We start from the raw sequence: 51,225 nt of genomic DNA, 5'->3' as shown, positions 1-51,225 counted from the left end.
GATCCTGGCATTGCCGGCCGTGCTGCTGTCGCCGAACTGGAGACTCCAGTTATTGGTGATGGCGGCATTGCCGGCTGTGCTCGTGTTGGAGAACCGTGTTGCGGTCTGGGTAAGGTTGTCGTTGACGATGGTAGCGCTTCCAGCCGAGCTGCTGTCGGAGAACAAGAGAATGCCGCTATTGTAGATCGTGGCGCTGCCGGCCGTGCTCGCGTTGAGGAATTGTGTTGTGGATACGGCCGCGAAGCCGCCCTCGTTAAAGATGGTTGCGCTGCCACCGTTGCTCACAATGCCGGCGCCATTGAACGTAAGTAATTGACTCCCGAAGTATGTGCCAACGTTGAACGTATAAGCGGAGGCCCCGGCATTGAAAGTCCAGCCACCGACGCTGGTGTTCTGCTCCAAGAACCCCACGTTTGAGCTGTTCGTCACTCCGAATGTGGCGGTGCCGGTCGGAACCGTTGCCGGTGTCCAGTTGGCGGCGCTATTGAAGTCGAACATCCCCAAGTAGGGCCCGCCTGCCGTGGGGTTCAGACTCCAGGTCGCGTCCTGAGCCGCGGCCGGCAAGCCGGTCACCAACAGCGCCACCGACGCAAACAGCCCGGCACGCAACGAAGCCAGCGTTCGTCGCCCGCACAATCCCGACGCACTGCGTTGGCCGGGCACCACAAGAGTTCGCACTGCATTCCCCTGGAGACACCGCGAAGCGCCCCGCGCGCAGAGGGCAGGCGTATCGGTCGTCGCGCAACGAGGAAGCGCATCTTCCCGTTACGCATTCTGTTGCGAGAAACGCGCAGCCTGGAGTTCAACAAAGCAATGTTATGATAACATTATGTTATGTTATGAGTCCATCTCGTTCCGCTGCCTGCCGAGTTTTCGCTTCGGTTGCTGACCTGGGTTCCAATCAGCACCGCGGTTTTCTTCATTCATGCAATCCGGCGAAGACGGCGTCCTTCACAAACAGGGACAGCGGCGGCTTACCACTGATACCGCACCACGCCGTTGCCGGCGTAGCTCGAGGTGACGTCGGAAAACTCGCCTTCGAATGTCGCCGACGCCGACCAGCCGCTTCGCCATTTCATCTCGAGCGACGCCGTGGTCAGCGCGGAGTCGCTGGCCTGCGCCGCGCCGTTGACGACAAAGCTGGTACCAGGCAGCGCCTGGAAGGTCGCTGCGATCGCGCGGTCGGGATTATAGTCGTGCGCCCAGGCCAGGCGCGTGCGCAGCGTCAGGATGCCGTCCTGAACCAGGAATGATTTGTCGGTGCGCAAGCCGAGCTCGCTGCGCGTGTCGGTCACGCTCTTGCTGGCATAGCCGAGCGCAAAGGTCGGCAGACCCGAGATCACCTGCTCGGCATAGGCGGGTAGATCGAAGGTCGTGAACTGGCCCGCGGCGTAAGGCGTGATGCCGATACCGCCGGTCCACGGCGCAACAAAGCGATAGCCGCCTTCGAGCCGGCCGGAATAGGTGTTGGCATTGAACTCGGCGCGGAGTTGATCGAGGCCGGCGACCGTGACGATGCGGTTGGTGGTGATGTCCTGCCAGCCATAAGCCAATGCCGCGGAGATGTAGGCCGCACCTTCGGTATGGCGGAGATAGGCGCCGGCCTGGAACAGATCGGATCGGCCGCTGCCGCTGCCCGCGACCGAGAAGTTGGTGCCGCCGCCGGCGAGCGCAAAGCCCGCGATGGTGTTCGGCGAGAACAGATAGTCGGCTCCAACAGCGGTGCCGTACACGCTGCTGGTGGTGTCGTTCGATCCGACGACGGCGTTGCCGCTGGTCGATCGCGAGCCGCCGTAGCCCGCCGCCCAGACGCTCCAGCGCGGCAGGAACGGCACCGGCGGCGCCTTGGTGAACATCGCATACGCGCCCGTCTTCCTTGTGGCTGCGCAGCCGCTGGCATCGCGCTCCTCCGCATAGCCCGGAGCGTCCCGCGCTGAGCCTGCGTCACAGTTACGGCTCATGAAGGGATCGGTGAGCAGCCCCATGAACAGGTTCATGGCATCGAACGTCGTCTGCTGCGAGCCGGTCGCCAGTTCGCCCGAGGCTTGCGTCAGGCCCGCCGGGGTCAGCGTGCCGTAGACCATCGGAATGCCGCCGGTCGTGTTGAAGTAGTTGACCAGCGTGTTGGCGACGTTCTGCTGATTGAGATTCAGGCCGCTGCCGAAGTTGGGGCCGGACGGTGGCGGCGTGAAGTTCAGCGTGAGGTTGAGATAGACGTGGGCGGCGTCGTAGCTCAGCGAGTCCGTGAAGTTTGCCGGCAGGTTGGTGTTGGTGAGCGCGCCGAAGGTGCCGCTGACGCTGCCCGCGCTCAGGATGGTATATTGCCTGGAGATGTAGCTGCCATTGGCGAATGCCGCCTTGACCGTAGCGCCGCCCGGCGTCGCGGTCCCGAGGACATTGGTCGATGCCGCGGCCGACGGCGTCACCTGCACCAGATAGAACGCGCCGGACTGGAAAGCGAGATCTCCGGTAACGTTCAACGTGCCGGTCGGGCTTGCGGCATTGCCGGGCGCCAGCGTGCCGCCCGGGGCGATGGTGGTGGACGCGGGATCGACGACGCCGGTGCCGCTCAAGGTGCCGCCTGAATTGACCGTCACGCTCGACGAGCGGGCGATCGAGCCGTCCACCTCGAGCGTGCCGCCGTTAACGGCGGTCGCGCCGGTGTAGCTGTTGGTGATGTTTAACAGGGCCAAGGTGCCGTCGCCGACCTTGGTCAGCCCGCCGGTCCCGCTGATGACGCCGGAAAATGTCGTCGAGAGATCATTGCCGCCAACCGTCAGGGTGTTCGCGCCGAGACGGATGTTGCCGCCACCCTCGATCGACCCGGCCGCGGTACCGCCGGTCGTGAGGCCTGAAATGTTGAGTATGCCGGTCCCGTTCAGGATGAAGCGCGCGGTTCCGCCGCTGGCCGAGTCCTGAATGAAAGTCGTGCCGCCGCTGTTGGTCGTGATGGTGGCGGCGCCGGCCGTGCTCGAATTCGCAAACGCCAAGCCGAAATTGTTGATGATGGTGGCATTGCCGGCTGTGCTGGCATCCTGGAAACTTACTCCGGTGCCGCCATTATTGGTAATGCTCGCGTTGCCGGCTGTGCTGGTGTCATGGAAGGCCAAGAAGCCGTTCTCGGTGATGACGGCATTGCCGGCCGTGCTCGCGTTGAAGAAGTCCGCCACAGCAGTGTTGACGATTTTCGCATTGCCGCCAGTGCTGTTGTCGTGGAAAGCGAGATTACGGTCGTTGTTGATGGTGGCGTTGCCGCCTGAGCTGGTGTTGAAGAACGCTACCGTGTTGGTGGTTAGGGCGGCGCCCGGCGAGTTGTTATTGATGATGGTGGCGTTGCCGGCCGAACTCGCGTTGAGGAATTGTAGTGTGCTTGTGATGACCCCGTTGGCGTTGATGTTGAAGGTGGCGCTACCACCATCGATAGCGATGCCGGCACCGTTGAACGTAAGTGTTTGACCGACGAGCCCGAACGTGTAGGCGGAAGCCCCGGCATTAAAAGTCCAGCCACCGACGCTGGTGTTGGTCGCCGAGAACGACAGCCTGGGGCTGTTCGTCGATCCGAATGTGGCGGTGCCGGTCGGTACCGTTGCCGGTGTCCAATTGGCGGCGCCATTGTAATCGGGCGTTCCGGGGACGGGTCCGCCTACCGTGGGGTTGAAAACCCAGGTCGCGTCCTGGGCCGCAGCCGGCAAGACAGTCACGAGCAGCGTCACCGACGCGAGCAGCCCGGCACACAGCGAAGCCAGTGTTCGTCGCGCAACCACTCCCGATACGCCTTGCTGATCGGGCACCACAAAAGTTCGCACTGCATTCCCCTGGAGTCACTGCGACCGCGAAGCGCCGCGCCCGCAGCGTGCAGGAGTCATGCTCGTCTAGCAATGAAACTGCGTGGCCCAGCGATGGAACTGCGCCTCTTCTTGCCGTTTGCTTTTCGCGCGTTGCGAATAAACCACAGCTTGAGGTTTAGTCAGTTGCATTGCGTGTCGAACACACTTCACGTGTTCCAGTTGCGCCGAGCTGTATGACCGGCACCGGGTTTAACGAGGTCATTACGATGGCAGGGGGAGGGAACCTGACAAGCGTGCTCACTTGCCACGGCGGCGGCCTTCGACTTCAACCACGTCGGCATGAACTCGAACGCCCTCTCGAACCGCATCGCATACACCGGCCACACCTCGGGACCGACGATGCGCGGCCGAGCGCCTGAACGATTTCGGAATATTGGAAATGTACCCTTGAGTTGCCCGACGTGTCAAGTTGCTGGTCGAACGCCGCAGCCGCCGGCTCCTTTGCATGGGGTTGTTTTTCGGTATTTTGTTTTGGCCGCGCGCGGCCGCGACACGCCTCGCTGGTGAGGGACGCACCAACGGCAGGGTTCCCTCTCCTTGCGGGAGAGGGTTAGGGAGAGGGTGGCCGCACGGCACACTCTCTCATTTTGCAGTCCGACAATGCGGGATCCGAATTGAGACGGTCGTGCCCTCGTCGGCCGTCGCGCCCGGGGCCACCCCTCTCCCCACCCTCTCCCGCAAGGGAGAGGGAGCCTGACTGGTGTGCTCACCTGACTCCGCCGCTGGCAGCTACCGCCGCCACCTACCCCGGCAAGAACCCGAACGCCTTCTCGAACCTCTTCGCGTAGACCGGCCAGACCTCGGGATTGATGATGCGCGGCGGGCGCTTGCGTCGAGCGCGTCGAGGATCTGCTCGGCGGCGATCCGGCCCATGTTGATGCGCGCCTCGCGGGTGACGCCGGCGGTGTGCGGGCTCGCCAGCACGTTGTCGAACTGCAGCAGCGGATGGTCCGGCGGCGGCGGCTCCTTGGACCAGACGTCGAGACCGGCGCCGGCGATGCGCTTGTCACGCAGTGCCTCTTCCAGCGCCTTCTCATCATGGATGAAGCCGCGCGCGGTGGTGACGAAATAGGCGTGCGGCTGCATCAGCGCGAATTCGCGGGCGCCGATCATGCCCCGGCTCTTGCTGTCCAGCGGACAGGAGATCGAGACGAAATCGGCGCGGCGCAGCAGATCGTCGAGCTCGACCTTCTCGCCGCCCCGCTTCGCCATCTCGTCTGCCGTCAGATACGGATCGTAGGCGATCACCTTCATGTGCAGCAGGCCCTTGCACAGCTCGGCGATGCGGCGGCCGACATTGCCGAGGCCGACGATGCCGACGGTCTTCTCCCTTAGCTCGTTGCCGATCAAATCGTTGCGGTTGACATTGGCCTCGCGTCGCAGCCGGCGATCGGACTGGATGATCCGCTTTGACAGCGTCAGCATCATGCCAAGCGCGTGCTCGGCGACCGAGTTGGCGTTGCCGCCGGACTGGTTGACGACCAGCACGCCCGCGGCCGTGCAGGCATCGACATCGACCGGATCGAAGCCGGCACCGTTCGAGGACACGATCAGCAGGTTCGGCGCCCGCTTCAGCAGCTCGGCATGGGCATGGAAATGCGGCGCCAGCTCGTCGCGTGCCGCGCCGATCTGGTAGGCATGCGCATCCGCCAGCACGGGAGCGAACTGCGCCTCCGGTGTCTCGTTCTCAAGACGATCGAGCCGGACGTCCGGCCGCTTCTTCAGGATGTCGACATAGATCTCGTGGGCGAGGTATTTGACGTAGAACACGCGCTTGTTGTTGACGGTCATGTCTTCGAGCAGCTCTCAGTTTGGGAAGCCATAGAGTTTTGCGGGATTGTCGACGAGGATGCGGTGACGTGTCGCGGCATCCGGCGTCCATTCGTAGAACAAGTCGAGCAGATGGCCGGCATCGGGCATTTCGCCCTCGACCCGCGGATGCGGCCAGTCGCCGCCCCACACCAGCCGCTCAGGATTGGCCGCTAGCAGCGCTTCGTGGAACGGCCGCGCATCCGGATAATCGGGCGCTCGCTGGCTCAAGCGATGCGCGCCTGACAGCTTCGCCCAACACCAGCCCTCGCCGACCGCGCGCAGCAGGCTTTGAAAGCCCGCTGTGTTGATGCCGGCACTAGCAGCGGTACGCCCCATGTGGTCGACCACCACGGGCAAGCCCAGCGCCTTCAGCGCCGGGATCGTGCCGGGCAGATCCTTGACGTCGATCCAGAGCTGCAGGTGCCAGCCGAGCTCGGCCATGACGGGCGCATGCGTCTCCGCGACGCCGAGCGGAATGCCACCGCGATAATGCAACTGGCCGCCACGGAAGAAATGGTTGAAGCGCAACGCGCGGACGCCGAGCACGTGCCATTGCCGCAGCGTGCCCGCAGCGACATCGGCATCGGCCACCGCGACGCCGCGCAGCCGCGCCGGCTCGCGCTGCAACGCATCCAGCATCGACGAATTGTCGCGGCCATGCGCACTGCCCTGCACCAGCACGCCGCGCGCGAAGCCGAGCGCATCGAGCATGCCGAGATAGCTCGCGAGCGGCGCGTCGGGCGGCGTATAGCTGCGATCATTGGCGTAGGGAAAGCGGTCGGTCGGGCCGAATACGTGCGCGTGCGTGTCGCATGCCTTCGCCGGCAACTTCTCCCGCGGCGGTGTCACGGGCCGCGGCGGCAGGCAGGCGGGAATCTCGGATGTAACCATCTGCTATTCCGCCTTCATGCCGGCGGCCTTGATGATCGGCCCCCATTTGTCGTAGTCGGCCTTGATCTTGGCCGTGAACTGGTCCGGCGTGGAGCCGATCGAGATCGCGCCGAGCTTGCCGAGCCGCTCCTTCACCGTAGCGGTGTTCACTGCCGCCACGAAATCATGCGAGATCTTCGCGACGAGATCGGCCGGCATGTTGCCCGGCCCGAGCAGGCCCCACCACACCTCGGTGTCATAGCCGGGCACGGTCTCCGACATGCTGGGCACGTCAGGCAGGAACGGCGCGCGCGAGGCCGTCGTCACTGCCAGCGCGCGAACCGTGCCCGCCTGCAACTGGCCGACCGATTCCGGCCCGTTGTTGAACGACATCGGAATCTGTCCGCCAAGCAGATCGTTGATCGCGGGCGCGCCGCCCTTGTAGGGGATCGCGCTGAGATCGATTTTTGCGAGATTGTTGAGCAGCTCGCCGGCCAGATGGGTCGAGGTGCCGTTGCCGGCATGAGCGAACGACAGACTGCCCGGCTTCGCCTTCGCCGCCGCGATGACGTCGCTGACCGACTTGAACGGCGAGTCCGCGCGCACCAGCAGCACGTTCGGCGACGATGCCAGCAGCGAGATCGGCGAGAAATCCTTGAACGTGTCGTACGGCAGCTTCGGATAGAGGAACGGATTGGTGGCATGTCCGCTCGCCACCATGATCAAATTGTAACCGTCAGGCGCCGAGCTTGCGATCGCCTGCGAGGCGATCACTCCGCCGGCGCCCGGCCGGTTCTCGATCACGATCGCTTGTGTCCAGGTTTTCGACACGGCTTCGGCCAGCGTGCGCGTCAGCACGTCGACGCCGCCGCCGGGCGGATATGGCACGAGGATGTGAACGGCCTTGGCCGGGTATGGCTGCGCGGTCGCAAAGCCGGCCGCAAGCACGGCCGCTGCCGCAATGGCGGTCCGCCAGACCCATCCGGCCATCGACGCCTCCCGTCCCTTGATCGTTCCGTCCCTTTGTCGTTACCGCCTGTATCGCACGCCGGTTCGGCACAGCGATGGCCGAATTCTGCAGATCGCGTTGCGGCCGCGGCATGTTGACAATCACAGGCGCCGCGTCAAGTTTCGAGCCGAAAGCGAACATCAGTGTCGCACGATGAGGGAGAACAGGATGGCGGCCGCGGAACAAGCCTCGCCCCAGACGTCGGGGACGACCTGGCACGGCATCGTGCTGCAGACCCTGAAACGGAACGAGATCAAGCTGGTGCCCTATGTGCCCGACCGGGTGCTGACCACGCTGATAAAGAATCTGCACGCCGATCCGTATTTCACGACATTTCCGACCGCGCGCGAGGAAGAGGCCGTCGGCATCGTCTCCGGCGCCTGGATGGCCGGAATGCGCGGTGCGGTGCTGATGCAGACCTCGGGCTTTGCCACGCTCGCCAATGTGCTGGCCTCGCTGGCGGTGCCCTACCAGATCCCGCTGATCATGTTCGTCTCCGAGCGCGGTACGCTCGGCGAGTTCAATTACGGCCAGGCGCTGGTCTGCCGCACCATGCGCCCGGTGCTGGATTCGCTGGCGATGGAGCACCACACCATCACCCGGCTCGACGAACTCGAATTCATCGCCGACCGCTCGATCAAGCAGGCCGTCACCACCCAGGCGCCGGTGGCGCTGATCCTCTCGCCGCTGCTGACCGGCGGCAAGACCTTCGACAAGTGAGATCAGCCATGACCAGCACACAGCGCAACACCAAGGTGATGAACCGGTTCGAGCTGACGCAGCGCCTCGTCAGCACGTTGAAGGACGAGGCCGTGATCGGCGGCATCGGCAACACCAACTTTGATCTTTGGGCCGCCGGCCATCGCCCGGAGAACTTCTACATGCTGGGCAGCATGGGCCTCGCCTTCCCGATCGCACTCGGCGTCGCCCTTGCGCAACCGAAGCGCCGCGTGTTCGCGCTCGAGGGCGACGGCTCGCTGCTGATGCAGCTCGGCTGCCTCTCGACCATCGCGACATTGGCGCCCAAAAATCTCACCATGGTGGTGATGGACAACGGCATCTACCAGATCACCGGCAGCCAGCCGACCCCGGCCGCAGGCCACACCGACATCGTCGCGGTGGCACTCGCCAGCGGCCTTGCGAACAGCTCCTGGGCCGCCGACGAGGACGATTTCGAGCGCCTGATCGAGCAGTCGAAATCGGCCTCAAGCCCGACGCTGATCGGCGTCCGCATCGACGACAAGCCCGGCACCGGCACGACAAGGCGCGACCCCGTGCAAATCCGCGAGCGGTTTATGCATGGGATGGGAGTACGGCAGCTGCTGTAGCGACAAGGCGCAGGTCGCCCTGCTATCGCGCGCACCCGCGAAACCTCCAGCGCGAGTCTGGAAGGCTTCGTCCGCGCCCTAACGGTCGCCAAGACTCTCGCGCCCCGACAACTCGAGGGGTGTACGTCGCCGTAATTCTTGCTAACGTTGTTCTCGGTTAGTTGAGAACATTACGTATGATTCTGTTTGGAAGTTCTGACCCGATCCGCACATCCGCTGGCAAGATTTCGTTTCATTCGAACTGCAGACGCTGTTGGCCGATTAGCCCACGCTCGTGGTTAGCGTTCGCGTTGTTAGCTCTTCTAGTTGCCCTCGGAGGAACTGATCCGGCGCGGGCACAGCAGGCGCAAACACAAAGGATCGTATCCGCATGCCGAGCCGACGCGCCACCCGCGGCCGAAGGTAAGATTCCCGACGCATCTGCGCTGTCTAGGAACAGGGAGGCACGCGCCCGGGCCGCCACGGCTCCATTGTCGTCCACTGGCGCCTACGCAAGAGCTATCGAGCAACTTAGCCGCGTCATTGACTACGATCCGGACAACGCCCGGCTGTATGTCAACCGAGGTGGACTTTATCTGGGAAACCGCCAAATCAACGAAGCATTGGCAGACTACAACCGCTCTATCTCCCTCGATCCTGCCTCATCGCTTGCATTTGCCGGCCGCGGCCAGACCTATCTCCAGATGGCGGATTATGAGCATGCCATCGAGGACTTCAACGAGGCCGTCAAGCTGTACCCGGGTAACGCGCGCGCCTTTCTGGCCCGCGGCACCGCTTACTCAAACACGCGCGAATACGATCGAGCGATCGAAGACGTAGATCGCTCGATCACGCTTGATCCACCATGCACGGCAGGATACCGCGCAAGAGCCTACATCTACGGAATGAAGGGGGATCGCGATCGCGCGAATGCCGACTACGACCAGGCGATCAAGCTCGATCCAAATCCCGGAACCGCAACCGCCTTCTCCCGGCGGGCGAGCGCCTACCAAGGAAAGCGGGACTATGATCACGCCATGGCGGATTTCGCCCAGGCACTAAAGCTGGAGCCCAACAACGCATCCGTCCTGAACAACCGTTGCTTACTTCGCGCAGTGCTCGGCCAGTACGAGAGTGCGCTGACTGATTGTAACGAAGCACTGCGGATAAAACCTGGCGAGGCCAGCATTCTTGATTCGCGTGGCGTTGCCCATCTCAAGAAAGGTGCGTTGGAACAAGCCATTGAAGACTATGACGCTGCGCTTCAGATCGATGCGAAGATGGCGGTGGCGCTCTACGGACGGGCAATTGCCAAGCGGCGGAAGGGAGATGCAGTAGGCGGCGAGGCCGACATCGCCATGGCCTTGGCCATCAAACCGAACGTAGCGGACGAGATGGCAGCAAGATACGGCATCAAATAGCTGCGCGCTCTTCGAGGGCGCACGATCTACATGGAATTCTCGTCAGCGCCGGCCGCTCAATTCATCCGCAGCTCCGTGATGTGCCGTGGATCCGGCTTCAGCTCGCCGCGTTCGACGCGCTTGACGATGTCGGTCAGCGCGGCGTTGGCATTGCAGGCAAGGCCGAGCTTCTCGCCTTCGCGCACCACAAAACCGTTGAGGAATTCGATCTCGGTGCGGCGGCCCTTCTGCATGTCCTGGCCCATCGATGGGCGCTGCGCGGACGAGGTGCGCTTGCTGTCCTTGAAGCGCTGTTCGTCGCAGGCGCGGGTCGCGGCCTCGTCGCCCTCGCCGGCGCGGGCGATGGTCTCGGGCGGCAGGTGCAGGATCTCCTCAAGCTGATAGCCCTGCGCCTGGCCGACGCGGATCGCTTCGCTGCCGAGCCGGGTCGAGAAGCGGCGCAGCGGTTCGCTTTGCAGCACCTCGCCGCCGGGGAGACCGGTGCAGGCCGACAGCCCGTTGCCCATCACGTTGGCGACCAGCTTGGACCAGCGTTCGCCCCAGAGATTGGAGGTGACCTTGGCGCTGTCGGAATAAGCGACCAGCCGGCAAATTTCCTCCGCCCGCGCCGTGATGCGGCCATGCACCTCGCCGGCACGAAACACGGTATGCGCCGCCCCGCCCTTGCCGGCGCCACGATGGATATGGCCGGGCTCGGGCAGATTGACGGTGATGCTGCTCGCGATGCAGCCGAGCGTCTTGCCCCAGCCGACGATGCCGGCGATGGTCTCCTCGTTCATGCAGTTCTGCAGCGACACGACGTAGCCGTCCGCCGCCAGATACTGCCGGATCAGCATGGTGGCCCAGCCGGTGTCGTAGGACTTCATGCAGACGAAGGCGATGTCGACCGGCTTTTCCTTGGCGAGTTGCTGCGCGTCGGTGACGTGCAGCGCACGCACCGGCACCGAGAACTCGGCAACATCCATCGCATGCGTGACGCGCAGTCCGTGCTTGCGCATGTGTTCGACATGCTCGGGCCAGGGATCGATGAAGGTGACGTCCTCACCAGCCTGCACCATATGCGCACCGGCATAGCCGCCAACCGCACCCGCGCCGACGATCGCGATCTTCCGACCCATGTTTCCGTCCCCTGCTTGTCCGAGGCAGACGCTTGCTGCGTCCGTTGCCGGACAGTCTAAGGGATCAGGCGGTCAGGCCAACCGGTGGCTGCATGAAAAAACCGGGCCTGTGCCATGCCGGTATTCATGGCATCCAAGAAAATCCCCGCGGGCGATATGCCCGCGAGGATATTTGCAATCAGATGAAGCTTGGCGCGATCAGTCGATGATCTTGACGATCCGGTGGCTGCGCGCGTCGACGATCACGCGGCGATCATTGACGACCGCATAGCGATACTCGGTGTAGCGCGGCACCGGGCGCAGCACGACGGTGTCGGGCAGCGGCTCGCCGACCACGACGCGCTCGCGCACCACGACCGACGGCTCGCCGCGCGGGATCGAGGTGATCACCGCATTTGGAATCTCGAGGCCGGCGCCGACCGCAGCACCCACCGTGCCGCCGACGATCTCGCCAACCGGGCCCGCGATCTCGCCGCCGGTTCGCGCACCGTTGACGGCGCCCGCAGCGGTCGTGGACTGCGCGAAGGCCGAACCGGACGCGAGCAGCGACGCAGCAGCGACAAGGGAAACGGCAAAAGGCTTGTTCATCATTCTCCTCCTCCGAATTGATCGACGCATTTTAACATCGGAGCGAATGAGACGTTCCAGTTCCAGCGCGGCAACTTGCGCGCAAATTCCAGTTCCCTCGCAACTCGCTTTGGTTCCAGCACAAATGAAAAAGCCGCTTCGAATAGCGTGCGAGACGGCATTCATCATTGGTTCAGATTCAGAAGACGTTCAGGGCGGGCCCGCGCCACGCGCTTTTTTCATTCCGGCGGCTTTTGGTCCGCTCGCCGTCTTGGCGCTCTCCGTCTCGGCGGCGGCGCGGCCGCCGGCTTGATGCGGATCCGCATCGCCCCGCCCTTGGGATTATCGATCTCGAAGGCGTTGGTCCTGCGCACCAGTTCGCCGAGCGTGCGGAAGCCGTAAGTCCGCTGATCGAAATCGGATGCGACATTGGCGAGCTGGCGTCCGACCTCGCCAAGCGTCACCCAGCCATCTTCACTGGCGATCTGGCCGAGTACCTTCTTGATGATCGGCGTCGCGGCTTCGGGCGGCTGCAACGGCTGGGCACGCGCGGCCGAGTCCTGGTTGCTCACCGCGCCGCCGCGCAAATTCTCAGTGTAGACGAACCTGCGGCAGGCCTGACGGAAACTTTCCGGCGTCTTCTGCTCGCCGAACCCGAACACGTCGATGCCGTGCTCGCGGATACGGGCGGCAAGACGGGTGAAATCGCTGTCCGACGACACCAGGCAGAAACCATCGAACCGGCCGCTGTGCAGCAGGTCCATCGCGTCGATCACCAGGGTGATGTCGGATGCATTCTTGCCGGTCGTATAGGCGAATTGCTGCTGCGGGATGATGGCGTGCTTCGACAGGATGTCGGCCCAGCCCTTGGACCTCGGATTGGAGAAGTCGCCATAAATGCGGCGCACGCTGGCCTCGCCGATCTTGGCGATCTCCTCGAACAATCCATCTGCGATCTTTGCGGATGCATTGTCGGCATCGATCAGGACGGCAAGACGGGGCGAGCGGAGTTCTGACGGCATGGCATGTCTCAGCTGGGACGCGATGGATCAAGACTCGCACATCGCGCGTCCCAGGCATAGAGCAGCGACTGCCGGACCGACATCCGAGCAGCCTAGAGGCCGTGCGGGTCAGATCACCTCGCCGAGGTCGATCGCGCGCCTGGCGAACTCGATGGCCTTCTCGGCGGTGATCGCGTCCGCCGTCGTCGTCGCCTCGTCGCGCACCGACGGCGGCGAGGCGATCCGGATCTTCTTGCCGTTCGAACGGCGGATGGTCGCGCGCCACCGATCGACGTCGCGCCGGTAGGCATCGATGACAAAGTCCCGGTAGGCGACGCCGCTCATCAGCGGCTGAAGCGATGGCGCATCGGCACCGGCCGGCCGGCTCGCGATCTCGCGCACCATCTCGACAATCGTCTCGACGGCATGCTCACGCGCGACGCCGGTTGCATCCCTGAGCAGATAGCTCACCGCCGCGCCGATCTGCGCCCTGGCGCGATCGTCGCTCGCAAAATCCGAATCGATCTGAATTGACATGATGGGGAAAACGCCTCCTTCGGACGCAATAACGGATGCTTCCTGGCATCCGGCACGCTGCAACCAGAGACGTTTAGTCGGCCCCCCATTAAAGCCGGATTATCCGTTAGCCCCCGATTTCTCGGATGCCGTTAACCGGGTCTTGATGCCGCTTCGGAACCTGTCCGAAGCGGCACCGATCGTCGATCAGATCACGGAAGGCCGGCGCGAGGCGCCGATGGGTTCCGCCCTGTCAGGCGCCTCGCGCACGTGATCATCAATTGACATATTACTGCTATTCGTGTGACATTTTATGAAAGTGGGCCGAAAAGAGCCCGGCAACGTCCACCTGGGGAGGACAGCAATGACCGTTTCCGACGTCACCGCATCGGCCGGACGCCTGGCTCCGGCCGCCGTCGCGCGGACCGCGCAGGCACAGCAGGTCGCCGACATCGCGGCACGGCTCGAACGCCTGCCGCTGACCTCCTATCAGCGCTGGATCTTCGGAATCATCGCAACCGCATGGTTCTTCGACAGCATGGACCTGGCCGCGCTCACTTTCGTGCTCGGCTCGATCCGTCAGACCTTCGGCCTGTCGACGGCGGAAGCCGGGTTGCTGTCCAGCATGAGCTTCCTCGGCATGTTCATAGGCGCCGCCTCCGCCGGCCTATTGGCCGACCGTTTCGGCCGCGCCCGCGTCTTCCAGGTCAGCATGATCTTCTGGGGCTTGGGCAGCCTGTGCTGCGGTCTCTCGACAACGGCGACCGCGCTCGGTGCATCCCGTCTGCTGCTCGGCTTCGGCATGGGCATGGAATTTCCAGTCGCGCAATCGATGGTCCCGGAGATCATGCCCGCCAGCAACCGCGGCCGCTACATCGCTTTCCTCGAGGGATTTTGGCCGCTCGGCTTCATCGCGTCGGGCCTGTTGACCTACTTCGTGCTGCAGGCCGCCGACTGGCGCTGGGTCTTCATCCTGCAGGCGATCCCGGCCGTGTTCGTGCTCGTGGTCCGGCGCTATGTTCCGGAATCGCCGCGCTGGCTCGCTTCGCATGGCTATTCCGAGCGGGCCGAAGCGACCGTGCGCGAGATCGAAGGCAGGGTCCGCGATCGCATCGGCGGCAAGGAGCTGCCGCCGGTCGTGCGCCAGGCGCCTGCCCCCGCATCCGCAACAACGGGCCTGAGGACGCTGTTTTCAGGCATCTACGCCAGGCGGACCACGATGTTGTGGACCTTGTGGTTCTTCGCGCTGCTCGGCTTCTACGGCCTGACCACGTGGCTCGGCGCCCTGCTGCAGGCCAAGGGATTCCCGATCACCAAATCGGTGTTCTACACCATCCTGATTTCGCTCGCGGGCATCCCCGGCTTCCTGGTCTCGGCATGGCTCGTCGAATCCTGGGGCCGGAAGGCGACACTGGCAATGAACCTGCTCTGCGGCGCGATCGCGTGCCACTTCTACGGCTCGGCGGCGGACCAGACCCAGCTCATCATCGCCGGCCTCTGCATGCAGTTCTTCCTGTTCGGCATGTGGTCGACGCTCTACGCCTATACGCCCGAACTGTATCCGACCCATGTCCGGGCAACCGGGACCGGATTCGCCTCCGCGGTCGGCCGAATCGGATCGCTGATCGGCCCTTATGTGATCGGCGTGATCCTGCCCGCGGCGGGACAGAGCGGCGTGTTCGCGCTCGGCGCCGGCGCGTTCGTGGTGGCGGCGCTGGCGGTGCTGCTGCTCGGCGAGGAAACCCGCGGCCGGTCGCTGGAGAGCATTTCGCACTGATGATGCGCGGCCGTTCGCTGCACTCCGCCGGATTCGGTGTAGTGCTGATCGGGCGCTTGTCAGTGCGATCGGGGCGTGTGAGATATCTGCTGGACAGCAGCACGCAAGATCCCGATGGCAGATTCGAGCAAACGATCCAGCACGGTGCGCGCCCGCGCAGCAGGAAGCCGCCGGCCGGCGCGGCAATCGTCCGCCGCCGGCAAGCCGCGCGCTACCGCGCAGGCTCTTCTCCCGCAGGGCGACGTCACCCTCACCGATCGCGCCTATGCCGAGCTGGAAGAGCTGATCGTGACGCTGCAATTGCCTCCGGGCACCGCCCTCTCCGAGCTCGTGCTCGCCAAGCGGCTCGACATCGGCCGTACCCCGATCCGCGAGGCGCTGCAGCGGCTGTCGCGCGACGGCCTCGTCAACATCCTGGCCCGTCGCGGCGTGCTGGTGTCCGAGATCGACCTTCGCGCCCAGCTCCGCCTGCTCGAGGTGCGGCGCGAGCTGGAACGGCTGATGGCGCGCGGCGCTGCCGAGCGCGCCACCGGCGAGCAGCGTGCGCAGTTCTCAGAGATCGCCGCCGGCATGCGGCGCGCAGCGGAAAAGTCCGACGATCTGCTGTTCATGCGGCTGGATCACCAGTTCAACACATTGATCTCCGCGGCGTCGCGCAACGAGTTCGCCTCCCGCGCCATGGGCTTGATGCACGGCCTGTCGCGCCGATTCTGGTACCAGCATTACAAGGAAGCGGCCGATCTGCCGCTCGCCGCGCGGCTGCATGCCGATGTCGCCGAAGCCATCGCCGAGCGCCGCGTCGACGCCGCGGGCGCTGCCTCCGACAGCCTGATCGACTACATCGAGAGTTTCGCGCGTTCGACGCTGTAGAAACCTTTGTTCGAACGTGAACTTTTCGGAAAACCGGGTCCACTTTTCCGGATCATGCTTCAGAATTCGACGACCGTGCGGATCGACCGGCCGCGCCGCAACGCTTCGAAGCCATCATTGATGCCGTCGAGGGTGCAGCGGCCGGTGATCAGTTCGTCAAGTTTGAGCCGGCCGTCGAGATAGGCCTGCGCCAGCAAGGGGAAGTCGCGCCGCGGCCGCGCGCCGCCATAGCTCGAACGGCGGAAACGCTTCTCGCCCATCAACGCGCCCCAGCGGAAGCTCACGTCCTGCGTGACGTCGATCTTGCCGAGCCAGATCACCTCGCCGCCCGGCCGCACCGCCTCCGCGGTTTGCCGAAACGCCAGTGGATGGCCCGCCGCCTCGAGGATGACGTCGGCGCCCCGCCCGCGCGTCGCCGCCTTCGCAACCTGGACCGGGTCCTCGCGCGCCGCGTTGACGGCGTGCGTCGCGCCGAGTTGCCGCGCCAGCGCAAGCTTCGCGTCGTCGAGATCGACCGCGATGATCGCACCGGCACCGGCGAGCCTGGCGCCCTGCACCGCTGCCAGCCCGACCGCGCCGCAGCCGGTGACCATCACGGTATCGCCATAGCCGATCTCGGCGACATTCAGCGCGGCGCCGACGCCGGTCATGACACCGCAACCGATCAGGCACGCACGGTCGAACGGGATGTCCTTTGGCACGACGATCGCCTGCTGCGCCGGCAGCACGACATATTCCGAGAACGCGCCAAGGAACATCAGATGCGCCAGGCCGCCGCCGGCCGCGAGCTGCGCCTTCGACGTGCCGTCGAAATGCACGCCTTCCGCACCCCTGGCGAGATAGGTCTCGCACAGGATCGGCTGCGCGCGGTCGCAGTGAAAGCAGTGCCCGCAATGCGGATTCCATGACAGGATGACGTGGTCGCCGATGCGGACGTCGCGCACCGCGCTGCCGACCTGTTCGACCACCCCGGCCGCCTCGTGCCCGAGGATCATCGGCAGGGGATAACGCAGCGATCCGTCGATCACCTCCAGATCGGTATGACAGAGCCCCGCCGAACGCACCTTCACCACGACATCGGTTGGCGAAGGCGGCGCCAGCGTAACGCGCTCGATCGAGAGCGGCGTTCCGCTTTGATGCAGCACCGCGGCGCGACAGGTCAGCGTCATCTCAAAAATTCTCTCGTGGAGAAATCAGGGGGGGTCAGGCCGTCTGTCCGGACCGCAATGCCGCGACCGCCTCATCGAGATCGGCCGAGGAGAGCTCCCATTCGTTGTCGAAATTGGCGACGATGCGCCGCATGAAGCTCTCGTGCAGCGCCTTTGCGACCGTGGCGTCGTGCAGATGATCATAGAGCAGCGCGAAGGCCAGCTGTGCCGGCTCGGGTCCCTCATAGCTCCACTCAAAACCATGCTCGGTGAGACGGAGCTGGTCGTAATGCGGTGACAGCGGCGCGCCGTCGACCAGGACGGAAATGCCGTCGATGGTGCGGTCCCCGGTATAGTTCGCCATCGGATCCTCCCCGTGCTGCAGCATCACATCAAGACCCCGGCGGACGCATCTTGAGGTCCTTCTTGACGACCTCGGGGAAGATCCACATCGCGACCGTGGCGAACACACCGAGGAAGGCGACCGCGTAGCTCGGTCCCTGCTGCCCCAGATAGACCATGAAGAAGTATCCGCAGGCCGCGGTAGCGAGGCAGGCCAGCGACAACATGAGCTTGATGTGGCTTGGCATCGAAAACGTCCCCTCAGGTCCAGATGTGAAACGACGGCGCAGCCACGCCGATCAGCAGCGCCAGCGCTGCGACCATGGCGCAACAGGACAGCCGCAATCCCGCCCGTCCGTCGCGCCACCATTCCGGCAGCGCCTGAAACAGCTCGGGCAGGAACAGGAACAGCACACCGCCCACCACAATGATGGTGGTCCAGCGCAGCTCCACCAGGGCGAATGCCAGCGTGCCGGCGAGCAGCATCACCCACAATATCGTCGTCATCGTCACCGGCAGGACGGAGCGCCCGCGCAGCGGATACATCCCGGCCAGCTGCAGGAATCCGATGCAGCACACGCTCCACAGCAGCCCGAACCAGGCGAGTCCGGCGAGATTGGGTTCAAGCTGCGGCATGCGGCACCGATCGCTCCTTCACCACGACCCGCGGCGTCCGCGCCGTCCGTCGCATGTCGGTCTTCACATAGCGCGTGCTGTAGCCGTTGAAGACGTGGCCAAGCAGGCCGCGATTGAGGTCGGAGGTGCCGAACACATAGTCCATCACCGGGAAGGTCAGGTTCATGTTCCGCTCCATCATGATCGACTGGTTGTGATGGGCGGTATGATGCCTGCGGATGGTGTTGACGAAGGGCATGTTGCGCACGAAGGCGTTTTCCTCGACGTGGCAGCAGAAGTGCATGAATTCGTAGATCAGGTACATCGACGTGGTCGTCGTGATCAGCAGCCAGCCGGTATTGGCCGAAATCACAAGCCCGGCCACGATCGCCGGCGGGATCGACATCAGGGTGAACACCACGAGCGCATAGGGCGGGAAGAAGGTGACACGCCAATCGTGATGATCGGCAAAGCGCATTTCCTCTTCGGTGAAGAACTGATGATGCATCAGCGTGTGGCGGCTGTAGATCGCGCGCAGCAGCGGCACATTCGAGGGCCGGTGCATGACGAAGCGATGCACCGCCCATTCAAAGAAGTTCGCAATCAGGAAGACCACCGGGATAGTGAGGTATTCCCACCATTTCACGTCGTGCAGATTGGCCAGGTAGACGTACAGCGCCGTGAACCCGATCGTGTAGATCAGCACGACGTGCAGCCAGCCATTGTACCAGCCCACCACCCGCTCGCGGTAGGTCGCGCGATACTTGCGCTGGCGGTCGGTCATTCCTGTTGCAGCCAACTCCATCGCAGCTTCCTCCGTCTTATCTGACATATCAGTAGCACATCAGCTGTGGAAGGCAAGCCGGCTCGGCCCGGGAATGACGGGACGATGCGCGGAACTCGGGCGGGCAGAGCCGCGCGGCCGCCCCTTCCCCGCCTACGTGTCAGATCGGATGGCGCAATGAAAAAGCCGCCCCGGACGATGTCCGAGGCGGCCTTTGGTCTCCGGCTGATCCGACGATCAGAGCAGGCCCGCGCCGCGCGCCCACTTGTACTTGGCGCCAAGCACCTCGACCGGCAGTTCGGTCGAATAGGCGTAGGCCGGGATGCCGTTCTGGTAGAGATATTCGGCGGCTTCCTCGACCTCGACGTCACCAGCGAGCGAGGCAACGATCGGCTTGACGAAGCCCTTGGCCTCCATCTCCTTCTTCACCTCGACCATGTTGCGCGCGAACACCATCGGCGGCGTCACGATGGTGTGCCAGTAGCCGAGGATCAGCGCGTGGATGCGCTCATCCGACAGGCCGAGCTTCACGGTGTTGACATAGGTGATCGGCGGCTCGCCGCCGGTGATATCCACAGGATTTCCGGCCGCGCCGAACGGCGGGATGAACTTGCGGAACGCCGCGTCGAGATCCGGCGGCATCTGCATCAGCGACAGGCCGTTGTCGACGACGGAGTCCGACAGCAGCACGCCGGAGCCGCCGGCGCCGGTGATGATCAGGACGTTCTCGCCCTTCGGCGTCGGCAGCACCGGCACGCCGCGGGCGAACTCCAGGAGCTGCCGGAGCGAGCGGGCGCGGATCACGCCGGACTGCTTGAACACGTCCTCGTAGATCTTGTCGTTGCCGGCGAGCGCGCCGGTGTGCGACGACGCCGCTTTCGCACCGGCCGAGGTGCGGCCGGCCTTCAGCACGACCACCGGCTTCTTCTTGGAGACGCGCTTGGCGGCCTCGGCAAAGGCTCGACCGTCCTTCAGATCCTCGCAGTGCTGCGCGATCAAATTGGTGTTGGGGTCCTGCTCGAAGAAGGCGAGCAGATCGTCCTCGTCGATGTCGGACTTGTTGCCGAGGCCGACGATCGCCGATACGCCCATCTTCGCCGAGCGCGAGAAGCCGATGATCGCCATGCCGATGCCGCCCGACTGCGACGACAGCGCGGCGTGGCCCTTGACGTCATAGGCAGTGCAGAAGGTGGCGCAGAGATTGGCCGGGGTATAGTAGAAGCCGTAGATGTTCGGCCCCATCAGGCGGATGTTGTACTTCTTGCCGACCTCGACGATCTCGGCCTGCAATTCGGGCGCACCGGCTTCGGCAAAGCCCGAGGGAATCAGCACCGCGCCGGGGATTTTCTTCTCGCCGCATTCGACGAGCGCGCCGGCGACGAATTTCGCGGGGATCGCGAACACCGCCGTGTCGATCACGCCGGGCACATCCTTGACGCTCTTGTAGGCCTTGTAGCCCAAGATCTCTTCCGCCTTCGGGTGGATCGGATAGATCTCGCCCTTGTAGCCGCCGTTGATGAGATTCTTCATCACCGAGTTGCCGATCTTGCCGTCCTCGGCGGAGGCGCCGATCACCGCAACGCCCTTCGGCTGCATGATGCGGTTCATCGCGACGACGATCTCTTCGGTCGGACGCGGCGCCGGGCGCGGCTTGTAGTCGAAGTCGACCACGATGCGTACGTCGGCCGCGATCGCGTTCTTGCTGGTGGCGAACACCGGGTTGAGGTCGAGCTCGACGATCTCGGGGAAATCGCTGACCAGCTGCGACACCTTGACGATGACGTCGGCGAGCGCCTCGCGATTGACGGGGTCGCCGCCGCGCACGCCCTTGAGCATCTCGTGGGCCTGGATGCCGTCGAGCATCGACAGCGCATCTTCCTTGGTCGCGGGCGCGAGGCGGAAGGTGATGTCCTTGAGAATCTCGACCAGCACGCCGCCGAGGCCGAAGGCGACCAGCTTGCCGAACGAGCCGTCGGTGATCGAACCGACGATTACCTCGGTGCCGCCGCCCAGCATCTGCTGGACCTGGATGCCCTCGATCTTGGCATCGGCCTTATATTTCTTGGCGTTGGCGAGAATGGTCTCGTAGCTCTTCTCGGCGTCGGCCGCGCTCTTGACGCCGACCACGACGCCGCCGGCCTCGGTCTTATGCAGGATATCGGGCGAGACGATCTTCATCACGACCGGGAAGCCCATGTCGGAGGCGATCCGGGCGGCGTCCGCCGCCGACTTGGCAACGCCTTCCTTCGGCACCGGAATGCCGTAGGCGTCGCAAACCACCTTGCCTTCGGGCGCGGTGAGGCTCGTGCGCTTATCGGCCCTGACCGCATCGAGAATTTTGCGGACCGCATCCTTAGAATTTGACATCGGCTTCCTCCTGGGACAAATTTCGTGGCATTTGGTATGCCAAAAACGTAATTGTCAAGGTCGGTCGACGATCAAAAAGTCCGAAAAATAAGGGCAGCTTGACATTCTGGTATTTGGCATGCCAAAAATCTAGGGTAATTTCTTCTGCTAAGAAGACGTCTCCAAGAGGAGGAGACGAGTCGTGCCAGAACCGAAACAGACCAAGGCGTCGCCCACCATGGCTGACACAGATATCGCCATCGTCCGGATCGCGCCGGAGACGAGCTTCAAGAACAAGGCCTATGAAGCCTTGAAGGAAGCGATCCTGAAGATGGACATCTACGCGACGCCGGAGCCCGTGATGCTCGACGAGCGCGCATTGTCCGAGCGCCTCGGCGTCAGCCGCACGCCGATCCGCGAAGCGATCGCGATGCTCGAGCAGGACGGCTTCGTGAAAACCGTGCCGCGCCGCGGCATCGTCGTGGTCCGCCGCACCAAGGCGGAGATCGTCGACATGATCCGCGCCTGGGCGGCGCTGGAGAGCATGGCGGCGCGCCTGATCACGACCACTGCGCGCAAGAAGGACATCTCGGCGCTGCGCGACTTCTTCAAGGACTTCAGCGACGACCGGCTGCCGCAGGATCACGTCGAGGAATACTCCAAGGCCAACATCGCCTTCCACCAGGCGCTGATCTCGCTTTCGGAATCGCCTGTGCTGGTCGACCTCACCAACGACCTGCTGCTGCATGTGCGCGGCTATCGCCAGCTCACGATCGGCCGCAAGGACCGCACCGCGACCTCACTGCCGGAGCATCTCGGAATCATCGAGGCGCTGGAAGCGCGCGACACCGAGCTCGCCGAGAAGCGCGCCCGCGATCACACGCTCGGGCTTGCCGCCTATGTCGAGGCGCATGGCCAAGAGTTGTTCACGTAGAGACCCGTTCACGTAAGTTTGAGAATCCACACCCGCTTCAGACGACAATCAGATCGTCCGAACAAAGAACGATCAGGGAGACGATGCCGATGCTGAATACCGCTACGAAGTCCGAGGCACCGGGCACCGAGCAAGAACTGACCGATGGCTTCCACCTCGTCATCGATGCGCTCAAGCTCAACGGCATCGACACCGTCTACGGTGTGCCGGGTATCCCGATCACGGACCTGGGCCGCATGGCCCAGGCGGCGGGCATTCGCGTGCTCTCGTTCCGCCACGAGCAGAACGCCGGCTATGCGGCATCGATCGCCGGCTTCCTGACCAAGCGTCCCGGCGTCTGCCTGACGGTGTCGGCGCCCGGCTTCCTCAACGGCCTCACCGCGCTCGCCCACGCCACCACCAACTGCTTCCCGATGATCCTGATCTCCGGCTCGTCGGAGCGCGAGATCGTCGATCTGCAGCAGGGCGACTATGAGGAGATGGACCAGCTCGCGATCGCCAAGCCGCTCTGCAAGGCGGCGTTCCGCGTGCTGCATGCGCAGGACATCGGCATCGGCCTCGCACGCGCGATCCGCGCCGCGGTGTCGGGCCGTCCGGGCGGCGTCTATCTCGATCTGCCGGCAAAACTGTTCGGCCAGGTGATGGACGCTGCGGCCGGCGAGAAGTCGCTGGTCAAGGTGATCGACGCGGCGCCGGAGCAGATCCCCTCCCCGTCTTCGGTCAAGCGCGCGCTCGACGTCCTGAAGAGCGCAAAGCGCCCGCTGATCATCCTCGGCAAGGGCGCCGCCTATGCGCAGGCCGACGAGGCGATCAAGAATTTCGTCGAGAAGAGCGGCGTGCCGTTCCTGCCGATGAGCATGGCCAAGGGCCTGCTGCCCGATCTGCATCCGCAATGCGCCGGTGCTGCACGCTCGACCGTGCTGAAGGAAGCCGACGTCGTGATGCTGATCGGCGCCCGCCTCAACTGGCTGCTCTCGCACGGCAAGGGCAAGACATGGGGCGAAGCTCCGAAGAAATTCATCCAGGTCGACATCGAGCCGAAGGAAATGGATTCCAACGTCGAGATCGTCGCCCCCGTGGTCGGTGATATCGGCTCCTGCGTCTCCGCGTTCCTCGACGCGATGGGCGCGAACTGGTCGGCCGCACCAAGCGATTGGCTCGCAACCGTGGCGAAGAAGCGCGACGACAACGTCGCCAAGATGGCGCCGAAGCTGATGAGCAACGCTTCGCCGATGGATTATCACGGTGCGCTCGGCGCGCTCCGCGCCATCATTGCGGAACGCCCCGACACCATCTTCGTCAACGAAGGCGCCAACACGCTCGACCTCGCCCGCGGCGTCGTCGACATGCACAAGCCGCGCAAGCGGCTCGATGTCGGCACCTGGGGCGTGATGGGCATCGGCATGGGCTATTCGATCGCCGCCGCGGTCGAGACCGGCCTGCCGGTGCTCGCGGTCGAAGGCGACAGCGCGTTCGGCTTCTCGGGCATGGAGGTCGAGACCATCTGCCGCTACAAGCTGCCGATCTGCGTCGTGATCTTCAACAATGACGGCATCTATCGCGGCACCGACGTCAACAGCGCCGGCGACGATCCGGCGACCACCGTGTTCGTCAAGGGCTCGCGCTACGACAAGATGATGGAAGCCTTCGGCGGCGTCGGCGTCAACGCCACCTCGCCCGACGAGCTGAAGCGTGCGGTCAATGCGGCGCTGGATAGCGGCAAGCCGACCCTGATCAACGCAGTGATCGATCCGGCGGCGGGCTCGGAGAGCGGCCGCATCGGCAACCTCAATCCGCAGAGCGTTTTGAAGAAGAAGTAACCCCCAACCCACATCACTCCCTGCGGGTGCAGGGGCAGACCAGAGTACGGAGCAATTATTATGACCAAAGCGCTCAAGGGCGTTCGCATTCTCGATTTCACCCACGTCCAGTCGGGTCCGACCTGCACGCAATTGCTGGCCTGGTTCGGCGCCGACGTGATCAAGGTCGAGCGCCCCGGCGTTGGCGACATCACGCGTGGCCAGCTGCAGGACATCCCGAACGTGGACAGCCTGTATTTCACCATGCTGAACCACAACAAGCGCTCGATCACGCTCGACACCAAGAACCCGAAGGGCAAGGAAGTGCTGACCGCTCTGATCAAGCAGTGCGACGTGCTGGTCGAGAATTTCGGGCCCGGCGTGCTCGATCGCATGGGCTTCCCCTGGGAGAAGATCCACGCCATCAACCCGAAGATGATCGTCGCCTCGATCAAGGGTTTCGGTCCCGGCCCGTATGAGGACTGCAAGGTCTACGAGAACGTCGCGCAGTGCACCGGCGGCGCCGCCTCGACCACCGGCTTCCGCGACGGCCTGCCGCTGGTCACCGGCGCGCAGATCGGCGACAGCGGCACCGGCCTCCACCTCGCGCTCGGCATCGTCACCGCGCTCTATCAGCGCACCCATTCCGGCCAGGGCCAGCGCGTCACCGCGGCGATGCAGGACGGCGTGCTCAACCTCGCCCGCGTCAAGCTGCGCGACCAGCAGCGCCTCGCCCATGGCCCGCTGAAGGAATACAGCCAGTTCGGCGAAGGCATTCCGTTCGGCGATGCCGTGCCGCGCGCCGGCAACGATTCCGGCGGCGGCCAGCCCGGCCGCATCCTGAAGTGCAAGGGCTGGGAGACCGACCCGAACGCCTACATCTACTTCATCACCCAGGCCCCGGTCTGGGAGAAGATTTGCGACGTGATCGGCGAGCCGACCTGGAAGACCGATCCGAACTACGCCAAGCCGCCGGCCCGCCTGCCGCGCCTCAACGAGATCTTCGCCCGCATCGAGCAGTGGACGATGACCAAGACCAAGTTCGAGGCGATGGAGATCCTCAACAAGGACGACATTCCCTGCGGCCCGATCCTGTCGATGAAGGAGATCGCCGAAGACCAGTCGCTGCGCGCCACCGGCACCGTGGTCGAGGTCGATCACCCGACCCGCGGCAAGTACATCTCGGTCGGCAACCCGATCAAGCTGTCGGATTCGCCGAGCGAAGTCGCCCGCTCGCCGCTGCTCGGCGAGCACACCGACGAGATCCTGCGCGAGGTGCTCGGCTTCTCCGACCACCAGGTCGCCGAGATCCACGATTCCGGCGCACTCGATCCGCCGCGCAAGCAGGCTGCCGAGTAAGCTGCACGTTCAAGCACCACGACAAATGGCCGCGGACAACCGCGGCCATTTTTGTTTGCTTGAAGGAAGCACTGCGGCGCGCTGTGCACAGATTCAGCTGTTGCCTCTCGACCGTTCGAAAGAACGAAATCACCGCTATCGACGCGCGGACGATAGAGATGCTTCCCAACTCCCGTCGAGAACAGCACCAACATGCTGAGCAGCGCGGCGTAAGATAGCCGGGCAAACGAGGGGTGGGGCACCATGACTATTCGCGCGGGTCTGTTGGATGCGATCGGCAATACGCCCCTGATCAGGCTGCGCGGACCGTCGGACGCCACCGGTTGCGACATCTACGGCAAGGCCGAGTTCCTCAATCCGGGCGGCTCGATCAAGGATCGCGCGGCGCTCGCGATCATCGACGACGCCGAACAGCGCGGCCTGCTCGAGCCGGGCGGCACCATCGTCGAAGGCACCGCCGGCAATGTCGGCATCGGCATCGCGCTCGTGGCCAATGCGCGCGGCTATCGTTCCGTGATCGTGATGCCCGACACGCAAAGCCAGGAGAAGCAGGACCTGCTGCAGCTCTACGGCACCGATCTGCGCCTGATACCCGCCGTGCCCTACTCCGATCCGAGCCACTATGCGCGCTACTCCGCGCGCCTCGCCGCGGAGCTGGGCGCGTTTTGGGCGAACCAGTTCGACAATGTCGCCAACAGCGAAGGCCACTATCGCACGACCGGCCGCGAGATCTGGCAGCAGACCGACGGCAAGGTCGACGGCTTCACCTGTGCCGTCGGCAGCGGCGGCACCTTGGGGGGCGTTGCCCGCGCCCTCAAGGACCGCAATCCGGACGTGAAGATCGCGCTCAGCGATCCGATGGGCGCCGCGCTCTACAACTGGTTCACCAAGGGCAAGCTGACGACGGAAGGCGACTCGATCACCGAGGGCATCGGCCAGGTCCGCGTGACGAAGAACCTTGAAGGCGCGCCGATCGACATGGCTTACCAGATCGCGGATGAGGAAGCGCTCCCCGTCCTGTTCGACCTGATCGAACATGAGGGGCTGGTGCTGGGCGGCTCGAGCGCGATCAACATCGTGGGAGCGATGCGGCTTGCACGCGACCTCGGTCCCGGCAAGACCATCGTCACCATCCTCGCCGACGGCGGCCAGCGCTACCAGTCCAAGTTGTTCAATCCGGATTTCCTCCGCAGGAAGAACCTGCCGCTGCCGCGCTGGATGAGTTGAGGCGGCGGTCGCCCTCGCCCCGCTGAGAAGCAGGCGGCGGAGCATGACCTCACCCAATTCGGCAAACAAACCACGACCTGGCGATGAACGTTTTGCAGGGCCAATGCCACTAAGCTCAAGACGAGCACCTGCCCTCCGGGCTCTCGTCGAGCCCTCGTGCACATTGGATCCGGCGATGAAGCGTCGAACGAAAGTGGTTTTGGTCATCGGGTGCCTGGCCGTCGTGACGGCGGCGGCGACGGTCGCCGCGCTGACGGCGGCGCTGGCGCGGGCGGTGGATCCTCATGAATATTGCACGACTGGCTTTTCGCCGCTGGTCAGTTGCAACCTCGGATGGTCGTCGAGAACCACCAGCCAATCGGATCCGATATTCGCCACCGCATCGAGCTCGCAAAACGCTACGTCGGGCCCGCGTCCTGCGCCGCAGCCGACATCCGTCGACGTCACGTCCTGGGCGATCGCCCATTGTCCCGGGAGCAGCATCGGCAGGCGCTTGCTTTGTCCCGTCCCTGCGGCCGAGACATCGGTCGAGGCCGCGAGCGACGATCTCGCAACCGGCCTGCCCAGGCCCAAGCCATGGCTGCTGACGACGGCGAGGAAGTCACCCTTGAACGAGGCGGTTCGCGTCGAGACGCCGCTTGGCCTTGCGGCCGTGCTCAGCTTCTATCGTGGCGCACTCGGCAAGCGCGGCTGGACCGAGAACGGTGTTTCAGGCGTCGAGCCCGACAGGGCCGTGGTCGCGTTCACGACATCGAGCGGTCCCGCGCTCCTCCGGCTTGTTCGCCAGGGCGACAGAACGGTCGCCGAACTCTCGCTGCGCAAATCTGCCGCAGCCGATGCCGAATTCCAGCCAACGCAGGGGCAAGTGCGGCTCCTGTTCGGCAATGCCACGGACGAAGCGGCCGTCATCACCATCAACGAGCAGACCATCAAGCTGGAGGCGCGCGCCGGGCGTCATCTGACCGACACCCCCGCAACCGGACGCAAATCGCCGGACGGTGCGGAAATCAATCTGCCGCCGGGCATCTACAAGGTAGCCGTCCGGATCGCGGGCGGCGCGGCGCAGACCTCGGAATTCGCGGTTGCTGCCGACGAAACCTGGGGCCTGCTCGCCGGCCCTAACGGCGTCGCCCTTCCGATGCGCCTCTATTGAATTCCATTTGTCGCCGAAATCCGGAAGCACCGCGTGTGGGATCGATTCCATGGCACACGCATGAACGCGCGGCATCAACCACCCTCGCCGCTCTCAGCATCGCCGCCTTCGTCGCCAGGCACATACTCCAAAATATCCCCCGGCCGGCAATCCAGCTCGCGGCAGATTGCCGACAGCGTCGAGAAGCGCATCGCCTTGGCCTTGCCGGTCTTCAGGATCGACAGGTTCTGGATCGAGATGCCGATCGCGTCCGCAAGGTCTCCGAGGCGGCGCTTGCGCTTTGCGAGCATGACATCGAGGTTCACCACGATCGGCACCGGCATCGCCCTCAGATCGTCAGGTCGTTTTCGGACTGCAGCAGGATGGCGTGCTCGAGCACGAATTTCAGCGCCATCAGGAACACGCCGCCGGCGACGGTGCTGACGTCGACGCCGTAGCTCGGCAGGAAGAATTTGACGTCGCCGAGTTGATACAGGGCATAGCTCACCGCAACGGTCGTGATCGTATCCACAAACGGCCAGACCACCAGGAAGATCCCCATCCACCAGACACCCTGCAGCGTTTCGGACACGAAGATCCGCCCGTTGGCGAATCGATTGACCATGCGATGAAGGATGCCGATCAACACGGCGTAAAACGATACCCCAAGCGCGAACAGCGACCAGAACAGCACCTGGCCCTTGGCCGACATGGTGAGCGGGTTGGCGACGATGGCGGCGCATTTGGCCTGCTCGCCGGTGAGGCTTTCGGCGATCGTGGCCGAGGCCGTGGTGGTGCGGTAATAGGCCAGCCACAGCACCACCGGCAGCGCAGCCCAGATCACCCAGAACGCCCGGTCGAGCCTTCGAAACCAAAGCTGGCGCTGCTCGCGAACCGATTTCCCCATCGCACCCACCCGAAAAATTTTTGCCAAACAGGCCATTACGGCTGCGATCCATCATGCCTTGGTAATGTTGTTGACTCAACCTAAAACGTGATTTATTTCATGTTTATCATTAAATTTTTCACGAAGAAGGTGGATGATGACATTAGCCCCCGATAATGACGGCCAGCTCAAGGCCGTGAAGCAGTTGATCCACGCTCACCTGACCCGCCGCCTGATCGTGGCGGCGTTCCACATCCCGCTGCTCGGCGGCACCGCCGACGCCGCCAAAGCCACCGACAGAGCGAGCGATCCGGCCGGCGTCTGGCTGACCCAGTCCGGCGACGCCAGGATCAAGGTCCACCGCTGCGGCGCCGCGCTGTGCGGCCGCGTCGTCTGGCTGAAGGAACCGACCGACAAGGCCACCGGCAAGCCCCAGCTCGACGACAAGAATGCCGATCCCGCGCAGCGCACCCGGCCGGTGATGGGCATCTCGCTGTTCATCAACATGCAGCCCGCAGGCCCGAACAAATGGGCCGGCCGGATCTACAACGCCGACGACGGCAAGACTTACGAGAGCTCGGTGACGCTGGTGTCGTCGGGCACGCTGAACGTACGCGGCTGCATGGGAACGCTGTGCGCGGGCGAAGACTGGACGCGGTGAAGGGATCTGGCCCCGACCCTTCATCGGCCAAGAAGAAAAGCAAACCCATCAACTCAAGGCCGCCCATCGGGGCGGCCTTTTTTTATGACGGCCGCAGTTTCGATTGTCTAAGCCTGGCCACGGCCCGGCCTCGAAGCGCCCGCGGCCGATAACCCGGCCGCCGGGAACGCCTGATCCAAGGCTCTGGTTTCACGCCGCTTTCCCTCGGATCTGGGATGCCAAGGGGCCAACTTTGCTGCAATGCACAGTGGCGAATGCTGCTATGCAAACAAGCTCGTTGTATCTGGCATCTGGTATACATAGTTTGGCTGCAGATGATGCCGGCCCATTGCTGGCCTCCAGTGAAAGGGGACACCAATGTCCAAGACGACTGCTACCGCCATCGCGCTCGCGCCCTCCTCCACCCTGTTCGGCCGCCTGCTGGCTTCGATCGACCGCCTGCTGATGAAGAGCGCGGAGATCTCCAACCGCAACGGCGACCTGCCGCGCTTCGGCCTCTGACGCACAGCGATTCCTCGGCGCTCCTCGCCGCGCGTGCTTTGCTGCAAGACGCGACCTGACATTGAACCTTCGACCAATGGCCCCGCTTTCCGGGGCCATTTTTTTGCGCGCTGAACTAGTGTTCACGCGGTCGTTGAGTCTTCTGCGGCATATGCGCACGCTGCCCCTGCGACAGCTTGAACCTTGGCATATCGAATACCAAGATGATCACGCCGCGCCACAAGCAGAATGACAAAGCGCGCACTGGGAGGATGAATGTCGGACATGGTTCAGGCAACTGCGGCCCCCGCGGCCGCGCGCGTCAGCGACACCTATCGCTGGACGCAACTTGCGATCGGCGTCGCCGCAATGGTGATGATCGCAAACTATCAATACGGGTGGACGTTCTTCGTGCCCGACATCCAGAAGACGTTTGGATGGGATCGCGCATCGATCCAGTGGGCCTTTACGCTCTTCGTGCTGTTCGAGACCTGGCTGGTGCCGGTCGAAGGCTGGTTCGTCGACAAATACGGTCCGCGCCTCGTCGTGCTGATCGGCGGCATCCTCTGCGCGATCGGCTGGGCGATCAACGCGCAGGCGACTTCGCTGAACGGCTACTATCTCGGCATGATCATCGCCGGCATCGGCGCCGGCGGCGTTTACGGCACCTGCGTCGGCAACGCGCTGAAATGGTTTCCCGACAAGCGCGGGCTTGCGGCGGGCATCACCGCAGCAGGCTTCGGTGCAGGCTCAGCGCTCACGGTCGCGCCGATCCAGGCGATGATCAAGGACTCCGGCTTCCAGACCACCTTCCTCTATTTCGGCCTCGGCCAGGGCATCATCATCGTGCTGCTCGCCTTCTTCCTGCTCGCACCGAAGGCCGGACAGGTGCCGGCCGTCGTGCAGAATGCCAACATCATCCAGACCCGGCGCAACTATCAGCCGACCGAAGTGCTGCGGCAGCCAATCTTCTGGCTGATGTACTTCATGTTCGTGATCGTCGGCGCCGGCGGCTTGATGGTGACGGCGAACCTGAAGCCGATCGCGGTCGACTGGAAGGTCGACAGCGTGCCGGTGACGCTGATGGCGGTGACGATGACGGCCGTGACCTTCGCGGCAACCATCGACCGCGTCCTCAACGGCCTGACGCGTCCGTTCTTCGGCTGGATCTCCGACATGATCGGCCGCGAGAACACGATGTTCATCGCCTTCGGCATGGAAGGCTTCGGCATCTGGATGCTCTACCTCTGGGGCCACGATCCGATGTGGTTCGTGCTGCTCTCGGGCTTCGTATTCTTCGCCTGGGGCGAGATCTACTCGCTGTTCCCCTCGACCTGCACCGACACGTTCGGCGCCAAGTTCGCAACCACGAATGCGGGCCTGCTCTACACCGCGAAGGGCACTGCGGCGCTCCTCGTGCCGATCGCCAACTACATGCAGCAATCGTCGGGCAATTGGGACAACGTGTTCATCATCGCGGCCGGCGCCAACATCCTCGCCTCGCTGCTGGCGATTGCCGTGCTCAAGCCATGGCGGAAAATCGTGGTCGCGAAATCGACGGCGATGGCTTAGGCAACGCGCCACTTCTGCTGACGAAACGCCCGGCCGACGCCGGGCGTTTTTCATTTGCGGCGCCGATCGCCACCCCGGATCAGTCCAAAGTATGCCAGTTTTGCTGCGGTGCAGCAGCAAGACACGCTTGCATTCTGGAATATAGTATACCAACCTCCCGGCAAGCGTTTGCGACGATACGCCACAATAATTGCGACACTGGGTCACAAGAAGACCAGGCGCGCTCGGGAGGATTTGATGGTTTCCAGCAATACTGCCGCGACACAAGCTCAACCTTCGTTCAGTGGCTTCCGCTGGCTGCAGCTCATCATGGGCATCGTCTGCATGGCGATGATCGCCAACCTGCAATATGGCTGGACGCTGTTCGTCGATCCGATCGACGGCGCCCATCACTGGGGCCGCGCGGCCATCCAGTTCGCCTTCACGATCTTCGTGGTGACCGAGACCTGGCTGGTGCCGGTCGAAGCCTGGTTCGTCGACAAATACGGCCCACGGATCGTCATCATGTTCGGCGGCGTGATGATCGCGCTCGCCTGGGTGCTGAACTCATACGCGGATTCACTCACCGTGCTCTATGCCGCGGCAGTCGTCGGCGGCATCGGCGCCGGCTCGGTCTACGGCACCTGCGTCGGCAATGCGCTGAAATGGTTTCCCGATCGCCGCGGCCTCGCCGCCGGCGCAACGGCGGCGGGCTTCGGCGCGGGCGCAGCGCTGACCGTAGTGCCGATCGCCAACATGATCGCCTCGAGCGGCTATCAGACCGCGTTCTTCGATTTCGGCATCGGGCAAGGCGTGATCGTGTTCCTGCTCGCCTTCTTCATCCAGAAGCCCGCGGTCTCGATTCCGCCGAAGAAGAAGCAGCTCAACCTGCCGCAGACCAAGATCGACTTCACGCCGCCGCAGGTGCTGCGCAGCCCGATCTTCTGGGTGATGTATCTGGTGTTCGTGATGGTCGCCTCCGGCGGCCTGATGGCGGCGGCGCAGATCGCACCGATCGCGCACGACTACAAGATCGCCACGACGCCGGTTTCACTCGCCGGCTTCCAGATGGCCGCGCTGACCTTCGCGATCTCGCTCGACCGCATCTTCGACGGGTTCGGACGGCCGTTCTTCGGCTGGGTCTCCGACAATATCGGCCGTGAGCACACCATGTTCATCGCGTTCGGCACCGGCGCGCTGATGCTGCTGACGCTGTCGACCTGGGGCCACAACCCGCTGGTGTTCGTGCTGGCCACCGCAGTCTATTTCGGCGTGTTCGGCGAGATCTACTCGCTGTTCCCGGCGACCTGCGGCGACACCTTCGGCTCGAAATTCGCGACCACCAACAACGGCATGCTCTACACCGCGAAAGGCACGGCAGCGCTCCTGGTGCCGGCCGCCAGCATCGTTGCGGCGAGCTATGGCTGGCAGGCGGTGTTCGTGATCGCGGTCGCGCTCAACGCCACCGCGGCGCTGATGGCGCTGTTCGTGATCAAGCCGCTGCGCCGCGCGTTCATCAACGGCAACGAAGCGGCCGCGGCCGCAGCCGAGACCGCAACCAACGCCAAGACGGCGTAACAACACGGCCTCAGATGTCGGCCTGATTTGATTGCCAAATTTCAGGACGTCCGGTTGAACTTGATGGAGGCGCACTTCGGTGCGCCTCTTTCGTTTGGGCTGATCAGGGATGCCAGATACCAGAAGCGCCGGAAGCCGCGATTGGCCTGCCCGTTCAACCCGGTCACAATCATCTGAAACGTCAGCGGTTCTGCCTATTTCGGCGATTTCTTGGTGGTAGATTTCCGAGGCGGCGGCGTTGACAATTGGTATTTTGTATACCAGAATCCTGCCAACGATAACCAAGGAGGTTGCCATGCAAGTCGGAGATATCCTGCGCAAGAAGACCCCTCGCGTCGCCACGGTTCGCATGAACGAGACGGTGGCGATCGCCGCGCAACTGATGCGCGCCAGCAATATCAGCGCGCTCGTGGTCAAGGATGTCGTTCGCACCGAGGGCAACACCGCCGTCGGCATGTTCACCGAGCGCGACGTGGTGCGCGCGATCGCCGAGCACGGCGCCGCCGGCGCCGGCATGAAGGTCTCGCAACTGGTCTCGGTGCAGCAGCTCGTGTCATGCACCTCGAGCGACACGCTCGAGCACATCCGTCATCTGATGACCAAGCACCACATTCGCCACGTGCCGGTCATCGACAATTACAGCCTGATCGGCGTCGTCAGCATGCGCGACATCGCGGCCGCGTTCGACGAGGAAACCGCCGCGTCGAAGAAGGACGCCGTGCCGGCGTAACGAACATTCCGGCTGTCATTGCTCTCGGCCAGGCGCTGCGTGCGATCACCAGCGCCTGAGCAGATGACGAAAGACTTCTGCCCGCCCCTCGCCTGACCGCCGCGCCCCGACATTTCCGCATGGGCGCGCCGCAGGTCACCGGTAGACATTTGCCGGACAGGACTGCATCCTTCCCTCGACATCCAAAAACAACACCGTGCGCAGCCGTCCGCGTCGCGGAAAATTCCGATGGAAACGAGGGCAGAATGATCAAGACACGCTTCACCGAGATGTTCGGCGTCGACCACCCGATCGTGCAGGGCGGCATGCAATGGGTCGGCCGCGCGGAGCTGGTTGCCGCCGTCGCCAACGCCGGCGCGCTCGGCATGATCACCGCGCTGACGCAGCCGACGCCGGACGATCTGCGCAAGGAGATCGCGCGCTGCCGCGAGCTGACCGACAAGCCGTTCGGTGTGAACCTGACCATCCTGCCCGCGATCAAGCCGCCGCCTTACGCCGAATATCGCCAGGCCATCATCGAAAGCGGCATCAAGATCGTCGAGACCGCCGGCAACAAGCCGCAGGAGCATGTCGACGAGTTCAAGAAGCACGGCGTCAAGGTGCTGCACAAATGCACCAGCGTCCGCCACGCGCTGTCCGCCGAGCGGATGGGCGCCGACGCGATCTCGATCGACGGCTTCGAATGCGCCGGACATCCCGGCGAGGACGACACGCCCGGCCTGATCCTGATCCCGGCCGCCGCCGACAAGGTGAAGATCCCGATGATCGCCTCCGGCGGCTTCGGCGATGCCCGCGGCCTCGTCGCCGCGCTTGCGCTCGGCGCGGAGGGCATCAACATGGGCACGCGCTTCATGTGCACCAAGGAAAGCCCGATCCATCAGCTCGTGAAGGAACGCATCGTCGCCAATGACGAGCGCGAGACCGAGTTGATCTTCCGCACCATGCGCAACACCTCGCGCGTCGCCAAGAACGCGATCTCGACCAAGGTCGTTGCGATGGAGAAGGAAGGTGCCAAGTTCGAGGACGTCCGCGAGCTGGTCGCCGGCGCCCGCGGCAAGATGGTCTACGCGACAGGCGATGCCGACGAGGGCATCTGGTCGGCCGGCCAGGTGCAGGGCCTGATCCACGACATCCCGACCTGCGCCGAGCTGATATCCCGCATCGTGCACGAGGCGGAGGCGATCATCCGCGAACGGCTGGAGGCCATGATGTCCGGGGCCAAGCGCCAGGCTGCCGAATAGCGGACACCGGTTCGTGTAAAGACAGCGCGTCAAAATAGAAGCTAGAGCTTCGGTTCTGATTCAATCGGAACCGAAACCGCTCCAGCGGGGGTTTGCATGCGTTTGTTCAAGACGGCCGTTGCGGCCGCGCTCTGTCTGTCGACCGCGTGTGCAGACGCGGCCGGCCTGCGGCTCATCAAGGTGCGGTCCGACGGCGGCCCGCCGATGCAGATCGCGGTGTGGTCACCCTGCGCCGCGCCCGCAGGCGAGTTCCAGCTCAAGACCTCGACCTTGCCCGGAACTGCGGATTGCCCCGTGATCGGTGACAAGCTGCCGCTGGTCCTGATCTCGCACGGCTTCCGCGGCAGCTTCACCGGCCATCACGACACCGCCGAGACGCTCGCCGATGCCGGCTTCGTCGTGGTCGCGGTCAATCATCCCGTCGACACCGGCGCAGGCGACATGAGCCGGGCCGATACACTCGCCGTGCTGGTCGAGCGCTCCGCCGACATCAAGCGGGCGATCGACTACATGCTCGACGCATGGCCGGACCGCACCAAACTCGATCCCGGCAAGATCGGCTTCTTCGGCTTTTCGCGCGGCGGCTACACTGGCCTCGTCATCGCCGGCGCCAATCCGGATATCCGCAAGGCGACGGCCTTCTGCGATGTGCCCTACCGCAAGCCGAGCTGTGAAGAATTGCAACGCAACGAGCTTCCCGCGCAGGCTGTCGTGCATGACCCGCGCGTGAAGGCAATGGTGATCGCCGATCCGGCGTTCGGTCCGCTGTTCGATCGCGACGCATTGAAGGACGTGACGATCCCGACCCAGCTCTGGGCCTCCGAGCTCAGCGGCGAGGACAGGATCACCGAGATCAATCCCGGCTATGTCACGGAGATCAACCAGGCGCTGCCGATCAAGACGGATTATCACGTGGTCCCCAATGCCGGGCATTTCGTGTTCCTGGCGCCCTGCTCTGCAACCCTGGCGGCCAAACTGCCGAATGTCTGCACGGACCGGCCGGGCTTCGACCGCGTTGCGTTCCATAAGGAATTGAACGCTGACATCCTGGCCTTCTTCCGCAAGCAACTAGACGTCCATCAACCCTGACATCAATCCCCAAGTGCGCGACGTGCGTTGCGACACGCCTCGGCCAACAGCTGGAGAGAACCCATGAAAGCTTACGTGTACGGAGCCAACGGCCCTGAGATCACTGACGTCGCCAAGCCCGTCCCGAAGGGCACACAGGTGCTGGTCAAGGTTCATGCCTGCGGGCTGAACCGCGCCGATCTCGGCATGACCAAGGGCCACGCCCATGGCGCGGCCGGCGGCGTCGGCACCGTGCTCGGCATGGAATGGGCCGGCGAGGTTGCAGAGCTCGGGCCCGATGCCAAGGGCGTCAAGGTCGGCGACAGGATCATGGGCTCCGGCGGCGCGGCGTTCGCCGAGTACACGCTCGCCGATCACGGCAGGCTGTTCCGTTCACCGTCGAACATGAATTTCGAGGAGGCCGCCACCCTCCCCGTCGCGCTCGCCACCATGCACAACGCCGTCGTCACCAATGGCGCATTGCAGCCCGGCCAGACCGTCATGATCCAGGGCGCGAGCTCCGGCGTCGGCCTGATGGCGATGCAGATCGCAAAGCTGAAGGGCGCCAAGCTCGTGGTGGGCTCGTCGACGGATTCGATGCGCCGCGGCCGGCTCAAGGAGTTCGGCGCTGATCTTGCGGTGGACTCCAGGGATCCCGCCTGGGTCGATCAGGTGTTGCAGGCGACAGCAGGCGAAGGCGTCGATCTGATCGTCGACCAGATCTCCGGCCCGGTCGCGAACCAGAACCTGAAGGCAACCAAGGTCAAGGGCCGCATCGTCAATGTCGGCCGGCTCGGCGGCACCCATGGCGACTTCAACTTCGACCTGCACGCGGCGCGCCGCATCCAGTATATCGGCGTCACCTTCCGCACCCGTTCGATCGAGGAGGTCAGAGAGATCTTCGAGGAGGTGCGCAAGGACATCTGGCCCGCTGTCGAGGCGCGCAAGCTGCAGCTGCCGATCGACCAAGTCTACAAATTCGCCGACATCGGCAAGGCCTTCGAGCACATGGAAGCCAACAAGCACCTCGGCAAGATCGTGGTGACGCTGTAGCGGGGAGCGGCTTGGCGAAGCGCAATCCACAATCTTCTTCCGGAAGTACGGTAGATGACGTCGGAGCCTGTCATCGGGCCGCGCTTCGCGCGGACCCGATGGGTTAGTCCGCTCCACGCATCGCTATTGCGGACGCGCGATGTAACCGCTCTGCGCCGCGGCATGGAAAGCTCGGACCTTCGCCAAGTCCTTTGCGTGGGTGCCTTCACGGTCGGTCTTGGTTTTTGAGTCAACGCCCGCAGGCCGGACCGACCGGATGGCTTGCCTGACACTGTCCGGTCCGAGGCCACCAGCGAGTATGATCGGGCTACGAACGGTCTCGACAATCGTTCGACTAATGCTCCAGTCGTGCGTCACGCCCTGCGCCCCGATCTGGACGTCACCAATGCGATGACTATCAAGCAGGATCCAGTCGACGATTCCATCATATGCGCGCGCCACGTCCACCGCTTCAGGTCCCGTTACAGGTACGCTGCGCATGATTTTGGTTGTTGGCAGCAACTTTCGTAGCGCTATGACATGATCAGGCATGATCAATTCGTTTGAAGCGCCAAGATGCACGACGGGCGGATCAAGTTCCCTGGCCATCCGTTCGATGAGCGCGACATCCGCCGAGAGGAACAGCGCCGAAAGCACGGACGGTGCCCGGATCGCTTTCATGACAGCTGCTGCTTTGTGAACCGGAAGTTCGCGAGGAAAGGCGCCGTCGCCGACGAGCACGCCGACATGATCCACACCGATTGCGGAAATCGCCTCGGCTTCGAACGGTGTCGCCACTTCGTAGATTTGCGTCAGCATTGTTCTGCACCAGCCCCCCACGCATTTGAATAGGAGCGACAGCCCCGCCCTCGGTCAATAGCGGTTCAACCGACCGGTCCGGGGACCCAATAATCCCCCGCTAGCGGGCTAACCTTTACGTCGCTAATGACCCCGCGCTCCAGGCTCGGGTCGAAATAGCGCATCGTCCGCTCATTGAGGTCGATGATGCGGCCGGGCCTCAGTGGTCCCACATCGTTTATCTTGACGATGACCTTCTTGCCGACAGCCTCGACCAGGGCATATTTCGGCCTCGCGCCAAATTCGACCCCACCAAACTTCCGACGCAGGCTTGTCTTGATGGCAGCCGCCCAGACGGAGCGATCATAGCGCTCGCCGGAGGCTGTGCTCGGACCGCCCTCCTCCTTGCCGGGCTCGAACGGATTGTACATGGATGCTGCGCCAACGATCGCATCGCCACAAGCAGCATTGACGACGGCGCTTGAATGAACCGAACCGATTTCACTTCCTGCAGCGGTGCCAAAAATGGCGAACGCAACCACGGCGCCGCAAACTGCGGCGCTCGAGCCGAACAGCATCATAACTCCTTGACTGATTTTTCTCGATCGTTGGTTCCCGATTCCGCAAAACATGGCCGGGTAAACGTGGAGGCGTTAACTCGGGGCCAGTTCTTCGCGGATTCGTGCCAATTCCGGCGACGGAACCATTGTGGGAACCACGCCGGTCCCACACAGTGTTTTTAATTCTCGTCCGGTTAAGACAGAGAATGCGTCAGCAACATGACTGAACGGGTCTCCTTCGACGGCGCCTGAAAAGCGTATCGGCATCTTCCGCCCCCCTCGATCGGGCACGTAGAGCCGATTAGCGAAGCGCAATCCGCCATGTTCTGCCGGATGCACGGCGGATGCGCCGGAGCCCGTCATCAGGCCGCGCTTCGCGCGGACCCCGGTGGGCCAATCCGCCCTGCGTGCTGGCGTTAACGATGCTTAACGACTTTCAGCCCGAGCAAGCTCGCTTCGCAGTTTGTTAGAATTTGCTCGGTACCTCGTCCAGGCACAGGGACTTGGGGAAAGATATGGCAAAGCGGGCAAAACGTGCGAAGACGGAAACGCTCGCACTACCAATGGCCGGACGAGTTGCAATTGGCGTCATGGCCGCCGCCGCATTGGGGTACGGTTTGCTGTCTCGCCCGGCGAGCATTCAACCGACAAAAAAATCGACCGCGCATCAAGCCCTCGCGCTGTCGGCTCCAGTTCCAGCTCGCACACCAACTCCAGTTCACGTCCCAACGCCGGCGCCGGCTCCGGCTCCTGTCTCGGCTCCTGTCGCGGCTCCCATCTCGACCCCGGCGCCTCGGGTCGAAACACCGAAATCCGCTGTCGCACCCGCAAGACTCGATCGGCAGGTGGTTGACTATGTCAGCCACCAGGCGCCGGGCACCGTCGTCATCGATACCGAGAACACGTTCCTCTATCTCGTTCTGAACGACGGGCAAGCGATGCGCTACGGCATCGGTGTCGGCCGCGAAGGCTTCACATGGTCCGGTGAACAGACCGTGGCCCGCAAGACAGCATGGCCGGATTGGCGTCCGCCTGCGGAGATGATTTCGCGTCAACCTTATCTGCCGCGGTTCATGGCAGGCGGCCCCGGAAATCCGCTTGGCGCCCGGGCGATGTATCTCGGCGAAACCGAATATCGAATTCACGGCACCAACAAACCCGATACGATCGGGAAGCGGGTTTCGTCCGGCTGCATCCGGCTGACCAATGACGACGTCACGGACCTTTATGAGCGGGTGAAAATCGGAGCGAAAGTGATCGTGCTGCCGGGAGCCGCCGCCCGTCGACCATCCCAGGGAACGGCGCCCGACGCCGCCTTCCGGGCACCGGACCCGGCATCACCGTCGCAACGCTCATGATGTGCCAGGTCTTCGTGTGCCAGGTCTTCATGCGCTAGGGTCTTCATGTGCCCAGTCTTCGCGATCATCACGGGTGCCGTGGCGCGATCCGATGATCGCCGCGTCGACCGCTACCAGTCGTCGTAGAGCCACTCCCTTGGCGGCATGCGAGGCGGCGCCCTCGCGTAGGGCGGCTCATATGTCCGCTGGGGCTTGCGCGGGGCTGGAGCCGGCTGCGTCGGAGGCGCTGCTGTCGTCTTCGGCTCGGAAACCTTCGCCAGCGCCCGTTTCAATTCCTCCTGGCTTGCCTTCAGCTCCTCGATGGCTTTGGAGCTCTCGCGGGCCGTCTGTTGCTGCTCCGCCTTGAGCTGTTCGATGTTTCGCTGCACGTTCGCGAGATCGCGCGCGATGGTTTGCAGAAGTTCGGATTGATCGGGAAGCGCTGCAGCAGCTGGCGGCGCAGTATCCTGCGTCGCTTTCGGCGCGGCGTCCTGCGTTGCGGTCGAAGGCGGCGCCGGCGCGGGCGCCGGTTGCGGTGGTGCGGGCTCCGCCGCCGCAACTTGAACGGCAGTCGCAGCGGGCTGCGCGGGAAGCGGCGGGTCTTTCGGCGGCAATGATGGCGCGGAGGCGAGCTGCGGCACCCAGCGGGCGACAACCAGCTTGGCTCTCGCACCATACGACGACTGCGAAGCCAGGACGGCGACGATGACACACGCCGCCATCGACAAGGCGGCAAGGGCCCGGAACGCCGGCCTTCCGGACGACGGTTGCGGGCCGGGTTCGAGCGCAGCAGGTCCGGACGAAGCACCAGGACCGGACGAAGCAGCAGGCCCGACCGCGGGCGGGACAGGTTCAGCCGACGGAGGTGGCGGCGGCGACGGAGGCGGCGACGCCGCGTCGCGCTCCAGCTTGGCAAGCTGCTCGCTCAGCCGCGTGAGCTCTTCATCAGCGCGGACGATCTGCTTATGGGCTTCCGCCAGCCGCTCATCGGCGCTGGCGGCCGGGCCTGCACCAGGTTCACCTGGATTCGGAGTGGATGCGGAGTTCATTGGCCTGTCCCTCTTCCGTCCAATGTCATCCAAGACTGCCGTCTCGGCTATCCATCAGGTTGATCAGCGCCCAGCCTCCCGTTCAGTCTTGTCCAAGCAACGCCATGATAGCGTGCTTGACGTCTCGTGATAAGCAGGATCGCGCCGTTGCGGTGATGATGACTGTTGCCCGTTCGACACGACCGGCAACTCAGCGAAACGCATCAATCCCTCGCTGCAAATTAACTTCGTTTTATCAGAATTGCAATTGCGAGACCGCGGGTGCCGCGCACACGCGGGATTCCCTGCGCCCTCTACGAAGGCGAACTGCGCAAGACTTTCGGTGTCGTCCTCGCGCAAGCCAGGACGACGGCTTGATTGGCACAATGATGCTCTTGCGAGTGAGTTGCGATTGCGCATCGCAAACGACGGCTGACACTTGATGTTCACGGACTCCCTGCTACACCGCCGCCCATGACCTCTTCAAACACCAGCACATCCTCGACCAAGACATCCGTCGCCGCGATCTCGATCCTCGCCAGCGGCAGCATGGCCGTCGCGAAATTCGTCGTCGGCATCGCCATCGGATCGCTGGCGCTGATATCAGAGGCGCTGCACTCGTCGATCGACCTGGTCGCCACCATCATCACCTGGGCGGTGGTGCGGGTGTCGGATCAGCCGGCCGACGCCGAGCATCATTACGGCCATGGTAAGTTCGAGAGCGTCTCGGCGCTTGGCGTCATCGCCATGCTCTATGTGCTGGCCGGCGGCATCCTGGTGCAGGCCTACAGCCATTTGCGCGAGGGCGCGCCGCCGCCGTCGATCTCGGCCATTCCCTTCATCGTTCTCCTCCTCGATATCGGCGTCAATCTGTGGCGCGCCCGCGCGCTGCATCGCGCCGCGCGCGACACCAAGAGCCAGGCGCTGGCCGCCGACGCGCTGCATTTCGCTTCCGACGTGATGGGCTCGACCGCGGTCATCGTCGGCTTGGTGCTGGCGGGCCTGGGCTTCCGGTGGGGCGACGCCGCGGCGGCGATCGCGGTCGCCGTGATGATCGCCCTGCTCGGCCTGCGCATGGCGCGGGAGACGGTCGAGACCCTGCTCGACCGCGCGCCCGAAGGCGCGCTGGAAAAGGCCACCGCCGCCATCAAGGCCGTGCCGGGCGTGGTCGACGTCGACCGCCTGCGGGTCCGCATGGTCGGCGCGACGCATTTCATCGACGCCATCGCCAAAGTGCCGCGCACCTACCCGATCGACCGCGTCGAGGACATCAAGCGCCGGGCGCAGGAGGCGATGAGCAAGACGTTCGGCGATGCCGACCTCACCTTCACCGCGGTTCCGGTGGCGCGCGACAATGAGAGCGTGCGCGAGCGCATCATGGTGATCGCGCGCAATTCAGGCCTCGCCATCCACCATGTCACCGTCCACGACATCGACGGCAAGCTGATCGTCGGCATCGACCTCGAGGTCGACAGCAACATGGCACTGGAGGCCGCGCACGACATCGCCCACGAGCTCGAGCGCGCGATCCGCGAGGACTTCGGCGAGGACGTCGAAGTCGATACCCATATCGAGCCGCTCGAACCGGAACTGCCGTGGGGAACCGACGCCGCGCCCGACCGGGTCGAGGCCATCAAGACCGCGCTGACCGGATTTGCCGATGGCGGCGCGATCCATGACATCCACAATGTGCGGGTCCGCAACACCGATGCCGGCGAGATCGTGAACTTCCATTGCCGCGCCGAGCCTTCGATGAGTGTGATCAAGGTGCACGAAAGCGTCGACGAGATCGAACGCAAACTGCGCCGCGCGTTCCCGACCGTGAAGCGTGTGATCAGTCACGCAGAACCGGCGCGCGCGTAATTCTACGGAGCCGTTCTCCTTTCGGACTCACTTTGAGTAACCCGATTCTGTTTTTGACAAGAATTATTTCGCATTAACGAATCGTTGACTCTCGACAGTCCCGGAAATCTGGATTCAAATGATCATGATTCGGATGCATCGTGGGGAGCATCCGATCCGGGTAAAAATCAGCTTAGAGCGGGGGTCTAAGGCATGGCGCGCGCGCATGCAGCGAACGCGTGCGTCCAATCCGATTCGATCAAGGGATTGGCGCAATCGATCGCAAAACCGGCCTATCACAGGCTCTTGACGGCCGAGCCTGCACTGCGCCGCGCTGTACCTACGCTCATCATCGCCTTCCTCATCACGATTTGCCTCGGCGCCTTCGTCCAGGTGATCGACCAGAACCGGCAGAAGCGCGGCGCGATGAAGCGCGATCTTGCCGCGCTCTCCGACATTCTCGCCGAACGTCTCGATCGCCTGACCTCGGTGCGGCGCGAGCGGCTCGCCAATATCGAGAAGCTGCAGGAGCTGCTGCCGGACCTGATCCCGTCCTGGGGCATCGCCTACGGCCGTCACGTCATCATCACCAGCGCCGATCACCGCGTGCTGGCGCGCGTGCCGATCGACGGTAGCGGCGAGACCGACCGCGTCCTCGACATCGTCTCCACCGCGCAGCTCATGATCGCGCCGGGCCAGCAGGGCGCGGTCAACGACATGACGCTGCCGAACGGCACCAACGCGCTGGCGATCTCGCAACTCATCAAGTCGCTCCCCGGCCAGGTCGTCGTCATCCAGGAGATGAACGAGCCGATCTGGGGATCGGACGCCGCGCTCTCGGTGACGCTGTCGGCGACCACGAGTTTCGTGGTGCTGATCCTCGGCTTCGCCTTCCACTGGCAATCGACCCGCGCCCGCGAGGGCGACCTGATCAACGACGCCGTGCGCGGCCGTATCGACACCGCGCTCAACCGCGGCCGCTGCGGCTTGTGGGACTGGGACCTGTCGCGCGGCCGGATCTTCTGGTCGCAGTCGATGTTCACCCTGCTCGGCCTCGACAGCCGCAACGACCTCCTCACCTTCGGCGAGGTCAACGCGCTGGTGAACTCAGACGACATCAACCTGTTCGACATCGCCGACCAGCTGATCTCGAACAAGATCGACCACATCGACCAGAGCTTTCGTATGCGCCATGTCGGCGGCCACTGGATCTGGCTGCGCGTGCGCTGCGAGCTCAGCCACGCCGCGGCCGATGGCGGCCTGCATCTGATCGGCATCGCGGTCGACATCACCGAGCAAAAGAGCCTCGCCGAGAAGTCGGTGGAAGCCGACCTCCGCCTGCGCGACGCGATCGAGACCATTCCTGAGGCCTTCGTGCTCTGGGATGCCGATGACCGCCTCGTGCTCTGCAACTCGCACTTCCAGCGCCTCCACAAGCTGCCCGACACCGCCGTCAGCCCCGGCACCTCCTACGAGACCGTGATCGAGGTCGGCAGCATGCCCGAGGTGCGCACCCGCCTGCACGAGAGCGGCGTGCCGGCGCCGGGCGCCCGCACCTTCGAGGCTCAGCTCGACGACGGCAGCTGGCTGCACATCAGCGAGCGCCGCACCAAGGACGGCGGCTACGTCTCCGTCGGCACCGACATCACCCGCATCAAGGCGCACGAGCAGAAGCTGGTCGACAACGATCTCCGCCTGCGCGCCAGCGTGATCGACCTGCAGCGCTCGCAGTCCGAGCTAGAACGGCAGGCGGTCGAGCTCGCCGACCTCGCCGAGAAGTACTCGCAGGAAAAGACCCGCGCCGAGGACGCCAACGCCGCAAAGTCGAAGTTCCTCGCCAATATGAGCCATGAGCTGCGCACGCCGCTCAACGCCATCATCGGCTTCTCCGAGATCATGGGCTCTGGCCTGTTCGGCACGCTCGGCTCGGACAAGTACGAAGAGTACTGTCACGACATCCTGACCTCGGGGAAATACCTGCTCGAGGTCATCAACGACATTCTCGACATGTCGAAGATCGAGGCCGGCCGCATGAAGTTCGACATGGAGCCGCTCGACCTCTCCGGCATCCTTGCCGAGTCGCTGCGGGTGGTGTCCGGCCGCGCCGAGCACAAGGGCCTGTCGCTGGAATCGGATATCGAAAGCACGATCTCGGTCGTCGCCGACCGCCGCTCGGTCAAGCAGATCATCGTCAACCTGCTCTCCAACGCCGTGAAGTTCACGCCGGACAACGGCCGCGTGCTGGTGCGCGGCCAGATGCTGGACGACTCGATCGTGCTGCTGATCGCCGACAGCGGCATCGGCATCGCGCCGGACTCGCTGCGGCGGCTCGGCAAGCCGTTCGAGCAGGTCGAGAGCCAGCTCACCAAGAGCTACCAGGGCTCGGGCCTCGGACTTGCGATCGCGCGCTCGCTGACCAACCTGCACGGCGGCTCGATGAAGCTGCGCTCCAAGCTCGGCGTCGGCACCGTGGTCCGCGTCACCCTGCCGCGCGATCCGCGCGCGCTGCTGACCAGGCTTCCGGAAGCGGCCTAGCCCCCACGCGACTTCGCGAGCACCCCTTCCAGCAACGCGGGATCGCCGAGGACAGCCAGTGTCTCGCGCGGCGTGAGATGGCGGGCCGCCTCATCGAAGCTGTCGCTGGCCTCGATGCGCGCGCGGGCCACCGCAAGATGAAGGTCGATCTCGCCCGGGCCACCGCGCCGCGCCGGCGGCAGCGACGACAGATGACGTTGCAGCAGGCCGGTATCCTGCCGCAGCGCCGCGAGCGCCGGGGCCGACGCGTGGGCCGGCGCCGCCGCCAATTCGTTGGCACGGACCAGCACGCTGGGCGGTCCGCTTTCCTCCGGCGTCACGAACAGCGCGCGCATCGCGGGCTTGGCGGTCCAGGCCCCGATCGGGATCGCAAACAAGAGACCTGATATCACCGGCGACATCCAGAGCAGCAGCGGCAACGACACCGCGTACGCGCTGATCGCCATCGCGACACCGCAAACGGTAGGAATCCCATACTTCCGATACAGCTCCCGCCGCTCGACCGCGCCATCGTCGCGGCGTTGCGTCTGCCAGCCCGCATCTCGCCCGAGCAGGATCTCGACGACGGCGATCGACTGGAACACCATCATGACCGGCGCGATCATCGCCGAGATCAGCACCTCGGCGAGGACGCCTGCAAGCGTGCGGAAGCCGCCGCCGAATTGCCGGCGCACGTCCCGCCTCGTCAGCAGCAGGATGAAGCCGAGCAGCTTGGGCACGATCAGCAGCGCCATGGTGAGACCGAACACCCAGGCGGCGAGCACCGGGTCCTGCGCCGGCCAGTTCGGGAACAGCGAGAAGCCCTTCGGAAAATACTCCGGGCGAATAAAGCGCGCCTGCAACGAGATCAGGATTCCGAGCAGCAGGAACGACAGCCACATCGGCGCGGTGATGTAGGAGCCGATCCCGGCCATGAAATGCAGCCGCGAGATCCAGTGCAGCCGGCGCGTGGTCAGCACGGCGAGATGCTGCAGATTGCCCTGGCACCAGCGCCGGTCGCGCGCGGCGAAATCCAACAGCGACGGCGGAACCTCCTCGAAGCTGCCGCCGAGCGTCGGCGCCATGTAGATGCCCCAGCCGGCGCGCCGCATCAGCGCCGCCTCGACGAAATCGTGGCTCAGGATATGACCGCCGAACGGCTTGGGTCCGGATAATTCAGGCAGGCCGGCCTGCTCCGCGAATGCCTGGATCCTGATGATGGCATTGTGCCCCCAATAATTGCCCTCGGAGCCGTGCCACCATGCCACGCCGGCCGCGACCATCGGTCCGTAGAGCCGGCCGGCGAATTGCTGCAGGCGGCTGAACAGGCTGCGCGCATTGACGATGACCGGCAGCGTCTGCAGCAGCGCCGCCTGCGGATTGGTCTCCATGGCATGAGCCATCCGCACCATGGTGTCGCCCGACATCAGGCTGTCGGCGTCGAGCACGATCATGAACTGATAGGCGCCGCCAAACCGCGTGATCCACTCGCCGAGATTGCCGGCCTTCCGCGCCGTATTATCTGCGCGATGCCGGTAGTAGAGCCTGCCTCCGCAGGCATCGCTGAGCGCGAGAAACGCCCGTTCCTCAGCGATCCAGATGTCGGGATCTCGCGTGTCGCTCAGCACGAACCAGTCGAAGCTTCCGCCCTGCCCGGTCGCTTCGATGGACTCGTAGATGGCGCGCAGGCGCGCCATCAGTTGATGCGGATTCTCGTTGTAGGTCGGAAGCAGCACCGCGGTCCGGCTCGCAAGCTGCGGCAACGGACCATCATCGCGGATCGGCAGCGCGTTGCCCTTGCGCCGAAGCAGCACGAAGAAGCCGGCCAGTCCCGAGGCGAACGAGAACGCGATCCAGGCGAGCAGTGCGACGAACAGCGCCAGCACCATCCATTCCATGATCGTCACGCCGCCGACCTGGACCACCATGTACATTTCGTAGGCGCCCGCACCGGTCAGCGCGACGGACATTATCAGGATGAACGCGCGGCGCATCAACATGCCCGCTCCGACCGACACCGGCTTGCTCACCGCGCGCGCGGCTGGCCGAGATCGGCCGCCGCCATCGCGAGCGGGCTCTCTTGTGGGAGGAAACCTTCGGCCGCTGGTGCGACGTCGGGACGAGGCGACGTGACTATGGCGCCCATCGATAGACCCAGATCTCCGACAGCGGCTTGTCATCCTGCGCCAGGTGGGCGCGCAGCTCGATCGGATCCTTCTTGACGGCACACTGGAAGCTGAGCCGCCATCCGCCCGTATTCGGATTCGGCTGCGTGACGATGTTGGTGATCTCGGCCTTCTCGGCTGTCACGACGCCCTTGATGGTGGCGGGATCGATCCCCTTCAGATTGTCACCGAACAGGTCGAGCACGAACAGCTTGCTGCCCTCGCCATGCCCGCCGATGCCGGTGCGGGTGAAGCGCGCCAGCGAATGCGGCTTCGGCGCGTCCGGCCCCCAGTGCAGACGATAGGTGAGATTGGTCTCGCTCTTGGCCTTGAGCGGCGCCTTCGGCCGCCAGAACGCGGCGATGTTGTCGTGAATCTCTTCCTTGGTCGGAATCTCGATCAGGATCACCGCGCCCTCGCTCCAGTCGCCGATCGGCTCGACCCACAGGCTCGGGCGCTTCTCGAAGCTCGATTCGATGTCCTGATAGGCGAAGAAATTCTTCTCCCGCTGCATCAGTCCGAAGCCGTGCGGATTGATGTCCTGGAACGTGCTGATCTGGAGATCGCGCGGATTGCTCAGCGGACGCCACAGGCTCTCGCCCTTGCCGTTATAGATCGCAAGCCCGTCGGAATCGTGCACGGATGGCCTGAAATCATCGACCTCGTTGCGATCGTTCGGCCCGAAGAAGAACATGCTCGTCATCGGTGCGACGCCGGCATGTTCGAGATCGGCGCGCGGATAGAGCGTGGCCTCGACATCGAACACCGTCGTCTTCCCCGGCCTGATCGTGAAACGATAGCTCGCCGCGCAGCTCTTGCTGTCGAGCAAGGCATGAATGACCAGCGAGGTCGCATTGGGCACCGGACGCTCGAGCCAGAACGCCTTGAAGAACGGAAACTCCTCGCCCTTCGCCTCACCGGTATCGATCGACAGGCCGCGCGCCGACAGGCCGTAGGTTTCACCCTTGGCGACCGCGCGGAAATAGCTTGCGCCGAGGAAGACGCAGACCTCGTCGTAATAGTCCGGCTTGTTGATCGGCGCGTGGATACGAAATCCGGCAAAGCCGAGATCGGTCTCGGTGAACGCGGGCACGGCCTCGCCGAAGGAAAACATATCCTTGCTGTATTTGACTTCGCTGACCTTGCCGTCGGCGACCTCGAAGATACTGACCTTATTCTTGTAGAAGAAACCACGGTGAAAGAACTGCGCCTCGAACGGCAGCTTCGCGCCGCGCCACAGCGCGCGCTCCGGCACGAAGCGGATCGAGCGGTACTGATCGTAATTCAGGTCCGTCAAGCCGTTCGGCAGCTTCTCGTCCGGCGCCTCGAATGACTTGCTCGCGAGATTGCGGGCGAGCTCCTTCACCATCGACGGATCGAAGGCTGCGTCCGACGTGTTCCCGGCGGCTACGGCCTCTCGCTGCGGCAACAGCAATAGTGTCGGCAGCACGGCCGATCCATGGAGTAATTGGCGACGATTCAAGGCGGCTCCTGCTGGCTGATCGGGACGCCGCAATGAAACCGTTCAATCGTCCGTGAGTTCCACTATTGCTGCGTGAAGCAGAAGATTGCGTTCAGCGCCCGGCCCGGCGCGCCGCAGCGGGAACCGTCGTGAAAGAGCCGCGGAGAATGCCCGCGCGCTACGCTGGCTCCAGCGTCGGCGCGACCTCGCGCGCGACCTGCACCAGGGCTGCGATCAAGGGCGTCATCGGATCGCGCTGCGGGATCACGAGGCCGATGCTGTAGTCCACGACGGGATCGACGATCGGTATGCTGCGCACGGCGTCGGCAAGGCCGAGCGTCTCGGCGAGCTTGGCCGGCATCACGCTGGCCCAGCGCCCAGTCTTCACATGGGTGTAGAGCACGAGCAGTGAATTCGACGTCAGCGTCGGCGTCGCCTCCGCGCCAACCGAGGTCAGCGCACGGTCGATGATGCGGCGGTTCTGCATGTCGGGCGTGAGCAGGCACAGCGGCACGGTGCCGACCTCCTTCCACGTCACCTGCTTGCGGTCGCCGAACATCGCATCGGGCGCGGTCAGCAGCCGGTAGCTCTCGTTGTAGAGCGGGATGGTGCGGACCTTGCCGATCGGCTCGTTCTCGATATAGGTCAGCCCGGCATCGACCTCGAGGTTCTCGAGCAGTCCGAGCACGTCGGCCGACGTGCAGGACTGGATGCGGAAACGCACATCGGGATGGCGCGCCCGGAACGGCGTGGTCAGCGAGGCGACCATGCCGAGCGCGGTCGGGATCGCCGCGATCCGTATCTCGCCGGACAGCTTGTCCTTGAGGCTGTTGATCTCCTGCTTCATCGCGCGCGCGTCGCCGACGATGCGCCGGGCCCAGTCCAGCGTCCGCTCACCCTCCGGCGTGAAGCCCTGGAAGCGCGATCCGCGCTGCACCAGCATGACGCCGAGGATCTCCTCGAGCTGCTTGAGGCTGGTCGACATGGTCGGCTGGGTGACGCCGCAGGCCTCCGCAGCCCGGCCGAAATGCCGCTCCTTGGCCAGCGCCAGCAGAAGTTCCAGCTTGTCGATCAAGGTTCAAACCCCCTCGGAAAACGGCGTCCCAAAATGGCAGCCACGCGTCCATAGGTAGCACGATCCGGGTGCGATTCCGAAATCCAAAGCGCCCCCGAAGTGCGTGATTCCAGACCATTATTGCGATCCTAAATCGTCCTATCGCACAACGCTATTAATCGCGTTTCGCAATCGCCGCATGAGACAGCTTTATTGATGTTTCGAACGATTCCAACTCTGATGCGCGCAGCAAAAAATGGATCGTGAGAAGCGCGGATGACGGTGGGATACGAACCTTGGGACAGAGCGCGCGGCGCTGAAATCATCGCCGAACATGCCGGGCTTGAAGGCGCCACGCTGGTGATCCTGCACGCGCTGCAGGAGGCCTTCGGCTATGTGCCGGAGCCGGCAATCCCGATGGTCGCGGAGGCGCTCAATTTGTCGCGCGCCGAGGTGCACGGCGTGTTCACCTTCTACCACGACTTCCGCAAGCAGCCTGCCGGGCGCCACGTCCTCAAGCTGTGCCGCGCCGAGGCCTGCCAGGCCGCCGGCGGCGACAGACTTGCGGCGCGCGCCGAGGCCAAGCTCGGCGTCGCCCTGGGGAATACCACGGCGGACGAGCGCGTGACGCTGGAGCCGATCTACTGCCTCGGGCTGTGCGCCACCGCGCCGTCGGCGATGCTGGACGGCCGAGTGGTCGGCCGGCTCGACGAAGCGCGGATCGATGCGCTGGTCGCGGAGGCACAGCGATGACGATGCGGATCTTCATTCCCCGCGACGCCGGCGCGGTCGCCGTCGGCGCCGACGATGTCGCCCTCGCCTTCGCGCAGGCCGCAGCCGCGCGTGGTGCAGCAATCGAGATTGTCAGGACCGGTTCGCGCGGCCTGTACTGGCTGGAGCCGATGGTCGAACTGACGACTGCGCAGGGCCGCGTCGCATTCGGCCCGGTGACGGCGGCCGACGTTCCGTCCCTGCTCGACGCGATGGCCGGCAACGGCCAGCATGCGCTGCGGCTTGGTGTCACGGACGAGATCGCCTGGCTGAAGCGCCAGACCCGTCTCACCTTCGCCCGCTGCGGCGTGATCGATCCGCGCTCGGTCGACGACTACCGCGCCCATGGCGGCTACAAGGGCCTGGACCGGGCGCTGACGCTGACCTCGGACCAGATCCTTGCCGACGTCACGACGTCGGGCCTGCGCGGCCGCGGCGGCGCCGGCTTCCCGACCGGCATCAAATGGAAGACGGTGGCGCAGGCCAGCGCCGACCGCAAATACATCGTCTGCAATGCCGACGAAGGCGACAGCGGCACCTTCGCCGACCGCATGATCATGGAAGGCGATCCCTTCGTCGTCATCGAGGGCATGACGATCGCGGGCATCACGGTCGGCGCCACCAAAGGCTACATCTACATCCGCTCGGAATATCCGCACGCGGTC

43 protein-coding genes and 3 pseudogenes (1 of these 46 cut by a window edge) are annotated in these 51,225 nt (G+C 64.2%); 23 read left to right on the top strand and 23 right to left on the bottom strand.

Annotation, left to right across the window (positions count from 1 at the left end; translation table 11 throughout):
- The 5 genes and pseudogenes from ALC15_RS29590 to ALC15_RS29570 form a co-directional block, all read right to left on the bottom strand.
- Positions 1-609: pseudogene (locus ALC15_RS29590) on the bottom strand (hypothetical protein); the annotation flags it as partial.
- 365 nt (positions 610-974) lie between these two features.
- Positions 975-3,791: an autotransporter outer membrane beta-barrel domain-containing protein gene (locus ALC15_RS29585; RefSeq protein WP_244486318.1), complete on the bottom strand. Its 2,817-nt coding sequence runs from the start codon at positions 3,789-3,791 to the stop codon at positions 975-977.
- Between the two features lie 799 nt (positions 3,792-4,590).
- Positions 4,591-5,639 (bottom strand): annotated as a pseudogene (locus ALC15_RS29580) (hydroxyacid dehydrogenase).
- A gap of 15 nt (positions 5,640-5,654) precedes the next feature.
- On the bottom strand, positions 5,655-6,551 hold the full coding sequence (locus ALC15_RS29575; RefSeq protein ID WP_050630332.1) for an amidohydrolase family protein: 897 nt from the start codon (positions 6,549-6,551) through the stop codon (positions 5,655-5,657).
- A 3-nt stretch (positions 6,552-6,554) separates the two neighbouring features.
- Complete coding sequence (locus ALC15_RS29570) at positions 6,555-7,520, bottom strand: Bug family tripartite tricarboxylate transporter substrate binding protein (RefSeq protein WP_050630331.1); 966 nt, start codon at positions 7,518-7,520, stop codon at positions 6,555-6,557.
- A 187-nt stretch (positions 7,521-7,707) separates the two neighbouring features.
- Between ALC15_RS29570 and ALC15_RS29565 the strand changes: the two genes are divergently transcribed.
- From ALC15_RS29565 to ALC15_RS29555, 3 genes are all read left to right on the top strand, one after another.
- Positions 7,708-8,259 carry a thiamine pyrophosphate-binding protein gene (locus ALC15_RS29565; RefSeq protein ID WP_050630330.1) on the top strand — a complete coding sequence of 184 codons (552 nt, stop codon included), beginning with the start codon at positions 7,708-7,710 and terminating at the stop codon, positions 8,257-8,259.
- Positions 8,260-8,267: 8 nt separating this feature from the next.
- On the top strand, positions 8,268-8,867 hold the full coding sequence (locus ALC15_RS29560; protein WP_050630329.1) for a thiamine pyrophosphate-dependent enzyme: 600 nt from the start codon (positions 8,268-8,270) through the stop codon (positions 8,865-8,867).
- Between the two features lie 470 nt (positions 8,868-9,337).
- Positions 9,338-10,267 (top strand): tetratricopeptide repeat protein, encoded by a 930-nt coding sequence (locus ALC15_RS29555; protein ID WP_162240521.1) that lies wholly within the window; start codon positions 9,338-9,340, stop codon positions 10,265-10,267.
- Between the two features lie 56 nt (positions 10,268-10,323).
- Here ALC15_RS29555 and ALC15_RS29550 read toward each other — a convergent pair whose 3' ends face one another.
- From ALC15_RS29550 to ALC15_RS29535, 4 genes are all read right to left on the bottom strand, one after another.
- Positions 10,324-11,385: a ketopantoate reductase family protein gene (locus ALC15_RS29550; protein ID WP_050630327.1), complete on the bottom strand. Its 1,062-nt coding sequence runs from the start codon at positions 11,383-11,385 to the stop codon at positions 10,324-10,326.
- A 198-nt stretch (positions 11,386-11,583) separates the two neighbouring features.
- Positions 11,584-11,973 (bottom strand): DUF1236 domain-containing protein, encoded by a 390-nt coding sequence (locus ALC15_RS29545; RefSeq protein ID WP_050630341.1) that lies wholly within the window; start codon positions 11,971-11,973, stop codon positions 11,584-11,586.
- Between the two features lie 218 nt (positions 11,974-12,191).
- Positions 12,192-12,974: an NYN domain-containing protein gene (locus ALC15_RS29540; protein WP_050630326.1), complete on the bottom strand. Its 783-nt coding sequence runs from the start codon at positions 12,972-12,974 to the stop codon at positions 12,192-12,194.
- A 108-nt stretch (positions 12,975-13,082) separates the two neighbouring features.
- A complete protein-coding gene (locus tag ALC15_RS29535) occupies positions 13,083-13,490 on the bottom strand; it encodes a hypothetical protein (RefSeq protein WP_050630325.1) in 408 nt (135 codons plus the stop codon).
- Positions 13,491-13,833: 343 nt separating this feature from the next.
- On the opposite strand from ALC15_RS29535, the gene ALC15_RS29530 reads away from it, so the two are divergent.
- Positions 13,834-15,246, top strand: a complete 1,413-nt coding sequence (locus tag ALC15_RS29530) for an MFS transporter (RefSeq protein ID WP_050630324.1) — start codon at positions 13,834-13,836, stop codon at positions 15,244-15,246.
- 114 nt (positions 15,247-15,360) lie between these two features.
- Positions 15,361-16,116: a GntR family transcriptional regulator gene (locus ALC15_RS29525; RefSeq protein ID WP_050630323.1), complete on the top strand. Its 756-nt coding sequence runs from the start codon at positions 15,361-15,363 to the stop codon at positions 16,114-16,116.
- 59 nt (positions 16,117-16,175) lie between these two features.
- On the opposite strand, the gene ALC15_RS29520 is transcribed toward ALC15_RS29525, so the two are convergent.
- The 6 genes from ALC15_RS29520 to ALC15_RS29495 form a co-directional block, all read right to left on the bottom strand.
- Positions 16,176-17,285, bottom strand: coding sequence for a Zn-dependent alcohol dehydrogenase (locus tag ALC15_RS29520; protein ID WP_050630322.1), 1,110 nt, complete (start codon positions 17,283-17,285; stop codon positions 16,176-16,178).
- A 34-nt stretch (positions 17,286-17,319) separates the two neighbouring features.
- Complete coding sequence (locus tag ALC15_RS29515) at positions 17,320-17,628, bottom strand: DUF6166 domain-containing protein (RefSeq protein WP_050630340.1); 309 nt, start codon at positions 17,626-17,628, stop codon at positions 17,320-17,322.
- Positions 17,629-17,656: 28 nt separating this feature from the next.
- Complete coding sequence (locus ALC15_RS29510) at positions 17,657-17,854, bottom strand: hypothetical protein (RefSeq protein ID WP_024579640.1); 198 nt, start codon at positions 17,852-17,854, stop codon at positions 17,657-17,659.
- Positions 17,855-17,867: 13 nt separating this feature from the next.
- The gene (locus ALC15_RS29505; protein WP_050630321.1) at positions 17,868-18,242 is read right to left on the bottom strand and encodes a hypothetical protein; all 375 of its coding nucleotides are present in this window, start codon (positions 18,240-18,242) and stop codon (positions 17,868-17,870) included.
- Positions 18,229-19,026 carry a sterol desaturase family protein gene (locus ALC15_RS29500; protein ID WP_021082068.1) on the bottom strand — a complete coding sequence of 266 codons (798 nt, stop codon included), beginning with the start codon at positions 19,024-19,026 and terminating at the stop codon, positions 18,229-18,231. Before ALC15_RS29500 ends, ALC15_RS29505 begins: the two co-directional genes overlap by 14 nt.
- 216 nt (positions 19,027-19,242) lie before the next feature.
- Positions 19,243-21,372 carry an acetate--CoA ligase family protein gene (locus tag ALC15_RS29495; protein WP_050630320.1) on the bottom strand — a complete coding sequence of 710 codons (2,130 nt, stop codon included), beginning with the start codon at positions 21,370-21,372 and terminating at the stop codon, positions 19,243-19,245.
- Positions 21,373-21,589: 217 nt separating this feature from the next.
- Between ALC15_RS29495 and ALC15_RS29490 the strand changes: the two genes are divergently transcribed.
- The 5 genes from ALC15_RS29490 to ALC15_RS29470 all read left to right on the top strand — a co-directional run bounded on the left by ALC15_RS29490 (position 21,590) and on the right by ALC15_RS29470 (position 27,823).
- Positions 21,590-22,285 carry a GntR family transcriptional regulator gene (locus ALC15_RS29490; protein WP_050387017.1) on the top strand — a complete coding sequence of 232 codons (696 nt, stop codon included), beginning with the start codon at positions 21,590-21,592 and terminating at the stop codon, positions 22,283-22,285.
- Positions 22,286-22,374: 89 nt separating this feature from the next.
- The gene (gene oxc / locus ALC15_RS29485; protein WP_050630339.1) at positions 22,375-24,105 is read left to right on the top strand and encodes an oxalyl-CoA decarboxylase; all 1,731 of its coding nucleotides are present in this window, start codon (positions 22,375-22,377) and stop codon (positions 24,103-24,105) included.
- A gap of 60 nt (positions 24,106-24,165) precedes the next feature.
- Positions 24,166-25,443, top strand: coding sequence for a formyl-CoA transferase (frc, locus tag ALC15_RS29480; RefSeq protein ID WP_050630319.1), 1,278 nt, complete (start codon positions 24,166-24,168; stop codon positions 25,441-25,443).
- Positions 25,444-25,686: 243 nt separating this feature from the next.
- Positions 25,687-26,670: a cysteine synthase A gene (locus ALC15_RS29475; RefSeq protein ID WP_050630318.1), complete on the top strand. Its 984-nt coding sequence runs from the start codon at positions 25,687-25,689 to the stop codon at positions 26,668-26,670.
- 175 nt (positions 26,671-26,845) lie between these two features.
- Positions 26,846-27,823 (top strand): hypothetical protein, encoded by a 978-nt coding sequence (locus ALC15_RS29470; protein ID WP_128089625.1) that lies wholly within the window; start codon positions 26,846-26,848, stop codon positions 27,821-27,823.
- Between the two features lie 74 nt (positions 27,824-27,897).
- On the opposite strand, the gene ALC15_RS29465 is transcribed toward ALC15_RS29470, so the two are convergent.
- Both ALC15_RS29465 and ALC15_RS29460 read right to left on the bottom strand, forming a co-directional pair.
- Entirely contained in the window at positions 27,898-28,140 is a 243-nt protein-coding gene (locus tag ALC15_RS29465) for a helix-turn-helix domain-containing protein (protein ID WP_024579626.1), read from the bottom strand.
- A gap of 11 nt (positions 28,141-28,151) precedes the next feature.
- Positions 28,152-28,709 (bottom strand): DUF2975 domain-containing protein, encoded by a 558-nt coding sequence (locus tag ALC15_RS29460; RefSeq protein ID WP_050630316.1) that lies wholly within the window; start codon positions 28,707-28,709, stop codon positions 28,152-28,154.
- 133 nt (positions 28,710-28,842) lie between these two features.
- Between ALC15_RS29460 and ALC15_RS29455 the strand changes: the two genes are divergently transcribed.
- The 8 genes from ALC15_RS29455 (at position 28,843) to ALC15_RS29425 (ending at position 37,050) form a co-directional block, all read left to right on the top strand.
- Positions 28,843-29,349, top strand: a complete 507-nt coding sequence (locus ALC15_RS29455) for a DUF2147 domain-containing protein (RefSeq protein ID WP_094194185.1) — start codon at positions 28,843-28,845, stop codon at positions 29,347-29,349.
- 357 nt (positions 29,350-29,706) lie between these two features.
- Complete coding sequence (locus ALC15_RS44920) at positions 29,707-29,850, top strand: hypothetical protein (protein ID WP_167350175.1); 144 nt, start codon at positions 29,707-29,709, stop codon at positions 29,848-29,850.
- 255 nt (positions 29,851-30,105) lie between these two features.
- Entirely contained in the window at positions 30,106-31,401 is a 1,296-nt protein-coding gene (oxlT, locus tag ALC15_RS29450) for an oxalate/formate MFS antiporter (RefSeq protein WP_050630315.1), read from the top strand.
- Between the two features lie 237 nt (positions 31,402-31,638).
- Positions 31,639-32,958 (top strand): oxalate/formate MFS antiporter, encoded by a 1,320-nt coding sequence (gene oxlT / locus ALC15_RS29445; RefSeq protein ID WP_050630314.1) that lies wholly within the window; start codon positions 31,639-31,641, stop codon positions 32,956-32,958.
- 295 nt (positions 32,959-33,253) lie between these two features.
- A complete protein-coding gene (locus ALC15_RS29440; RefSeq protein WP_021082056.1) occupies positions 33,254-33,688 on the top strand; it encodes a CBS domain-containing protein in 435 nt (144 codons plus the stop codon).
- Between the two features lie 245 nt (positions 33,689-33,933).
- The gene (locus ALC15_RS29435; RefSeq protein WP_050630313.1) at positions 33,934-34,929 is read left to right on the top strand and encodes an NAD(P)H-dependent flavin oxidoreductase; all 996 of its coding nucleotides are present in this window, start codon (positions 33,934-33,936) and stop codon (positions 34,927-34,929) included.
- Positions 34,930-35,025: 96 nt separating this feature from the next.
- Positions 35,026-36,018 carry an alpha/beta hydrolase family protein gene (locus tag ALC15_RS29430; protein WP_050630312.1) on the top strand — a complete coding sequence of 331 codons (993 nt, stop codon included), beginning with the start codon at positions 35,026-35,028 and terminating at the stop codon, positions 36,016-36,018.
- A gap of 63 nt (positions 36,019-36,081) precedes the next feature.
- Complete coding sequence (locus tag ALC15_RS29425) at positions 36,082-37,050, top strand: zinc-binding dehydrogenase (RefSeq protein WP_050630311.1); 969 nt, start codon at positions 36,082-36,084, stop codon at positions 37,048-37,050.
- A 123-nt stretch (positions 37,051-37,173) separates the two neighbouring features.
- Here the strand turns inward: ALC15_RS29425 and ALC15_RS29420 are convergent, their stop codons facing one another.
- Both ALC15_RS29420 and ALC15_RS29415 read right to left on the bottom strand, forming a co-directional pair.
- Positions 37,174-37,848, bottom strand: coding sequence for a phosphoribosylanthranilate isomerase (locus ALC15_RS29420; protein ID WP_050630310.1), 675 nt, complete (start codon positions 37,846-37,848; stop codon positions 37,174-37,176).
- 65 nt (positions 37,849-37,913) lie between these two features.
- Positions 37,914-38,408 carry a septal ring lytic transglycosylase RlpA family protein gene (locus ALC15_RS29415; RefSeq protein WP_198960998.1) on the bottom strand — a complete coding sequence of 165 codons (495 nt, stop codon included), beginning with the start codon at positions 38,406-38,408 and terminating at the stop codon, positions 37,914-37,916.
- A 494-nt stretch (positions 38,409-38,902) separates the two neighbouring features.
- Here ALC15_RS29415 and ALC15_RS29410 point away from each other — a divergent pair, with 494 nt between their 5' ends.
- Positions 38,903-39,745 carry a L,D-transpeptidase gene (locus tag ALC15_RS29410; RefSeq protein ID WP_050630336.1) on the top strand — a complete coding sequence of 281 codons (843 nt, stop codon included), beginning with the start codon at positions 38,903-38,905 and terminating at the stop codon, positions 39,743-39,745.
- A gap of 110 nt (positions 39,746-39,855) precedes the next feature.
- On the opposite strand, the gene ALC15_RS43580 is transcribed toward ALC15_RS29410, so the two are convergent.
- Positions 39,856-40,773 (bottom strand): hypothetical protein, encoded by a 918-nt coding sequence (locus ALC15_RS43580; protein ID WP_128089624.1) that lies wholly within the window; start codon positions 40,771-40,773, stop codon positions 39,856-39,858.
- Between the two features lie 453 nt (positions 40,774-41,226).
- On the opposite strand from ALC15_RS43580, the gene ALC15_RS29400 reads away from it, so the two are divergent.
- Together ALC15_RS29400 and ALC15_RS29395 are read left to right on the top strand one after the other, a co-directional pair.
- On the top strand, positions 41,227-42,615 hold the full coding sequence (locus ALC15_RS29400; RefSeq protein WP_050630308.1) for a cation-efflux pump: 1,389 nt from the start codon (positions 41,227-41,229) through the stop codon (positions 42,613-42,615).
- A 192-nt stretch (positions 42,616-42,807) separates the two neighbouring features.
- The gene (locus ALC15_RS29395; protein WP_050630307.1) at positions 42,808-45,129 is read left to right on the top strand and encodes a sensor histidine kinase; all 2,322 of its coding nucleotides are present in this window, start codon (positions 42,808-42,810) and stop codon (positions 45,127-45,129) included.
- Here ALC15_RS29395 and mdoH read toward each other — a convergent pair.
- The 3 genes and pseudogenes from mdoH to ALC15_RS29380 form a co-directional block, all read right to left on the bottom strand.
- Positions 45,126-47,254: pseudogene (gene mdoH, locus ALC15_RS29390) on the bottom strand (glucans biosynthesis glucosyltransferase MdoH). The gene ALC15_RS29395 and the pseudogene mdoH sit on opposite strands and share 4 nt — an antisense overlap.
- The gene (locus ALC15_RS29385) at positions 47,242-48,756 is read right to left on the bottom strand and encodes a glucan biosynthesis protein G (RefSeq protein ID WP_050630306.1); all 1,515 of its coding nucleotides are present in this window, start codon (positions 48,754-48,756) and stop codon (positions 47,242-47,244) included. The pseudogene mdoH and the gene ALC15_RS29385 overlap by 13 nt, the downstream one beginning before the upstream one ends.
- A 157-nt stretch (positions 48,757-48,913) precedes the next feature.
- The gene (locus ALC15_RS29380; protein ID WP_050423962.1) at positions 48,914-49,810 is read right to left on the bottom strand and encodes a LysR family transcriptional regulator; all 897 of its coding nucleotides are present in this window, start codon (positions 49,808-49,810) and stop codon (positions 48,914-48,916) included.
- A 255-nt stretch (positions 49,811-50,065) separates the two neighbouring features.
- On the opposite strand from ALC15_RS29380, the gene ALC15_RS29375 reads away from it, so the two are divergent.
- Both ALC15_RS29375 and ALC15_RS29370 read left to right on the top strand, forming a co-directional pair.
- The gene (locus tag ALC15_RS29375) at positions 50,066-50,542 is read left to right on the top strand and encodes a formate dehydrogenase subunit gamma (protein WP_050630305.1); all 477 of its coding nucleotides are present in this window, start codon (positions 50,066-50,068) and stop codon (positions 50,540-50,542) included.
- Positions 50,539-51,225, top strand: partial view of a formate dehydrogenase beta subunit gene (locus ALC15_RS29370; RefSeq protein ID WP_050630304.1) — the beginning only. Its footprint extends 870 nt past the window's final position; only the first 687 of its 1,557 coding nucleotides appear in the window; its start codon is at positions 50,539-50,541; the stop codon falls past the right edge of the window. Before ALC15_RS29375 ends, ALC15_RS29370 begins: the two co-directional genes overlap by 4 nt.

The sequence above is a fragment of the Bradyrhizobium viridifuturi genome, from assembly GCF_001238275.1.
Lineage (GTDB): Bacteria > Pseudomonadota > Alphaproteobacteria > Rhizobiales > Xanthobacteraceae > Bradyrhizobium > Bradyrhizobium viridifuturi.
The sequence above is the reverse complement of the archived record's forward strand: the minus strand, read 5'-3'. Positions and strand labels throughout refer to the sequence as shown.

Coding starts and splice junctions, on each gene's coding strand:
- ALC15_RS29420 (WP_050630310.1), bottom strand. CDS start 37,848: ATGCTGACGCAAATCTACGAAGTGGCGACACCGTTCGAAGCCGAGGCG.
- frc (WP_050630319.1), top strand. CDS start 24,166: ATGACCAAAGCGCTCAAGGGCGTTCGCATTCTCGATTTCACCCACGTC.
- ALC15_RS29460 (WP_050630316.1), bottom strand. CDS start 28,709: ATGGGGAAATCGGTTCGCGAGCAGCGCCAGCTTTGGTTTCGAAGGCTC.
- ALC15_RS29400 (WP_050630308.1), top strand. CDS start 41,227: ATGACCTCTTCAAACACCAGCACATCCTCGACCAAGACATCCGTCGCC.
- ALC15_RS29440 (WP_021082056.1), top strand. CDS start 33,254: ATGCAAGTCGGAGATATCCTGCGCAAGAAGACCCCTCGCGTCGCCACG.
- ALC15_RS29410 (WP_050630336.1), top strand. CDS start 38,903: ATGGCAAAGCGGGCAAAACGTGCGAAGACGGAAACGCTCGCACTACCA.
- ALC15_RS29425 (WP_050630311.1), top strand. CDS start 36,082: ATGAAAGCTTACGTGTACGGAGCCAACGGCCCTGAGATCACTGACGTC.
- ALC15_RS29560 (WP_050630329.1), top strand. CDS start 8,268: ATGACCAGCACACAGCGCAACACCAAGGTGATGAACCGGTTCGAGCTG.
- ALC15_RS29435 (WP_050630313.1), top strand. CDS start 33,934: ATGATCAAGACACGCTTCACCGAGATGTTCGGCGTCGACCACCCGATC.
- ALC15_RS29415 (WP_198960998.1), bottom strand. CDS start 38,408: ATGATGCTGTTCGGCTCGAGCGCCGCAGTTTGCGGCGCCGTGGTTGCG.
- ALC15_RS29550 (WP_050630327.1), bottom strand. CDS start 11,385: ATGGGTCGGAAGATCGCGATCGTCGGCGCGGGTGCGGTTGGCGGCTAT.
- ALC15_RS29525 (WP_050630323.1), top strand. CDS start 15,361: ATGGCAGATTCGAGCAAACGATCCAGCACGGTGCGCGCCCGCGCAGCA.
- ALC15_RS44920 (WP_167350175.1), top strand. CDS start 29,707: ATGTCCAAGACGACTGCTACCGCCATCGCGCTCGCGCCCTCCTCCACC.
- ALC15_RS29505 (WP_050630321.1), bottom strand. CDS start 18,242: ATGCCGCAGCTTGAACCCAATCTCGCCGGACTCGCCTGGTTCGGGCTG.
- ALC15_RS29565 (WP_050630330.1), top strand. CDS start 7,708: ATGGCGGCCGCGGAACAAGCCTCGCCCCAGACGTCGGGGACGACCTGG.
- oxlT (WP_050630314.1), top strand. CDS start 31,639: ATGGTTTCCAGCAATACTGCCGCGACACAAGCTCAACCTTCGTTCAGT.
- ALC15_RS29530 (WP_050630324.1), top strand. CDS start 13,834: ATGACCGTTTCCGACGTCACCGCATCGGCCGGACGCCTGGCTCCGGCC.
- ALC15_RS29495 (WP_050630320.1), bottom strand. CDS start 21,372: ATGTCAAATTCTAAGGATGCGGTCCGCAAAATTCTCGATGCGGTCAGG.
- oxc (WP_050630339.1), top strand. CDS start 22,375: ATGCTGAATACCGCTACGAAGTCCGAGGCACCGGGCACCGAGCAAGAA.
- ALC15_RS29510 (WP_024579640.1), bottom strand. CDS start 17,854: ATGCCAAGCCACATCAAGCTCATGTTGTCGCTGGCCTGCCTCGCTACC.
- ALC15_RS29540 (WP_050630326.1), bottom strand. CDS start 12,974: ATGCCGTCAGAACTCCGCTCGCCCCGTCTTGCCGTCCTGATCGATGCC.
- ALC15_RS29500 (WP_021082068.1), bottom strand. CDS start 19,026: ATGGAGTTGGCTGCAACAGGAATGACCGACCGCCAGCGCAAGTATCGC.
- ALC15_RS29575 (WP_050630332.1), bottom strand. CDS start 6,551: ATGGTTACATCCGAGATTCCCGCCTGCCTGCCGCCGCGGCCCGTGACA.
- ALC15_RS29520 (WP_050630322.1), bottom strand. CDS start 17,285: ATGACGCTGACCTGTCGCGCCGCGGTGCTGCATCAAAGCGGAACGCCG.
- oxlT (WP_050630315.1), top strand. CDS start 30,106: ATGTCGGACATGGTTCAGGCAACTGCGGCCCCCGCGGCCGCGCGCGTC.
- ALC15_RS29470 (WP_128089625.1), top strand. CDS start 26,846: ATGAAGCGTCGAACGAAAGTGGTTTTGGTCATCGGGTGCCTGGCCGTC.
- ALC15_RS29490 (WP_050387017.1), top strand. CDS start 21,590: ATGGCTGACACAGATATCGCCATCGTCCGGATCGCGCCGGAGACGAGC.
- ALC15_RS29455 (WP_094194185.1), top strand. CDS start 28,843: ATGATGACATTAGCCCCCGATAATGACGGCCAGCTCAAGGCCGTGAAG.
- ALC15_RS29515 (WP_050630340.1), bottom strand. CDS start 17,628: ATGGCGAACTATACCGGGGACCGCACCATCGACGGCATTTCCGTCCTG.
- ALC15_RS29570 (WP_050630331.1), bottom strand. CDS start 7,520: ATGGCCGGATGGGTCTGGCGGACCGCCATTGCGGCAGCGGCCGTGCTT.
- ALC15_RS29430 (WP_050630312.1), top strand. CDS start 35,026: ATGCGTTTGTTCAAGACGGCCGTTGCGGCCGCGCTCTGTCTGTCGACC.
- ALC15_RS29475 (WP_050630318.1), top strand. CDS start 25,687: ATGACTATTCGCGCGGGTCTGTTGGATGCGATCGGCAATACGCCCCTG.
- ALC15_RS29545 (WP_050630341.1), bottom strand. CDS start 11,973: ATGAACAAGCCTTTTGCCGTTTCCCTTGTCGCTGCTGCGTCGCTGCTC.
- ALC15_RS43580 (WP_128089624.1), bottom strand. CDS start 40,773: ATGAACTCCGCATCCACTCCGAATCCAGGTGAACCTGGTGCAGGCCCG.
- ALC15_RS29395 (WP_050630307.1), top strand. CDS start 42,808: ATGGCGCGCGCGCATGCAGCGAACGCGTGCGTCCAATCCGATTCGATC.
- ALC15_RS29535 (WP_050630325.1), bottom strand. CDS start 13,490: ATGTCAATTCAGATCGATTCGGATTTTGCGAGCGACGATCGCGCCAGG.
- ALC15_RS29375 (WP_050630305.1), top strand. CDS start 50,066: ATGACGGTGGGATACGAACCTTGGGACAGAGCGCGCGGCGCTGAAATC.